The sequence below is a fragment of the Paracoccus sp. C2R09 genome (assembly GCF_018860625.1).
Lineage (GTDB): Bacteria > Pseudomonadota > Alphaproteobacteria > Rhodobacterales > Rhodobacteraceae > Paracoccus.
Map to the genome: position 1 here is coordinate 1 of NZ_JAHKQB010000018.1, position 53808 is coordinate 53808.

Below are 53808 nucleotides of genomic sequence, written 5' to 3' on the forward strand. Positions count from 1 at the left end.
GGCCCTTTTTCATGGCGCCAGAGGGCAGGGCAGGGCCGCAACCGCTTGACCGGGGCCGTTCCAGCCTGTAATGGGACGCATCTCCGGTATCGGCCTTGCCGAAAGGTCGAATCGGTAGAACCATGCCGGGCCGCCACCCCTAGGGGCGGCCTGCATTTTTTTATATACGGTCCGAAGCTGGCGCCGCGTGGTGCGCCGTCAGCCTCTCGACTGGAACTCCCCGCAAGAGGGATGTGACGATGCAAAATTCGAATATCCGCATCCGGCTGAAGGCGTTCGATTACCGGGTTCTGGATGCCAGCACCCAGGAAATCGTGAATACCGCCAAGCGTACCGGTGCGACCGTTCGCGGCCCGATTCCGCTGCCGAACAAGATCGAGAAATTCACTGTTCTGCGCGGTCCGCACATCGACAAGAAGTCGCGCGACCAGTGGGAAATCCGCACGCACAAGCGTCTTCTCGACATCGTCGACCCCACCCCGCAGACCGTGGACGCGCTGATGAAGCTCGACCTCGCTGCCGGCGTGGATGTCGAGATCAAGGTGTAAGGAGGCCATCATGCTGCGTACTGGTGTAATCGCCAAGAAACTGGGCATGACGCGTCTCTTCCTGGAAGACGGCCGTCAGGTCCCCGTCACCGTCCTGCAACTGGACGGTCTGCAGGTTGTCGCTCAGCGTACCGCTGATCGCGACGGCTATACCGCCGTTCAGCTGGGCGCCGGTGAAGCCAAGGCCAAGCGCACGACCGCCGCGATGCGCGGTCACTTCGCGAAGGCCTCGGTCGCTCCGAAGCGCAAGATCGCGGAATTCCGCGTCGCCGAAGAGAACCTGATCAACGTCGGTGAAGAGATCACTGCTGACCACTATTTCGAAGGTCAGTATGTCGACATCGCCGGCACCTCGATCGGTAAGGGCTTTGCGGGCGCCATGAAGCGTCACAACTTCGGTGGTCTGCGCGCCTCGCACGGCGTGTCGATCAGCCACCGTTCGCATGGTTCGACCGGCCAGTGCCAGGATCCGGGCAAGGTGTTCAAGGGCAAGAAGATGGCTGGCCATCTTGGTGCCGTCCGCATCACGACCCAGAACCTGCAGGTCGTCCGCACGGATGCCGAGCGTGGTCTGATCATGGTCAAGGGCTCGGTTCCGGGCTCGAAGGGTGGCTGGGTCACCGTCAAGGACGCCGTCAAGAAGGCGACGCCCGAGAACCTGATCTATCCCGCCGCGCTGAAGTCGGCCGCCGACGAAGCCAAGCGCCTTGCCGAGGAAGCAGCCGCACAGGCCGCAGCCGAGGAAGAAGCAGCCCGCAAGGCCGCCGAAGCCGAGGCAGCCGCTGCCGAGGAAGCCGCGCTGAAGGAAGCCGAAGCCTCGATCGAGGCGGACAAGGCTGACGGCGACGCCGCGCCCGAAGGAGACAAGTGATGAAACTCGATGTGATCAAGCTGGACTCCGGCAAGGCCGGGTCGATCGAGCTGGCCGACGAGATCTTTGGGCTGGAGCCGCGCGGCGACATCCTGCAGCGCGTCGTCCGCTGGCAGCGCAACAAGGCGCAGCAGGGGACCCACTCGGTTCTCGGCAAGTCGGACGTCAGCTACTCGACCAAGAAGATCTATCGCCAGAAGGGCACCGGCGGCGCACGCCACGGTTCCAAGAAGGCCCCGATCTTCCGTCACGGTGGTGTCTACAAGGGTCCGACCCCGCGTTCGCACGCCTTCGATCTGCCCAAGAAGGTCCGCGCACTGGGCCTCAAGCACGCCCTGTCGGCGAAAGCCAATGCAGGCGAGCTGGTCGTCGTCGAGGACCTGAACCTCGCCGAAGCCAAGGCGAAGGCCGTTGCCAAGACCGTCAAGGAAAACGGTTGGAAGCGCGTCCTGGTCATCGACGGTACCGAGGTGAACGAGGGCTTTGCCCGCGCCGCCCGCAACGTCGAGGGCGTGGACATCCTGCCGTCGATCGGCGCCAATGTGTATGACATCCTCAAGCGTGATACGCTGGTGATCACGCGCGCGGGTGTCGAAGCTCTGGAGGCTCGCCTGAAATGAGCGCGAAACCCGAACAGTACGACGTGATCGTCAAGCCGATCATCACCGAAAAAGCGACGCTGACCTCGGAGAACAACGGTGTTGTCTTCCAGGTCGCCAAGGATGCCAGCAAGCCGCAGATCAAGGCTGCGGTCGAGGCCCTGTTCGGCGTCAAGGTGAAGGCGGTCAACACGACCATCACCAAAGGCAAGACGAAGCGCTTCCGCGGCCAGCCCGGCCGTCGCAGCGACGTCAAGAAGGCCTATGTCACCCTCGAAGAGGGCAACACTATCGACGTGTCCACCGGACTCTGATAGTAGGTCGCGAATCTGCGGCCCCGGCATTGTCCGGGGCCGCTGATCTTTTGGACGAAACGGACCGCCAGGTCCAAAGCAACGGAAGACAGAAAGATGGCATTGAAGTCGTACAAACCGACTACGCCTGGCCAGCGCGGGCTGGTTCTGATCGACCGTTCGGAGCTTTGGAAAGGTCGCCCCGTCAAATCCCTCACCGAGGGTCTGACGAAGAAGGGCGGCCGGAACAATACCGGACGTGTCACCATGCGCCGCAAGGGCGGTGGGGCGAAGCGCCTGTATCGCATCGTCGATTTCAAGCGTACGAAGCTGGACATCGCAGCGGTGGTCGAGCGTATCGAATACGATCCCAACCGCACGGCGTTCATCGCGCTGATCAAGTATGAAGACGGCGAGCAGGCCTACATCCTTGCTCCTCAGCGTCTTGCAGTCGGCGACAAGGTCGTCGCGGGCAAGAAGGTCGACGTGAAGCCGGGCAACGCCATGCCCTTCAGCGGCATGCCGATCGGTACCATCGTCCACAACGTCGAACTGAAGCCCGGCAAGGGTGGTCAGATCGCGCGTTCGGCCGGTACCTACGCACAGTTCGTCGGCCGCGACGGTGGCTATGCACAGATCCGCCTGTCCTCGGGCGAACTGCGCCTGGTCCGTCAGGAATGCATGGCAACCATGGGTGCCGTGTCGAATGCCGACCACTCGAACCAGAACCTGGGCAAGGCAGGCCGCAACCGTCACAAGGGCATCCGCCCGAGTGTCCGCGGTGTCGCCATGAACCCGATCGACCACCCGCATGGTGGTGGTGAGGGCCGCACTTCGGGTGGCCGTACGCCGGTCACGCCCTGGGGTAAGGATACCAAGGGTAAGAAGACCCGTTCGAACAAGTCGACCGACCAGTACATTCTGCGGTCGCGTCACCAGAAGAAGGGGCGCTAATCTATGGCACGTTCTGTTTGGAAGGGCCCCTTTGTTGACGCCTATGTGCTCAAGAAAGCGGAAAAGGCTCGTGAGTCGGGCAAGTCCGACGTCATCAAGATCTGGTCGCGTCGTTCGACCATCCTGCCGCAATTCGTCGGCCTGACCTTCGGCGTCTACAACGGGCACAAGCACATCCCCGTTGCCGTCAGCGAAGAGATGATCGGCCAGAAGTTCGGTGAATACTCGCCCACGCGCACCTATTACGGTCACGCGGCGGACAAGAAAGCCAAGAGGAAGTAATCGTCATGGGTAAGGAAAACAATCCGCGCCGCGTGGCGGAGAACGAAGCCTTCGCCAAGACGAAGATGCTTCGCACCTCGCCGCAGAAGCTGAACCTCGTGGCTCAGCTGATCCGTGGCAAGAAGGTCGACAAGGCCCTGGCCGACCTGACCTTCTCGCACAAGCGTATCGCGATCGACGTGAAGAAATGCCTTCAGTCGGCCATCGCGAATGCCGAGAACAACCATGGCCTCGACGTCGACAACCTGATCGTCGCCGAAGCCTGGGTCGGCAAGAACCTGGTGATGAAGCGTGGCCGTCCGCGGGCACGTGGTCGTTTCGGCAAGATCATGAAGCCGTTTTCGGAAATCACCATCAAGGTGCGCCAAGTCGAGGAGCAAGCGTAATGGGTCAGAAGGTTAATCCGATTGGCATGCGCCTCCAGGTCAACCGCACCTGGGACAGCCGCTGGTACGCCGACGACAAGGAATACGGCAACCTGCTTCTTGAAGACCTGAAGATCCGGGACTTCATCAAGAAGGAAGCCAAGCAGGCCGGCATCAGCCGCGTCATCATCGAGCGACCCCACAAGAAGTGCCGCGTGACCATCCACGCAGCGCGTCCGGGCGTGATCATCGGCAAGAAAGGCGCGGACATCGAAGTCCTGCGCAAGAAGCTGTCGAACTTCACGAGCAGCGACGTCAACCTGAACATCGTTGAAGTCCGCAAGCCGGAAGTCGACGCCGCTCTGGTCGCCGAATCGATCGCTCAGCAGCTCGAGCGTCGTGTCTCGTTCCGTCGCGCCATGAAGCGCTCGGTCCAGAACGCGATGCGCATGGGTGCGCTTGGCATCCGCGTCAACGTTGCCGGTCGTCTGGGCGGTGCAGAGATCGCGCGGACCGAATGGTACCGCGAAGGCCGCGTGCCGCTGCACACCCTGCGCGCCGATATCGACTATGCACTGGCCGAAGCGTCGACCCCCTACGGGATCATCGGCGTGAAGGTGTGGATCTTCAAGGGCGAGATCATGGAACATGATCCCTCGGCCCGCGAGCGCCGCGCCGCCGAGGCCCAGGAAGGTCCGGCCCCCCGCGGTCCGCGCCGTGATCGCGACGCCCGGTAAGGAGTAACGAACATGCTGCAACCGAAACGGACTAAGTTCCGCAAACAGCACAAGGGCCGTATCCACGGTGCTGCGAAGGGTGGTTTCGACCTCAACTTCGGCTCCTTCGCGCTGAAGGCCATCGAACCCGAGCGTGTGACGGCACGTCAGATCGAAGCGGCCCGCCGCGCGATCACCCGTCACATGAAGCGCCAGGGTCGCGTCTGGATCCGCATCTTCCCGGACCTGCCGGTTTCGTCGAAGCCGACCGAAGTCCGTATGGGTAAGGGTAAAGGCTCGATCGATTTCTGGGCTGCCCGCGTCCACCCGGGCCGGATCATGTTCGAGATCGACGGTGTCAACGACACCATCGCGAAAGAGGCCCTGCGCCTCGGCGCGATGAAGCTGCCGATCAAGACCCGCATCGTCGCCCGCGAAGACTGGTAATCCCGGTCGCACGGACGAAAGCGATGGCCCCGCCGAGAGATCGGCGGGGCTTTCTCCTGGGCCCGCCCCCGAATGGGGTTGCAAAACGGCCCTCGGGCCTGTATGCGCAGGCCTTCATCACGAAACTCCACCGGAATCAGGGTGGCCCTGGGCTTCAGGGGCTCTCCGGTGATGTTGAAAGGAAGAAGCGTCATGGACGCCAAGGAACTGAGCACGAAGACGCCTGACCAGCTGAAGGAACAGCTGGTCGCGCTGAAGAAGGAAGCGTTCAACCTGCGCTTCCAGCAGGCCACCGGCCAGCTCGAGAACACTGCTCGCATGCGCACCGTCCGTCGCGACGTCGCACGTGTGAAGACCATTCTGAACCAGAAAGCGGCGGAAGCCGCGGCCGCGAACTAAGGAGCCGATCCATGCCCAAACGCATCCTGCAAGGCAAGGTCGTCTCGGACAAGAACGACCAGACCGTGACCGTCCTCGTCGAGCGCCGCTTCAAGCACCCGCTGCTGCACAAGACCGTGCGTCTGTCGAAGAAATACCGCGCTCACGACGCGGAGAACCAGTTCAAGGTCGGTGACACTGTCCGCATCATGGAATGTGCACCGGTCTCGAAAACCAAGCGTTGGGCCGTCCTGTCGGACGAAGCCGCCCAGGCGTAAGGTCCATCCGTACTGATCAGACATGATCGAAACCCTGGGGCCGGCAAGGCCGGTCCCCAAAGGTCGGGAGAAACCAAATGATCCAGATGCAGACCAATCTGGATGTCGCTGACAACTCCGGCGCCCGCCGGGTTCAGTGCATCAAGGTCCTGGGTGGTTCGCACCGTCGCTATGCGTCGGTCGGCGACATCATCGTGGTGTCCGTCAAGGAAGCCATTCCCCGGGGCCGGGTCAAGAAGGGTGACGTCCGCAAGGCCGTCGTCGTTCGGACCGCCAAGGAAGTTAATCGCGAAGACGGAACCTCGATCCGCTTCGACCGCAACGCCGCCGTCATCCTGAACAACCAGGGCGAGCCGGTCGGTACCCGTATCTTCGGGCCGGTCGTCCGCGAGCTGCGCGCGAAGAACTTCATGAAGATCATCTCGCTTGCGCCGGAGGTGCTGTAATGGCTGCCAAGCTGAAGAAGGGCGACAAGGTCGTCGTGCTTGCCGGCAAGGACAAGGGCAAGCAGGGTGAAGTGACCGCAGTGTTCCCGAAAGAGAACAAGGCGATCGTGGACGGCGTCAACATGGCCATCCGTCACCAGCGCCAGACCCAGGCCAGCCAGGGCGGTCGCGTGTCGAAGGCAATGCCGATTGACCTCTCCAACCTGTCGCTGATGGACGCGAACGGCAAGGCAACCCGCGTCGGCTTCCGCGAGGAAGACGGCAAGAAGGTGCGCTTCGCCAAGACCACGGGAGACGTGATCTGATGCTCGACGCAACCAAATACACGCCGCGTCTGCGCACGCAGTTCCGCGACACCATCCGTGCCGCTCTCAAGGAAGAGTTCGGCTACAAGAACGACATGCAGATCCCGCGTCTGGAGAAGATCGTTCTGAACATGGGTGTCGGCGAGGCCGTCAAGGACACGAAGAAGGTCAAGCAGGCCGCCGAGGAGCTTTCGCTCATCGCGGGTCAGAAGGCCGTCGTGACCAAGGCGAAGAAGTCGATCGCAGGTTTCCGCGTTCGTGAGGAAATGCCGCTCGGCACGAAAGTGACCCTGCGCGGCGACCGCATGTACGAATTCCTGGATCGCCTGATCAACATCGCAATGCCCCGCGTCCGCGACTTCCGCGGCGTGAAAGGCACGTCCTTCGACGGCCGCGGCAACTATGCGATGGGCCTCAAGGAACACATCGTTTTCCCGGAAATCAACTTCGACAAGGTCGACGAAGTTCTGGGGATGGACATCATCATCTGCACCACCGCGAAGACCGACGCGGAAGCGAAATCGCTGCTGAAGCATTTCAACATGCCGTTCACCAGCTGAGTCGCGGAGGGAAAGAGATATGGCAAAGAAATCCATGATCGAGCGCGAGAAGAAGCGCGAACGTCTGGTTCAGAAGTACGCCGGCAAGCGTGCTGCTCTGAAAGAGGTCATCAACGACCAGTCCCTGCCGATGGAAGAGCGCTTCAAGGCTTCGCTGAAGCTGGCTGAACTGCCGCGCAATTCTTCGGCTACGCGTCTGCACAACCGGTGCCAACTGACCGGTCGTCCGCATGCGTATTACCGCAAACTGAAACTGTCGCGGATCATGCTGCGCGAGCTCGGCTCGAACGGTCAGATCCCCGGCTTGGTCAAGTCCAGCTGGTAAGGGGCAAAAGGCATGATGAACGATCCTCTCGGCGATATGCTGACCCGCATCCGCAATGCGCAGATGCGTGGCAAATCGACCGTCCGCACCCCGGCCAGCAAGCTGCGCGCCTGGGTCCTGGATGTCCTTCAGGGTGAAGGCTACATCCGCGGCTATGAAGAAGTGACGACCGACGCCGGCCACAAGGAGCTGGAAATCGGTCTGAAGTACCACGACGGCACCCCGGTCATCCGGGAACTGTCGCGCGTCTCGAAGCCTGGCCGCCGCGTTTACACCGGCGCCAAGGAAATCCCGCAGGTCCGTCAGGGTCTGGGCGTCTCCATCGTCTCGACCCCCAAGGGCGTCATGTCGGATGCAGCGGCTCGCCACGCCAATGTCGGCGGCGAAGTCCTCTGCACCGTATTCTAAGGAGGGCGGAATGTCTCGGATTGGTAAGAAACCGGTCGAACTGCCCAAGGGCGTGACGGCCGAAATCAACGGCCAGACGGTCGAAGTGAAGGGCCCCAAGGGCGCCCGCAGCTTCACCGCGACCGACGACGTGTCCGTCGCGCTCGAAGAGGGTAGCGTTCGCGTCACTCCGCGCGGCTCGTCCAAGCGGGCTCGTCAGCAGTGGGGCATGACCCGCTCGATGATCGAGAACCTGACCGTCGGCGTCTCGGAGGGCTTCAAGAAGGAGCTCGAGATCCAGGGCGTCGGTTATCGCGCGGCCATGCAGGGCAAGACCCTGAAGCTGTCGCTCGGCTATTCGCACGAGGTGAACTTCGAGACGCCGGAAGGTGTCACGATCACCGCGCCGAAGCAGACCGAGATCGTCGTCGAAGGCATCGACCAGCAGCTGGTCGGCCAGGTTGCGTCGGACATCCGCGAGTGGCGTCGTCCCGAGCCCTACAAGGGCAAGGGCATCCGCTACAAGGGCGAGTATGTCTTCCGCAAGGAAGGCAAGAAGAAGTAAGGGGCGCATGAAATGGCACTGAAAAAGCAAGAGCTGTTCCAGAAGCGCCGCCTGCGCGTCCGGAACAAACTGCGGGCGATGTCCAACGGACGTCCGCGCATGTCCGTCCATCGTTCGTCGAAGAACATCTCGGTGCAGGTCATCGACGACGTTCGCGGCGTGACGCTGGCTTCGGCCAGCACGCTGGAAAAGGACTTCGGCCTGTTCGGCAAGAACAACGTCGAAGCCGCGGCCAAGATCGGCACCGCGATCGCCGAGCGTGCGAAAGCCGCCGGCATCGAGGAAGTCGTCTTCGACCGTGGTGGCTTCATCTTCCACGGCAAGATCAAGGCCCTGGCCGAAGCTGCCCGCGAAGGCGGTCTGAAGTTCTGATTTTGCGGGCGGCGCGGGGCTTTCTCGCGCCGCCCCGATAATCCGGGGGCCGTCCTTCGGGGTGGCCCACCTGGATTGAATTCAACGGCGCCTTTGCTGCGCCAGCTGATAAGGAAAGCCTTATGGCAGAACGTGATAACCGCCGGGGCCGTCGCGACGATCGCGAAGAGACTCCGGAATTCGCCGATCGCTTGGTTGCGATCAACCGCGTTTCGAAAACCGTCAAGGGCGGCAAGCGCTTCGGCTTCGCAGCGCTCGTCGTCGTCGGCGACCAGCGTGGCCGTGTCGGCTTCGGCAAGGGCAAGGCCAAAGAGGTCCCCGAGGCGATCCGCAAGGCCACCGAGCAGGCGAAGCGCGGCATGATCCGCGTCCCGCTGCGCGATGGTCGCACGCTGCATCACGACATCGAGGGCCGTCACGGCGCCGGCAAGGTGATCATGCGGACCGCCGTTCCGGGTACCGGTATCATCGCAGGTGGCCCGATGCGTGCCGTCTTCGAGATGCTGGGCGTCCAGGACGTCGTTGCAAAGTCGCAGGGTTCGCAGAACCCCTACAACATGATCCGTGCAACTCTGGACGGTCTCAAGAAGGAAGCCAGCCCCCGTTCGGTCGCGCAGCGTCGCGGCAAGAAGGTGGCCGACATCCTGCCGAGCCAGGAAAAGGCACCCGAAGCGACCGTTGGCACCGATGCCACCGTGACCTCGGCAGCCGACGCATAAGGAGCGCAGCATGGCCACGATCGTCGTCAAGCAGATCGGTTCGCCGATCCGTCGCCCCGCCATTCAGCGTGAAACGCTGAAGGGCCTGGGTCTGAACAAGATGAACCGCACGCGCGAGCTGGAAGATACCCCGGCAGTGCGCGGCATGGTCGCCAAGATCCCGCATCTTGTGACCATCATCGAAGAAAAGAAGTAATCCTTTTACAGGATTGCCGGAATGGGCGCCCCGCAATCGCGGGGCGTCTTTCGTTATGCGGCCCCTAATCGGCGTTCCGGCAGGCATAGACCGTGCCGCCGACCGCCACGACAGATGCCGCGGCCCCGGTCAGCAGCACGGGGGATGCGGCCACCGTCGCCGCGGCACCGCCCATGGCAGTCAGCGCCGAGGAGATCGCGCCGCCCGTCCCGCTGAGGATCACGGCCCCCGAGCCGTCGGGCAACCGCTCCATCCCGCCGGCGGCCCCCCGCGCCGCGGCGGTGATCGCGCCCGCCGCCCCCTTAGCCGCATTCACCCGTTCGCAGACGGATCGCGACGGTGCGCTGCAGGCGCCCCAGGCGTCGCGTCGGCCCAGGTCGATTCCCAGCACGTCGTCATCTTCACGGCGCAGGCAGAAGGGCGCGCGTTCGGCATCGTCCAGATTGGGCGTGAGCGCACGCAAAACCACGTAGGAGGGGCATTCGTCGCGCCCCAACCGGGTCGCGATGCGCTCTCGTCGGCTGGCGGCCAGGGCCTTCGCCTCGTCCGGGTCATAGGCGAGGGCGACTTCCTTGCCCTCGATCCGGGCGGAACAGAAGACGGGATCGGCCGCAAGGGCGGGCAGGGCGGTCAGCGCGAGAATCGCGGCAGGGGCAAGCGTGTGCATGGAAATCGTCCGATGGGTCATGGTCCCGCTTTGCGGCCAAGCGCGCGGATTTCTCAAGACACAAGCCGGTGAAAGCCCACGGACAGCTTGAATGCCCGCCGCATTGCGCGTATACGCCCCCGGTGCCCGAGGGCACTGACGCAACAAGCAAGAACAGCCGTGTCCGCCTCGTATTCGCTTCGGGGGCGCGTCCGGCAAGGAGAAGCGATATGAAACTGCACGAAATTCGTGACAACGAAGGCGCGAACCGCACCAAGAAGCGCGTCGCGCGCGGCCCGGGTTCGGGCAAGGGCAAGATGGCCGGCCGTGGTATCAAGGGTCAGAAGTCGCGTTCGGGCGTCGCCCTGAACGGCTACGAGGGTGGCCAGATGCCGCTCTATCGTCGTCTGCCGAAGCGTGGCTTCACCGCACCGAACGCCAAGAAATTCGCCGTCGTGAACCTGGGCCAGATCCAGTCCTTCATCGACGCGGGCAAGATCGACGCATCGGCCGAACTGACCGAAGACGCGCTGGTCGCCTCGGGTCTGGTCCGCCGCAAGCTGGACGGCATCCGCCTGCTGGCGAAAGGCGAACTGAAGGCCGGTCTGACGATCGCCGTGACCGGCGCGTCGAAAACCGCCGTCGAGGCCGTCGAGAAGGCCGGTGGCAAGGTCTCGCTGCCCGCAGAAGCCGCGGCAGCCGAATAAGCTGTTGATCGGGGCAGTTCGGCCCCATAGACAGAATTCAGGTTTTCTGGCGCCGCCGGCCCCCGAAATACGGGTCGGCGGCGCTGTCATGACACGGGACGGATACTCATGGCGTCAGCCGCAGAACAGATGGCCGCGAACCTTTCCTGGGCTCAGCTGGGCAAGGCCACGGAACTTCGCCAGCGGATCTGGTTCACGATCGGCGTGCTGATCATGTACCGCATCGGGACCTATATCCCGGTGCCGGGCATCGATGGCGCGGCACTCCGCAATTTCATGGAACAGGCACAGTCCGGCATCGGCGGGATGCTGTCGATGTTCACGGGCGGCGCCCTGGGCCGCATGGGCGTCTTTGCCCTGGGCATCATGCCCTACATCTCGGCCTCGATCATCGTCCAGCTGCTGACCTCGATGGTCCCGGCGCTGGAGCAGCTGAAGAAAGAGGGCGAGCAGGGCCGCAAGAAGATCAACCAGTACACCCGCTACGGCACGGTCGCGCTGGCGCTGTTCCAGGCCTACGGTCTGGCACGCAGCCTGGAGGCGGGCGGCCTGGCGCATGATCCGGGCCTGTTCTTCCAGGCCGCCGTGGTCATCACGCTGGTGGGCGGCACGATGTTCCTGATGTGGCTGGGCGAGCAGATCACCGCGCGCGGGATCGGCAACGGCATCAGCCTGATCATCTTCGTCGGCATCCTGGCCGAGATCCCGGCCGCGATCGCGAACTTCTTCCAGCAGGGCCGCACCGGCGCGATCTCGACGGGGACCATCCTCTTCGTCATCGTGATGCTGATCGCGGTCATCGGCTTCGTGGTCTTCATGGAGCGTGCGCTGCGCAAGATCCGCATCCAGTACCCGCGGCGCCAGGTCGGCATGAAGGTCTATGACGGCCAGTCCAGCCACCTGCCGGTCAAGGTCAACCCCGCAGGCGTGATCCCCGCGATCTTCGCAAGCTCGCTGCTGCTGCTGCCTGTCACGATCTCGACCTTCTCGGGTGGCGAAACCGGTCCGGTGATGTCGATCATCCTAGCCTATTTCGGTCCGGGACAGCCGCTCTATCTGCTGTTCTTCGCGTCGATGATCGTGTTCTTCACGTATTTCTACACGCAGAACGTGTCGTTCAAGACGGACGAGGTGGCCGACAACCTGAAGAATCAGGGCGGCTTCATTCCGGGCATCCGTCCGGGCAAGCGGACGCAGGAATATCTCGATTACGTCGTGAACCGCGTGCTGGTCATCGGTTCGGCCTATCTTGCGCTGGTCTGCCTGATGCCCGAGATCCTGCGCACCCAGCTGTCGATCCCGGTCTATCTGGGGGGCACGTCGGTGCTGATCGTGGTGTCGGTGACCATGGACACGATCAACCAGGTCCAGAGCCATCTTCTTGCGCATCAGTACGAAGGGCTGATTGAGAAATCCCAGTTGCGTGGTAAACGGAAACCCGGGACCGCGAAGCCGCGCCGCGCACCGGCGCGTCGCTGAACCGAAGAAGGCAGACGCGGCGGGCGCATCACTGCGCCCGTTTGCATGAATAGAACGGGCCGCAGGACAGGGCGGCCAGTGGGGGACAGAACGCCATGACCATCAACATCATCCTTCTCGGCCCTCCGGGTGCGGGCAAGGGAACCCAGGCCCGCCGTCTTGTCGAAGATCGGGGCATGGTGCAGCTTTCGACCGGCGACATGCTGCGCGCCGCCCGCACCTCGGGGACCGAGATGGGCAAGCTGGTCGCGGACGTCATGGACCGCGGCGAACTGGTCACCGACGAGATCGTCATCGGCCTGATCCGCGAGAAGCTGGAAGAGGGTGGCAACGGCTTCATCTTCGACGGCTTCCCGCGCACGCTGGCGCAGGCGGACGCCCTGGGCGAGCTGCTGGACGAGATGGGCATGAAGCTGGACGCCGCGGTCGAGCTGAAGGTCGATGACGAGGCGCTGGTCGCCCGCATCGTCAAGCGCGCCGAGGAATCGCTGGCGGCGGGCGAACCGGTCCGCAAGGACGACACCCCCGAGGTCTTCGCCGATCGCCTGCGCGAATACTACAAGAAGACCGCGCCGCTGCTCGGCTACTACTATGCCATGGGCGATCTGCGGCAGGTGGACGGCATGGCCGCCATGGACGATGTGGCCGCCCAGATCCAGGCCAGCCTGAGCGATGAGGTCGCGCAGGCTTGACCTTGAACGAGAGTGCCGATACAGCACGACATCTCGTGAGAGAATCACCTGCCTTGGCGGGTGGACCAAAGTACGGCCCGAAGGCATGGCTTTCGGGCCTTGCGTTGTGAAAAAAGGTTCCGGGGCTACGGAACCGCAACAGAAAAGGAAAACGCGTGGCACGTATCGCTGGCGTCAACATTCCGACGGGGAAACGCGTCCCCATCGCACTGACCTATATCCACGGCATCGGCCCGATGTTCGCAGAACAGATCTGCGAAGCCGTCGGCATCGATCGCACCCGTCGCGTGAACGAACTGTCGGACGCCGAAGTCCTGCAGATGCGTGAATACATCGACGCCAACCTGACCGTCGAAGGCGATCTGCGCCGCGAAGTTCAGATGAACGTCAAGCGCATGATGGATCTCGGTTCCTATCGTGGCCTGCGCCACCGTCGCGGCCTTCCGGTCCGCGGTCAGCGCACCCATACCAATGCCCGCACCCGCAAGGGCCCGGCCAAGCCGATCGCCGGCAAGAAGAAGTAAGGGGGCTCCGATATGGCACGTGATAAAACCCGCATGAAGCGCAAAGAGCGCAAGAACATCGCCACCGGCGTTGCTCATGTCAACTCGAGCTTCAACAACACCAAGATCCTGATCTCGGACGTCCAGGGCAACGCGATCTCGTGGTCGTCGGCCGGCACGATGGGCTTCAAGGGCTCGCGCAAGTCGACCCCCTATGCCGCCCAGATGGCTGCCGAAGATGCAGGCCGCAAGGCGCAGGAACATGGCGTCCGCACCTTGGAAGTCGAAGTTCAGGGCCCCGGTTCGGGTCGTGAATCGGCCCTTCGCGCACTGGCAGCTGCCGGCTTCAACATCACGGCAATCCGTGACGTGACGCCGATCGCCCATAACGGCTGCCGCCCGCCGAAGCGTCGTCGCGTCTGATTTCGGATCATCGCTGCCCTGTCCGCGCGGGTTTCGTGCGGGCGGGGATTTCGTATTTCACCTCGGGCGTTTCCGACCTTGGTCATGGGACGGGAACAGGTATGGAGGCAAGTCCATGATCCACAAGAATTGGGCCGAACTGATCAAGCCGACCCAGCTGGTCGTCAAGCCGGGCGCCGACGCGACCCGGACTGCGACGCTGGTCGCGGAACCGCTCGAGCGTGGCTTCGGCCTGACGCTCGGCAACGCGCTGCGGCGCGTGCTGCTGTCGTCGCTTCAGGGCGCGGCCATCACCTCGGTCCAGATCGACAACGTCCTGCATGAATTCAGCAGCGTTGCCGGCGTCCGCGAGGATGTCACCGACATCGTGCTGAACCTCAAGGGCGTCACGCTGAAGATGGAAGTCGAAGGGCCCAAGCGCCTGACGCTCCAGGCCAAGGGCCCGGGCGAGGTCAAGGCCGGCGACATCCAGGAAACCAACGGCATCACCATCCTGAACCGCGATCACGTGATCTGCCATCTGGATGACGGCGCCGAGCTGAATGTCGAACTGACGGTCATGACCGGCAAGGGCTATGTCGCGGCGGACAAGAACCGCCCGGACGACGCCCCCATCGGCCTGATCCCGATCGACGCGATCTTCTCGCCGGTGAAGCGCGTCAGCTACGAGGTCCAGCCGACCCGCGAAGGTCAGGTTCTGGACTATGACAAGCTGACCATGAAGATCGAGACGGACGGTTCGCTGACCCCCGAGGATGCCGTGGCCTTCGCAGCCCGCATCGTCCAGGACCAGCTGTCGGTCTTCGTCAACTTCGACGAACCCGAGGCCGCAAGCCGCCAGGACAGCGACGACGGTCTGGAATTCGATCCGCGCCTTCTCAAGAAGGTGGACGAGCTGGAACTGTCGGTGCGTTCGGCCAACTGCCTCAAGAACGACAACATCGTCTATATCGGCGATCTGATCCAGAAGACCGAAGCCGAGATGCTCCGCACCCCGAACTTCGGCCGCAAGTCGCTGAACGAGATCAAGGAAGTGCTCTCGGGCATGGGCCTGCATCTGGGGATGGATGTCGTGGATTGGCCGCCGGAGAACATCGAAGATCTGGCCAAGCGTTTCGACGACCAGTTCTGACGAATTCGGGCGGGGGCCCATGGTCCCCGTCCGCATATGGGCCCTGTGCCCCAAGGAGAGCGGTCCGCACGCATGGATCGCCGGACAAAGTAAAAGACGTCAAGGAGATATATCATGCGTCACGCACGTGGTTACCGCCGCCTCAACCGCACCCATGAACACCGCAAGGCGCTGTTCGCCAACATGGCCGGCTCGCTGATCGAGCACGAGCAGATCAAGACGACCCTTCCGAAAGCGAAGGAACTGCGTCCGATCGTCGAGAAGCTGATCACGCTTGCCAAGCGCGGCGATCTGCACGCCCGCCGCCAGGCCGCCTCGCAGCTGAAGCAGGACCAGTATGTCGCCAAGCTGTTCGACATCCTGGGCGAGCGTTACAAGGATCGTCAGGGCGGCTACGTCCGCATCCTGAAGGCCGGCTTCCGTTACGGCGACATGGCCCCGATGGCGATCATCGAGTTCGTGGACCGCGACACCTCGGCCAAAGGTGCGGCAGATCGTGCCCGCCTCGAGGCAGAAGCGGAAGAATAAGCCGACTGCGCCAAGGCGCGTCGGATGGACCCCGAAGCCATGCTTCGGGGTCTTTTCTTTGGGCAGCCACGATTTTCTTGGCCCAGACTACGCTACGTAAGGTATGGATATCCCCCGGAACACAGCTTTGCTGATGAATGTTCCGCGTATATCATCGAAAGATTGCAAAGGCCGCAGATGTGGCACACAGCATGATGTCTTGGGGAGGAGGATGGTTTTGCGCCTGATTGCAGTTGGATTAACCAATTCGCAACATAATTCGCCGATGGTCACATTGGCGGTTGACCGAAACACATTCAAGTTGCCTAAAAAGCCATGTCATCTCGTGCAGACATAAACGCTGGTCTTCAGAAACTGGGGCGGATCGCCCCGGCAGGCTATTTCGTCGGCCTGCATATCCGTTTCGCCGCGCCGCTGATGCAGTTCCAGACCTATTCCGAGGAATGGTCCGAGTTCTATTCGCTCAACGGATATGCGCTGCGCGACCCCACCATCGCCTGGGGTTTCTCGACGACCGGGGCGTGCCGCTGGTCGGCGCTTCCCATCCCCGATCCGTTCAACATCCTGCGGGATGCGGCGGATCACGGGCTGATCTTCGGGCTGACCGTCTCGCACGGGCCCATCGCATCGCGGACGATCGCAAGCTTTGCGCGCGACGACCGCGAATTCACGGATATCGAGATCCAACAGGTCTCGACGACGGTCAGGCAGCTTCACGATATTACCGAGCCGCCTGAGAGCCTCACGAAGGCTCAGAAAGATGCCCTTCGTTGCATTGCGGAAGGCGATCGTCACGCAGCGGCTGCGGCCAAGCTCGGAATTACCGAAAGCGCGTTCAAGGCGCGGCTTATTTCCGTAAGGGAGCGTCTGAAGGCGCGAACCACGGCCGAAGCCCTGCAACGTGCCAAGGAATATCGACTGCTGTAGGATGTGTCGTCTGGGGGTCCGTGATCGGCGGGGGGACCAATGTTCACCTCAGGAGCGCCACGATGCAGACCACCACACTTTCCTTCTCCAACCTCCACAACCATGGCGAGCTTTTCGCCAATCTGTTTCGCGCCAGAAAGCAGAGCTTCATCGTTCAGAAGAACTGGGATCTGCCCGAAGCGGACGATATGGAATTCGACCAGTACGACACGCCCCAGAGCCGCTGGATCGCGATCCATGACCATACCGAGGTTCTGGCCGGCATCCGCCTGACCCCCACCACGGCCCGCTGCGGGATCTACAGCTACATGATCCGCGACGCGCAGGAAGGCGTCCTGGGCGGTTCGATCCCGCAGGATCTGCTGTATGACAAGGCCCCGGTGGACCCCTATGTCTGGGAATGCTCGCGCGTGTTCGTCAGCCACTCGATCCCCCAGAGCGCGCGTCGCCGCGTGCATTTCAAGATGGTCGAGGCCATGACCGGTTCGGCACGCGAACTGGGGGCGACGCAGCTGATCGCCCTGACGGGTGGAAACTGGGAACGGTGGTACGGTCGCTGCGGCCTGTCTGCGCATGCGCTCGGGCCGGTGCTGTGGATCGACGACGGTGAATTCCAATGCGTGTCCATCGATCTCAGCACGAAGATGCACTGATCTGCGACTTGTCCGGGGCGGGGGGCTGTCGCAGCCTCCGCGCCGTGCTTAGATAGGCCATCATGGCCGATCTGTTCGACAGCAAAGACGACCCGCAACCCCCGACCCGATCGGGGGTCCGACCCCTTGCGGACCGCATCCGTCCCACCAGCCTGTCCGAGGTGATCGGCCAGGCCCATGTGCTGGGGGCCGACGGGCCCCTTGGCAGCATGCTGGCGGCGGACAGCCTGTCATCGGTGATCTTCTGGGGTCCGCCCGGCGTGGGCAAGACCACCATCGCAAGGCTTCTGGCGACCGAGACCGACCTGGCCTTCGTCCAGATCAGCGCGATCTTTTCCGGGGTGCCCGAATTGCGCAAGGTCTTCGACGCGGCCAAGCTGCGCCGCAGGCAGGGGCAGGGCACATTGCTGTTCGTGGACGAAATCCACCGCTTCAACCGTGCGCAGCAGGACAGTTTTCTTCCCCATATGGAGGACGGGACGATCCTGCTGGTGGGCGCCACGACCGAAAACCCGTCATTCGAACTGAACGCCGCACTTCTGTCGCGGTCGCAGGTGATCGTCCTGCAGCGGCTGTCCCTGGCCGAACTGGAGCTGATGGCACAGCGCGCCGAACGCGAGCTGGGCCGCAAGCTGCCCCTGACCGCACCTGCCCGCGAGGCCCTGCTGGAGATGGCCGATGGCGACGGTCGCGCCGCGCTGAACCTGATCGAGCAGGTCGCCGCATGGCGTGGCGATGCCGTGCTGGGCCCCGACGAGATGGCGCAGCGCCTGCAGCGCCGGGCGATCAAGTACGACAAGTCGGGGGATGAACATTACAACCTGATCTCGGCGCTGCACAAATCGGTCCGTGGCAGCGATCCCGACGCGGCGCTGTACTGGCTGGCGCGGATGCTGGAGGGGGGCGAGGATCCGCGATACCTTGCGCGCCGCATCACCCGCATGGCGGTCGAGGATATCGGCCTGGCCGATCCCGCAGCGCAGCGCCACTGTCTCGATGCCTGGGCGCTTTATGAACGGCTGGGCAGCCCCGAGGGGGAACTGGCGCTGGCGCAGGCCGTGATCTATCTCGCGCTCGCGCCCAAATCCAATGCGGGATACGCGGCCTACAAGGCTTCGCGCGCCGAGGCGAAGCGCACCGGCAGCCTGATGCCGCCCGCCCATATCATGAACGCGCCGACGCAGCTGATGAAGGATCAGGGCTATGGCCTGGGCTATGCCTATGACCACGACGCCGAGGATGGTTTCAGCGGCCAGAACTATTTCCCGGACGGAATGAAGCGGCCCGTGCTCTACACTCCGGTCGAACGCGGTTTCGAGCGGGAGCTGAAACGCCGTCTGGACTGGTTCGTGGGCCAGCGTTTGAAGCGCGGCGGTTGACTTTGGCGGCCAAGGGGAACAGAGCCACGTGATGATGAACCCTTACCTTCAGGTGGCGATCGGCGGTGCGACGGGCGCGATGATGCGCTTTGCCGTCACGCGGTGGATGCCGTGGCACGGTGCGCATTTCCCGGTGGCGACGCTGACCGTGAACGTGCTGGGCAGCCTTGCGATGGGACTGCTGGCGGCTGCCTTCGCGCATCGTTTCGGCAACCAGTTCGCACCTTTGCTGCTGACAGGCCTTCTGGGCGGGTTCACGACATTTTCGGCCTTCTCGCTGGATGCGCTGACGCTGTACGAGCGTGGGCAGCATCTGGGGGCGGGCATTTACGTGCTGGTCTCGGTCATGCTGTCGCTTGCGGCGGTCATTGCGGGGCTGGCAGCCGGACGAGGGTTATTCGCATGAGCGGCGTTCAGACGATCCGCATCGGCCAGGACGAGGGCGATCAGCGCCTCGATCGCTGGCTGAAGAAGAAGTTTCCGCAACTGACGCAGGGCGCGGTCGAGAAGATGTGCCGCACCGGCCAGCTTCGCGTCGATGGCGGTCGGGTCAAGGCCGCGACGCGCCTTGAAGAGGGGCAGGAGGTCCGCATTCCCCCGCTGCCCGACGACCGGCCCGCGCCGCCGGCTGCCGGACCGCGCGTGGCGGGGTCCGATGCGCAGATGATCCAGGCGGCCGTCCTGTGGAAGGACGAGCACATCATCGCGCTGAACAAGCCGCCGGGGCTGCCCAGTCAGGGTGGCAGCGGTCAGGGCAGCCGTCACGTGGACGGCCTGACGCCCGCGTTGATGTTCGGCTACAAGGACCGGCCCAAGCTGGTGCACCGGCTGGACAAGGATACCTCGGGCATCCTGCTGCTGGCGCGGACCGACCGCGTGGCCCGCGCCCTGTCCGAGGCGTTCCGCAACCGCACCACGCGCAAGATCTACTGGGCCGCGGTCGCGGGCACGCCGAACCCGCGCATGGGCACGATCCGCTATGGCCTGGTCAAGGCACCGGGCCATGGACGCGGCGGCGAGGGCGAGAAGATGATGGCCATCCATCCCCGCGACATCGACGCGACCGAGGGCGCCAAGCGCGCGACCACGGATTACGCCGTTCTCGACGCGCTCGGGACACGGGCCAGCTGGTGTGCGCTGGTGCCGATCACGGGACGGACCCATCAGCTGCGCGCGCATATGGCCGAGCTGGGCCATCCCATCGTGGGCGACGGCAAGTATGGCGGTTCGGGCCAGGAGAACCTGGGCGACGGCTGGGGCGCCCAGCTGGGAGGAGAGATCAGCCGCAAGCTGCATCTGCACGCCCGCAGCCTGTCCTTCGATCACCCGATCACCAAGAAGCGCATCACGCTGACCGCGCCCTTGCCCGATCACATGGCGCGGACGTGGAAGACGCTCGGCTGGCACGAGAACGACGTTCCGGCGGATCCCTTCGCGGACGACGAATGAGGCTGGTCGTCTTCGACGTGGACGGCACGCTGATCGACAGCCAGTCCCATATCCACCGTTCGATGACGAAGGCATTCGAGGGGGCGGGTCTTCCGCCCCTTCCCAAGGCGCGGGTCCTGTCCATCGTCGGGCTGTCCCTGCCGGTGGCCGTGGCAGAGCTCGTCCCCGATCTCGACCCCGCGACCCGCGACCGGATCGTCAAGGGCTACAAGCAGGCCTTCATGGCTGCGCGCAAGGAAAGCCCTGCGCCGCTCTATGACGGTGCGCGCGAATGCCTGGACCTGCTGGGCGCGCGCGACGATCTGATGCTGGCGGTGGCCACGGGCAAGTCGCGCCGCGGTCTCGATGCGATGATCGAGGCGCATGGCCTTCAGAACAGGTTCCTCAGCCTGCAGACGGCGGACGGGCATCCCTCGAAGCCGCATCCCGCGATGCTGATGGCGGCCATGTCGGAATGCGGGGCCGATGCGGACCGCACCGCCATGATCGGCGATACCAGCTTCGACATGCAGATGGCGCGCGGGGCAGGGGCCACGGGAATCGGCGTGGCCTGGGGATATCACGACAGCGACCTGCTGCGGCAGGCGGGCGCGGCGCGGATCGCGCCCGATTTCGCGCAACTGGAACGGATCATAGGAGAATGGGCGGCATGAGCGAATGGAAGGCGCGTCGTTTCTGGAAGGCGGCAGGCATCCGCGAGACCGGCGAGGGATGGGAGGTCGCGCTGGACGATCGCCCCCTGCGCACGCCGGGCAAGCAGGCGCTGATCCTTCCGACCGAGGATCTGGCCCTTGCCGTCGCCGCCGAATGGGACGCCCAGGAGGACGAGATTCGTCCCCAGTCCATGCCACTGACCCGCGCCGCCAATTCCGCCATCGAGAAGGTGACCCCGCAATTCGCAGGTGTCGCTTCGATGCTTGCCGAATATGCGGGCACCGATCTGCTGTCCTATCGGGCAGGCGATCCGCGCGAACTGGTCGAGCTGCAGGCGCAGGGCTGGGATCCGATCATCGATTGGGCGGCCACCCGATTTGACGCGCGGCTGGTCGTGACCACGGGCGTGATCCCCGTCGCGCAGGATCCCGTCGCGCTTGCGCGGCTGGCGCGGGCGACCGCGGCGTTGGACGTCTTCGGCCTTACTGCGCTGCACGATCTGGTCACGCTGCCGGGTTCGCTGCTGCTGGGACTTGCCGTGATCGAGGGCCGGATCGACGCCGCCGAGGCGCATGCGCTGTCGCGCATCGACGAGGAATACCAGATCCGCCAATGGGGCGAGGACGAGGAAGCGCGCGAGGCGGCCGACGGTCGGCTGCTGGCGATGCAGGATGCAGAACGTCTGTGGGGGCTGTCGCGGCGGGATTGAAACGCAGCCGATGCTTGACGCAGCATCTTGTATCGGCACAATGTCGCCTATTAGGGCAGCAAGTTCCGGCCCTAGAACGATAAGGATCGTGAATGCGGTCCAATCCGCGCCCGGTCATGTGCGACAATGTCCGGGCGCTCCAACACAGAGGTAGAAATGACAAAATCGGTTTTCCTGGGCACGGTAGCCGCCGCGACGCTGTTCGCGGGCATGGGGATGGCGCAAGAGGGTTCGACCCTCGCCCAGGTCAAAGAGCGTGACGAGTTGAACTGCGGCGTGAACACGGGCCTTGTGGGCTTTGCCGCACCGGATGCGAACGGCAACTGGACCGGCTTCGACGTGGCGCTGTGCCGCGCGGTCGCCGCCGCCGTCCTGGGCGATTCCTCGAAGGTGAAATTCGTGCCGACCACGGGCCAGACGCGCTTCACCGCGCTCAGCTCGGGCGAGATCGACGTGCTGGCGCGCAACTCGACCTGGACCTATTCGCGCGACACGGACCTCAAGCTCGATTTCGCGGGCGTGAACTACTATGACGGCCAGGGCTTCATGGTCCGCAAGGATCTGGGCGTGACCTCGGCCAAGGAACTGGACGGTGCGACGATCTGCATCCAGACCGGCACCACGACCGAACTGAACCTGGCCGATTACTTCCGCGCCAACCAGATGGACTATACCCCGGTCAATATCGACAGCAATGCCGAGGGTGAACAGCAGTACATGGCCAGCGCCTGCGATGCCTACACGACCGACGCGTCGGGCCTTGCAGCCACCCGTGCGGCCTTCGCGGACCCGGAAAACCACATCATCCTGCCCGAGATCATCTCGAAGGAACCGCTTGGGCCGGCAGTGCGCCACGGCGACAACAACTGGGGCGACATCGTCCGCTGGACCCTGAACGCGCTGGTCGCGGCCGAGGAATACGGCGTCACCTCGAAGAACATCGAGGAACTGTCGAAATCCTCGAACAACCCCGAAGTTCAGCGTCTGCTGGGTTCGACCGACGAGCTGGGCGCGATGCTGGGCCTCGATGCCGAATGGGCCAAGCGCGCCATCCAGGCCAACGGCAACTATGGCGAGATCTTCGCGGCCAATATCGGCGAGCAGACCCCGATCGGGCTTGCCCGCGGTCTGAACGCGCAGTGGACGCAGGGTGGCCTGCTCTACGCGCCGCCGTTCCGCTGATACGAAGGCCGGCCCCGCGCGGGGGCCGGCCCAGACCCCCGCCTGCCGGGGGTCGCCCATCAACGATAAGCCCGCCGCCTTATCAAAACGGCGCAAAGCCGATGGCGGGTGACAGGGGAAAATTTCTATGACGGACCTTCCGGCACCGGCGAATCCGCCGTTCCGGCCAAGCATGCTGATCCATGATCGGCGCTATCGGTCGCTGACCTTCCAGGTCGTCGTGTTCATCCTGGTCATGGCCGCGGGCTGGTGGCTGGTCGACAACACGATCCGAAACCTTGCCGCCTTGGGCAAGACGTTCAATTTCGGCTTTCTCTGGAGCCGCGCGGGATACGACATCCCGCAGACACCGATCCCCTATACCGCCGACGACACGCATCTTCGCGCCGCCGCGGTCGGTCTTCTGAACACGCTGATCGTGTCGATTCTGGGCTGCATCGCGGCCACGATCCTCGGCATCGCCGTGGGTGTCGCGCGCCTGTCCAGGAACTGGCTGTTCGCGCGCCTGATGACCGTCTTCGTCGAGATCTTCCGCAACATGCCGCTGCTGCTGTGGATCCTGATCGTCTATGCCGTCTTCACCGAGATCCTGCCCGCGCCGAACGCCTATCGCGGCGACGAGCCGGCCTGGTCGATGATCCTGTGGGACAATGTCGCGCTGACGAACCGGTATACCGCGATCCCGACCCTGGCGATGAGCAACGATCCCGGCAGTCTGGATCTGGGCGCGCGCATCACCATCAGCTGGGCGACCATCGCGATCACGGTCGCGCTGATCGCGGGGCTGTTCCTGCGCGGCAAGATCCGCGATCACGCGCAGAAGGTGCAGGATAGCACCGGCCAGCGCCCCACCACCTGGTGGAAATCGCTGGCCGTCATGACGCTGCCGACCCTGTTCCTGATCTGGTTCTTCGGGCTGCACCTGGTCGCGCCCGCGCTCAAGGGGTTCAACTTCACCGGCGGTCTGAACGTGTCGAACGCGCTGGTCGCGCTGTGGCTGGCCCTGACGCTCTATACCGCCGCCTTCATCGCCGAGATCGTCCGTGCGGGCATCCTGGCCGTCAGCAAGGGCCAGTCCGAGGCCGCCTTCGCCCTGGGCATGCGCCCCAAGCGCACGATGAACCTGGTGATCCTGCCGCAGGCGCTGCGGGTCATCATTCCGCCGCTGATCTCGCAATATCTCAACCTGACCAAGAACAGCTCTCTGGCGATCGCGGTGGGCTATATGGACCTGCGGGGCACCCTGGGCGGGACCACGCTGAACCAGACAGGACGAGAGTTGGAGGCCATCCTTCTGATGATGCTGACCTATCTTGCGCTCAGCCTGATCATCTCGGCGGGGATGAACGTCTTCAATTCCCGCGTGAAGCTGAAGGAGCGGTGAGATGAGCGATACACACGCACAGACCGTTCCCTTCGTCCGCGACACCATGCTGCCCGCGGCCCCGCCGCCCGCGCAGCAGGCAGGCGCGGTGCGCTGGATGCGGGAAAACCTGTTCTCGGGGCCGGTGAACACGGTGCTGACCCTCATGGGGCTGGCGATCATCTGGTTCCTCTATGTCGCGTTCGGGGACTGGTTCGCCCATTCCGTCTGGAACGCCGACAGCCTGCCCGAATGCCGCGAGATCATCGCCGCCACCTGGGGCGAGGGCGCGCGCGGGGCCTGCTTCGCGGTCATTCGCGAACGCTGGAACCAGTATGTCTTCGGCTTCTATCCGTCCGAGCTGTACTGGCGTCCGGTGATGACCTTCGGCCTGCTGATGGTCGCGCTGATGCCGGTGCTCTTCGCGGCATCGCTGCCGGTGCGCCGGGTCGTGCTGTCGGCCACCGTCGCGCTGACGCTGCTGGCGATGGTCGCGCTCGGGTCGCCCATCATGTGGCTGGTCTTCGCCATCGCCATCATGGCCTTCGCCTTCCATGCCTCGGAAACGCAGATCGCGCGGCTTCTGCCCTTCTCGGTGCTGTTCCCGCTGCTGGGGGTCTGGCTTTTGTGGGGCGGTTCGCTCTGGGGGCCGATCTTCGTGCTGGTCGGGCCGATGCTGGGCTGGATCACCTGGCGCGTGCTGGTGTCCCGTTCGGCGATGCTGGCGACCATCCTCAGCGTGCTGGTGACGATCGTCTTCTGGCTGTTCGTCGCGGGCGATGCGGCGGGGGATGCGCAGAACCTGCTGCCGATGGGCATCGAGCCCGTCGATTCCAGCAGCTTCGGCGGCTTTCTTCTGTCGATCACCATCGGCGTGGCGGGCATCGCCCTGTCGCTGCCCCTGGGAATCGTCCTGGCACTGGCACGGCGGTCGGACATGTTCCTGATCACCACCCTGGCCGTCGTCTTCATCGAGTTCATCCGCGGCGTGCCGCTGATCACGCTGCTGTTCGTGGCATCGCTGTTGCTGAACTACTTCCTGCCGCCGGGAACCAGCTTCGACATCATCCTGCGGGTCATCATCATGGTGACGGTCTTCGCCGCCGCCTACATGGCCGAGGTGATCCGCGGCGGTCTGGCCGCCCTGCCCAAGGGCCAGTACGAGGCCGCGGACGCGCTCGGGCTGGACTACTGGAAGGCGCAGCGGCTGATCATCCTGCCCCAGGCGCTGAAGATCTCGATCCCGGGGATCGTCTCGACCTTCATCGGCATGTTCAAGGACACGACGCTGGTCACCTTCGTGGGTCTGTACGATCCGCTGAAATCCATGTCCGACGCGGTGCGCGCAAGCACCTCGTGGAAGGGTATCTACTGGGAACCCTACATCTTCGTCGGCTTCATCTTCTTCCTCATCTGCTTCGGCATGTCGCGTTACTCGATGTATCTGGAACGCCGCCTGCAGCGTGACCACCGTTAAGGACAGGATCATGAACGAAACCATCACCCGCCAGATCGACCGCAGTCACATGACGGTCAGCGACGAGGTCGCGATCGAGATCCGGAACATGAACAAGTGGTACGGCACGTTCCACGTCCTGCGCGACATCGATCTGACCGTGCATCGCGGCGAACGCATCGTCATCGCGGGCCCTTCGGGGTCCGGGAAATCCACGCTGATCCGCTGCATCAACCGCCTCGAGGAACACCAGGCCGGCCATATCGTCGTGGACGGGGTCGAACTGACCAGCGATATCAAGAACATCGACAAGGTGCGGTCCGAAGTCGGCATGGTGTTCCAGCATTTCAACCTGTTCCCGCATCTGACCGTGCTGGAGAACTGCACCCTGGCGCCCATCTGGGTCCGCAAGGTTCCCAAGAAGCAGGCCGAGGAGACGGCCATGCATTTCCTGTCCAAGGTCAAGATCCCCGACCAGGCGCACAAGTATCCGGGCCAGCTGTCGGGCGGTCAGCAGCAGCGCGTGGCCATCGCGCGGTCGCTGTGCATGCAGCCACGCATCATGCTGTTCGACGAACCGACCAGCGCGCTCGACCCCGAGATGATCAAGGAAGTGCTGGATACCATGATCGAGCTGGCCGAGGAGGGCATGACGATGATCTGCGTCACCCACGAGATGGGCTTTGCCCAGGCGGTGGCGAATCGCGTGATCTTCATGGATCAGGGCCAGATCGTGGAACAAAACGAACCGTTCGAGTTCTTCAACAACCCCAAATCCGAACGGACCAAGCTGTTCCTCAGCCAGATCCTGGGGCACTGAAACGACAAAAGGCGGGGATCGCTCCCCGCCTTTTCGATTCGGCGCGGCGTGGTGTCAGTGGCGCCCGTCGAAGCGGATGAAGTCCATGACGCTGCCCTTGCCGGGTTCGACATCGGCCCAGCTGTCGATCTCGAAATCGACCACCAGCGTCGCGGCGGTGGGATAGCTGCGGAATTCCGGGTCGAGCGGGGCGCGCGCGGGCAGCATTGCCGCAAATTCCGAAATGCCGGGATTATGCCCCAGCATCATCACCGTGGGCTGGGTCGCGGTCCTCAGCACGGCCAGCATCCGGTCCGGCCCCGCGTGATACAGCGAATCCTCGAAGCGCATCACGGGGCGAACCTCCAGCGGGGCGCCCGATACCACCTCCCAGGTCTGGCGCGTCCGCATCGCGGTCGAACACAGAACCTCTTCGGGTTCGTAGCCGCGGCTGGCCATCCAATCGCCAAGCGCGCGGGCCGAGCGTCGGCCGCGCTCGTTCAGGGGGCGATCCTGATCGTCCAGCGTCGGATCGTCCCATGCCGATTTCGCATGTCGCGTCAGAATCAGTCGGCGGTGTCCAAGCGGGGTCATGTTGGGGTCAGCCCTTTCGTGCCGTGGCAGGACCTGCAGCCTGCCACAGCCCGTCTTGAAACCGCAAGCGCGTTAGAGACCGACCGGACCCTGACGCAGCCCGCGCGGCTTGACCCGGGGTTCGGTCGTGCGGATCAGCGAACCCGCACCATGTTCGGTGAACAGCTCCAGCAGGCAGGCGTTCTGGACCCGACCGTCCAGGATGACGACCGCGCGAACGCCGTCCTCGATCGCCTTCAGGGCGGTTTCCGTCTTGGGAATCATGCCGCCCGCGATCTGACCGTCCTCAATCATCGCGCGGACCTGTTCGGGGGTCAGCTGCGTCACCACCTCGCCCGATGCATCCTTGACGCCCGCGACATCCGTCAGCAGCAGCAGGCGATCGGCCTGCAGCGCGCCCGCGATCGCGCCCGCGGCGGTATCGCCGTTCACGTTGAAGGTCTCGTTATCCTCCATCCCCGTGGCGACGGGGGCGATGACCGGGATCATGCCGGCGCCATAGAGATCGCGGATGATCTGGACGTTCATCTCGACCGGGCGACCGACGAAGCCCAGTTCGGGATCGTCCACTTCGCAGACCATCATGTCGTCGTCCTTGCCGGAAATCCCGACCGCGCGGCCGCCCGCGTCGTTGATCGCCTGGACGATGCGCTTGTTCACAAGGCCCGACAGCACCATCTCGACCACCTCGACGGTCTCCTTGGTGGTGACGCGCTTGCCGCGGACGAATTGGCTCTCGATGCCCAGCTTGCCCAGCAGCTCGTTGATCATCGGGCCGCCGCCATGGCAGACGATCGGGTTCATGCCGACCTGCTTCATCAGCACGATGTCACGGGCGAATTCGGCCATCGCCTCGTCGTCGCCCATGGCGTTGCCGCCGAACTTGACCACGACCACGGCCCCGGAATAGCGCTGCAGATAGGGCAGGGCTTCCGAAAGGGTGCGTGCGGTGGCGATCCAGTCCCGATTCATGTTCTGCTTTCTCATCCCTTGATCCCCGTCTGACGGGGCGGACCCTAGGACGCGCGGGCGGCTCAGTCCAGCCCGGCGATGATGGCGCGCAGCGTGGCGATGCCGTCGGCCTTCTCGGACGAGGTCACGACCAGCTCGGGGAAGGCGGCGGGGTGCTTCTGCAGCTCTTCCTCGCATTGGGCCAGAACCGGCTTGATCGCGTTCGGGCCCAGCTTGTCGGCCTTGGTCAGCACCACCTGGAAGGGCACGGCCGAGCGGTCCAGCAGGGTCATGATCTCGTGGTCGACCGGCTTGATGCCGTGGCGCGAATCGATCAGGCAGAAGGCGCGACGCAGGGTCGGACGCCCCGCCAGATAGGATTTCAGCAGCATCTGCCATTTCTGGACGACCGGCAGCGGCGCCTTGGCAAAGCCATAGCCCGGAAGGTCGACCATGTAGGCGCGTTCGCCCAGCATGAAATAGTTGATCTCTTGCGTGCGGCCCGGCGTGTTCGAGGCGCGCGCGATGCCCTTGCGACCGGTCAGCGCGTTGATCAGGCTGGATTTGCCCACGTTGCTGCGCCCGGCAAAGCAGATCTCGGGGCGGTCGGCGGGGGGCAGGCCGTCCATGGCGACGACGCCCTTGAGGAAATCGACCGGACCCGCGAACAGTTGGCGCGCGGCCTCGGCGACATGGGCTTCGGGTTCGGGGGCGACGGGGAAAGAAACCTTCATGCGGTAACCTGATCCTGAAGGCGGATCGTGCCGCCGGTGACGACCTCGGCAAAGACGCCGAAATCGGTATGTCCGTAATGCTGCCGCAGCGCGTCCAGCATGTCGATATCGCGCCGGCCGGTCGCGGTGTCCGCGCTCGTGGCCTCGCAGCGGCCGACCTGTTCGGTCACGCGCAGCTCGACCTCGCCCATGCGGATGGTGCGGCCGATCCAGTCGCGTTCGGCAAAGGGGTCAAGCCCCTCGATCCACAGGTTGCCGCGCCAGCGGCCATGGCCCAGGGACATTCCGGTGCGGGCTTCCAGATCGCGCAGGCTGTCCAGCGACAGGATCGAGATCCACGGCCATTTCTGGTCGGTCCAGATCGCCGCGCCGCGCACCAGTCGCGTCGGCGCCGGGCCGGACCAGAGGGGGCGCAGCCATTCGATCAGGCGCGGCCCTTCGGTTTCGGGGTCCAGCACGATGCTGCCCGCACGGGGATGTTCCAGATGCAGACGCCCGTCCCGCCAGCCGCCGCGCACGGCCTGGAGATCGGCCGAGACGACGCCGCGCAGAAAGGCGGATTTGGGCAGCCAGCGATCCGGCTGCCCATCGGTTTCACTGGCCAGGGCCAGCCGCTCGCCCGCCTCGGTCAGGACCGCCCATTCGCGGTCCCCCGGCATGCGGCGGGCGGGCTGCAACCGCACCGCGTCCAACCCCTCGCCGCCGATCGACTTGATCGGATGGCGGCGGATCATGGTCAGCCGCGGCGCGCCCATCACTTGCCCTTGCCGCGTGACGGCAACGAGGCCTTGATGTTGCCGAACAGGTCCGGCCGTGCCCCGTGCATCGTCATGATCGTGTACTGCTGGATGATCGTGATCGTGTTGTTCGTGATCCAGTAGAGCACGAGCCCCGAGGCAAAGCCGCCCAGCATGAACATGAAGATCCAGGGCATCAGCGCGAAGATCATCTTCTGCGAGGGGTCCTGCGGCGTGGGGTTCAGACGCTGCTGCATCCACATGCTGATGCCCAGCAGGATCGCTAGCGCCGGCAGCGACAACGAGTGCAGCAGCGTGCCCTGCGCCGGTGCCGCGAAGGGCAGGACGCCGAACAGGTTCAGCAGGCTGGACGGATCGGGCGCGGAAAGGTCCTTCAGCCAGCCGATCCAGGGCGCGTGGCGCAGTTCGATCGTGACGAAGATCACCTTGTAGAGCGAGAAGAAGATCGGGATCTGCAGCAGGATCGGCAGGCAGCCGGCGGCAGGGTTCACCTTCTCGCGCTTGTAGAGCTCCATCACCTCTTTCTGGAACTTCATCCGGTCGTCGCCGGTGCGGGACTTGATCTCCTCCATCTGGGGCTGCAGTTCCTTCATCTTCGCCATCGAGATGTAGGATTTGCGCGCCAGCGGGAAGACCAGCATCTTCAGCACGACGGTCAGGGCGATGATCGACCAGCCCATGTTGCCGATGAAGCCGTGCAGGAAATGCAGCAGGCGGAAGATCGGCTTGGTCAGGAAGTAGAACCAGCCCCAGTCGATCGAATCCACGAAGCCCTCGATGCCCTGGTTGTCCTCGTATCCCTTGATGACCTCCCAGACCTTCGCGCCGGCGAAGAGATAGCTGTCCGAGGACGCGGTCGCGCCCGGCTGGACGGTCTGCACCGGGAAGCGCGCCTCGGTCTGGTAGATGTCGGCGCCATCGGCATATTTCACGACGGCGGTGAAGGACTGCCCGGGCGCGGGGGCCAGGGTGGTCATCCAGTACTTGTCGGTAAAGCCGATCCAGCCGTTGCCCTCGACCTCGTAGATCTCGGCGCGGCCTTCGCGGCCCTGGGGTTCCAGTTCGGGCAGGTCGTCGTAATCCTGCTCGATCAGGGTGCCGTCCTGCATGCCCACGACGCCTTCGTGCAGCACGAAGTAGTTCTGCGTGTCGGGTTCGCCGTGACGGGCGATGATGCCATAGGGCGCGGCCGAGAATGCGGCATCGCCGTTGTTCTCGACGCTCTGGCTGACGGTGAACAGATAATTGTCGTCCAGCGCGAAGGTGCGGCGGAAGACCTGGCCCGCGCCATTGTCCCAGGCCAGCGTGATCGGGCTGCCGGGGGCCAGTTCGTCACCCTGTTCCAGCGACCAGACGGTCGCGGGGTTCGGCACCAGCGACGGATCGGTGCCCGCACCGGGGGTCCAGCCATAGACGGCGTAATAGGGCTTCGAGATGCCGGTCTCGATATTGGCGTCCGCCGTGGCCGACGAAGGCGACAGCAGGCGCACATGCGGCGAATTCTCGTCGATTTCCTCGCGATAGCGCAGCAGGCGCAGGTCGTCCACGCGACCGCCTGCCAGCGAGATCGATCCTTCCAGAGCGGGCGAGGCGATCGCCACGCGGCCCACCGGCTCGTTGCCCGCGGTCTCGGGGGCCTCGGCCAGGTCGGCGCCGTTGCCCGCGGTCGTGGCGGGGGCAAGGGGCTGGTCGGGCATGCTCTGCTCGGCCACGGGCTGTCCCGATGGTTGATCGGTGACCGGTTCCGGTGCGAACACCGTATACCAGACCATGATCACCAGGAACGACAGCACGGTCGCCAGGATCAGATTGCGGTTGTTGTCGTCCATTCCGTCACCACCGTCATCGCGTCAGTCGCGCCGGTTCAACAGAAGGGACCCCCAAAGGTCAAGCGGAATTGGGCTTTCGCGCCCCTGCAGGGCCATATCGCGACCCTGCGAAACATGGCGCCTCAGCCCCGCTTCGCGATCTGCGGCAACTGGGTCGCGGCGGCGGCCTGCGCGGTCAGGAAGTCATGGGTCGCCGACAGCGCCATCGGGCGGGCGATCGCATAGCCCTGAACCTCGTCGCACCCCATCTGGGCCAGGAAGGCGTATTCCTCGCGCGTTTCGACCCCTTCGGCCAGGGCAGCGATGCCCAACCGTTCGGCCAGCGCCAGGATCGCCAGGATCATTCGCTGCTGATCGGGGTCGGCATCGCAGGCGGTGACGAAGCTGCGGTCGATCTTGATGCGGTGGATGCCGAACTGCCGGATCGCGTCGAGGCTGGCATAGCCGGTTCCGAAATCGTCCAGGTCGATATGGCAGCCCGCCTTGGCCAGCTTGCCCAGATTGACGCGGGTTTCGGCATTGCTGGTCACGGGGCCCACGCTCTCCAGCACCTCGACCACAAGGCGGGCGGGGGCGATTTCATGGCGGTCCAGTTCCCACAGAAGGCAATCGGCGAAGCCGCGGCTGGACAGTTCGCAATTCGAGATGTTGATCGAGACGGTCGGCACGGTGAAACCCGCGCGGTCCCATGCCTTCAGCGCCTGCATCGACTGGGCCAGCATCACCAGCGTCAGGCTGTTGTGATCGGCATCGGTCATCTGCGGCATGAAGGCCCCCGGGGGCAGAAGGCCGCGTTGCGGATGGTTCCAGCGTGCCAGCGCCTCGAACCCGGTGATCCGGCCCGAATGACAGCATTGCTGCGGCTGGAAGAAGGCTTCGAACTCTCCGGCCTTGATCGCGTCGGAAACGGTTGCGGCCAGATGGCCCGTCGCAAGCGCGGGGTCATGCGCATACATCGTCATCCGTCCAAGCGCGCTGTCGGGCAGGGCGCGGATCCGGCGCAGCGCATTGTCGGTCATGGGCGGCACATCGGGCAGGTCGGGGGCATCGGCATGCACCAGCACGCCCGTCAGCACGGGGGTCACGTTCCGCCCGCCAAGGGGGATCGTCCGCTGCCCCAGCTGATGCAGCCTGCGACCCACCTGCATGGCATCGCGTTCCGACCGGTCGCGCAGCACGATGGCAAAGAGGCCGGGCCCGACGATCTGCAACGGATCGCAGGGCCGAACCGACCCGCCAAGCGTCATCGACAGCTGGACGATCAGATGACTGACCGCCGTCTTGTCGAGGATCTGCGACAGGCTCTCGATATTCTCGAGCCGGAGAAGCAGGACGCTTCGGGACAGATCCTGCGAATGTGCCGGTTTCGTCAGGCGACGGAACGGGGACAGGAAGCGATCGAGTTTCTTGGACATGCCGGACCTTTCACGGAATCACCGACATGAGGATTAGACGCGATTGCTTGTCGTTCCGTTAATGTTCCAAGGGGGTGCGGCCCAGATCGGGCAGCGGATCGCCCGTTTCGGCCTGAGTGTCCGGGAAAAGTCCTGAAAAATCGAACAGTTTCGGATCCAGCAGATGCGAGGCGCGCACATTCATCAGCGAACGGAACATCACCTGGCGGCGGCCGGGGCTGCGGGCCTCCCATTCGTCCAGCATCCGCTTGACCTGAACCCGCTGCAGACCCTCCTGGCTGCCGCACAGATCGCAGGGAATGATGGGATAGTTCATCGCGCGGGCGAAGCGGTCGCAATCGTCCTCGGCCACATAGGCGAGGGGGCGTAGCACGGTCAGGTCGCCATCCTCGTTCAGCAGCTTGGGCGGCATGGTCGCAAGGCGCCCGCCGTGGAACAGGTTCATGAAGAACGTCTCCAGCATGTCGTCGCGGTGATGGCCCAGCACCACGGCCGAACAGCCCTCTTCGCGCGCGATGCGATAGAGATTGCCGCGACGCAGCCGCGAACACAGCGCGCAATAGGTCCGGCCGGCGGGCACCTTCTCCTTCACGATGGAATAGGTGTCCTTGTATTCGATCCGATGGGGCACGCCGCGTTCCTGCAGGAACGCGGGCAGCACGGTCGCGGGAAAGTTCGGCTGCCCCTGGTCCAGGTTGCAGGCCAGCAGATCGACCGGCAGCACGCCGCGCCACTGCAATTCGTGCAGGATCGCCAGCAGGGTATAGCTGTCCTTGCCCCCCGAGAGGCAGACCAGCCAGCGATCGCCGGGGCGGACCATGCCGTAATCCTCGATCGCGGCGCGCGTCTCGCGCACCAGCCGCTTGCGCAGCTTGCGGAACTCGGTCGAGGAGGGGGCGCCCGAGAACAGCGGGTGGATCTCGGTGGAATCAGCGTCGTCCAGCATCGCGAACCTTCCGATCATGGTCCGGGTCGGCGCCCGGCACGGGGTCATAACCTTGGCCGCCCCAGGGGTGGCAACGTGTGATGCGGCGCAGCGCCAGCAGGCTGCCCCGCCAGGCGCCATGACGATCCAGCGCGTCCAGGGCATAGGCCGAGCAGGTGGGCTGGAACCGGCAGCCATGCCCGACCCAGGGGGACGCGACAAGGCGATAGGCGCGGACGGGCAGGGCCGCGATCCGCGCCAAGGGGCTCATCTGTGCACCTTGCGCAGCGCGCGCAGCAGTTCCTGCTGCATATCCGCGAAATCGCGCGTGGCAGTGGCATCGGGGCGGCCGACCAGCACGTAATCCCAGCCGGGCTGGCCGGATTGCGGCAGGATGAGGCGCGCGATTTCCCGCAGGCGACGCTTGGCGCGGTTGCGCGCCACGGCATTGCCGACCTTCTTGGAACAGGTGAAGCCCACGCGCAGCGGGCCGTCGTCGCCCCGGTCGCGCGCCTGCAGCAGAAAGCCCGGCATCGGCGCGCGCACGGATTTGGCGCAGGCCAGGAAATCGGCACGCTTGGCGATCACCTGCGGCATGCAGGCGGACATGCGAAATGCCGCCCGATCTGCATCCGGCGAAAGATCGTCCGCGGGATGGGGAAGGGGCGGCATTTCGTAAGTATCCAAGGCGGCAAGGCCGCCGGCAGGATCGCAGATGCGATCAGGCCGACAGACGCTTGCGGCCCTTTGCGCGACGGGCGTTCAGCACGCGACGGCCGCCTTTGGTGGCCATGCGGGCGCGGAAGCCGTGACGGCGCGCACGAACGAGGTTCGAGGGTTGGAAGGTGCGCTTCATGGTCATACTCCGGTGTCGTATCTTGCGGATGGTCACCGTACGGAGCAGGTTGCAGGAAACTGCCCCGCGCCACGGCGCCGGTCATTCGAAGCCCGCCTATTAGTGAAGATGACCACGCGCGTCAACAGTTCAAACGCGTATCCGATATGCTTACGGACCGTGGAACTTCGGTTCAATCACATTCGTTTGATGTGCAATGCGGGGGCGATCTGTCCGAAAAGCGGATGCTGGCGAAGAAAAGACTACTGATAACATGCGACTGAACACGATCTCTGGCCGATTCGCCGCACTGACGACCATGTTCGTCCTGCTGGCCGAGTTGTTCATCCTGCTGCCTTCCCTGGCGGGATTCCGGCTGGACTACCTCGAATCGCGGCTCGAACGCGCGCAGATCGCAAGCCTCGCGCTGCTTGCGACCGACGAGACGCTGGCCTCGGATCTCGAATCCGAGCTGTTGCAGAATGCGGGCGTCTTCAACGTGGTCCTGCGCCGCGACGACATCCGTCAGCTTGTGCTGTCATCGCCCATTCCCGGTCCTGTCGTGGCGACCCACGACCTGCGCGACGATGGGGTCATGCAAACCATCGACGATTCCCTTGCGACCATCTTCGATTCGGAGAATCGCGTGATCCGCATCATCGGTGCGCCGGTGAACCAGGCGGGCCAGCTGATCGAGATTACGATGGAGACGCTGCCCCTGCGGCAGGCGATGATCGAATACGGCCTGCGGCTGCTGGCGGTCTCGGCGCTGTTCTCGATCCTGACGGCGGTGCTGCTGTTCCTGGCGGCGCAGCGGCTGATTCTCGCGCCGATCCGGCGGGTGATCACCCATATGTCCGCATACGCACGCGCGCCCGAGGATGCGCGCAGCATCATCATCCCCGACGCCCGGCTCGAGGAGCTGCGCGAGGCCGAGACCGCGCTTCAGACCATGCAGCAGACCGTGACCTCGTCGCTCAAGCAGAAGGAGAGGATGGCACAGCTGGGGCAGGCCGTCGCCAAGATCAGCCACGATCTGCGCAACATCCTGACCACCGCCCAGATCTTCGCCGACCGGCTGGAGGACAGCGCCGACCCCAAGGTGCGCCGCGCCGCGCCCAAGCTGGTCAATTCGATCACGCGGGCGGTGAACCTGTGCGAGACGACCCTGGCCTTCGGCAAGGCCGAGGAACCCGCGCCCACCCTGTCGCGCTTCAACCTGTCCCAGCTTGCCCACGAAGTGGTCGAGGCCGAGACCTTGGCGGGCGAGGCCGCGGGCAAGGTCGATTTCCTGACCGACATTCCGGGCGGCCTGATCCTGCGCGCCGATCGCGACCAGCTGTATCGCGTGCTGTCGAACCTCGTGCGCAATGCCCGGCAGGCGATCGAGGGCACGGGCGAGAACGGCACCATCGAGATCGGCGCGGGCGAGGGCGATTCCGAATGGTGGATCCGCGTGGGCGACAGCGGCCCCGGCCTGCCCGAAAAGGCGCGGGAATACCTGTTCAAGCCCTTCTCCGGCAGCACGCGGCGCGGCGGGACCGGGCTGGGCCTGACCATCGCCGCCGATCTGGTGCGCGGGCATGGCGGCAGCCTGACCTTGCTGCGCAGCGATGCCGAGGGATCGGAATTCTGCATCAAGCTGCCCCGCGATCTGGCCCGGATGCCCGCCCGAGAGGATGTCGCGGCCCAATAAAACCAAGGGCCTGAGAGAAATCGCAAGAAAAATGACATTATTTGTCGAATGCCTCTTGCGGCCCCCGGTCACCGACGTTAGACACCGCCTCACAGAAAGACGGACCCGTAGCTCAGCTGGATAGAGCACCAGACTACGAATCTGGGGGTCGGGCGTTCGAATCGCTCCGGGTCCGCCATTTACTTCCAGAACATCATCGGCAGATATGCACCTCGCAGGCGAAGATCGCTTCGCGGTGTCTTTTGCCGTTTCAGGCTGCCGACGGTTCTCCAGGATCGTCGACGGCCCTGCCGACACGGCGCGGGCCCGTTCGGTGATTCCCGCCCGATCCGCGAAGGCGGTGCCGTGAAGCCCGCACACGATATCTGCGATCTGCCGCGCATGGCCATCCGGGCGACGGTGATCGGGTCGCTGAGGTGGGCCGCCATCGCATCGCGAAGGTGACCAAGAACGGGTCGCTTTTCGGGGAACACTCAGGCCGCTGAAGCAATCGCCCGGCAGATCCGCCACCTTGCGAAAGCCGATTGGGCTTCGTCAGTCCGAAGATCGGGGCAGGGTGGCAGCCCCCTGTGCATCGCCGGTCCAGACGGTCGCCAATTCCCCCAGCATCGCCGCGATCACGGGATCATCCGCCCGGTCCTTCAATGTCAGAAGGCTGAGGCAGGCCGGCACCGCCAGCCCTTCGCAGAGGACAAGGCCGTTGGATCGAACCTCGTGAACCGCCACCGATTCCCGGCAGAGGCTGAGCCCCACGCCCGCGCGGACCATCTCCAGCATGGAGGCCTCGTGATCGACAAGGGCGACGCTGTTCTGCCGGCAGCCGTGATCGGCGAAGATCCGGCCCAGAAGGCGCTGATGGACGGAAGCGGGCGGCGTGCCGATCCATGGCAGCCCCGCAAGGCGCGTCCAATCCGCGCCCGCGACGCGATCCTGCCATCCGGGCGGGGCGACCACGCGATAATCGAAATCGGCCAGCCGCCGGACATGCATGTCGGATCCGAGGGCGGCGAACTCGGCCGGGTCGAACAGATAGAACCCCGCATCGATCTGGCGCTGCCGCAGCTTGCGAAGGATCTCTCCGCTGACGCCATGCACCAGTTCGGTCGATATTCCCGGACAGGCCGCGCCCAGGCGATTGAGAAGCTGCCCCGAGCGGATGAAGCCCGGATCGACGATGGTCCCGATCCGCAGCCTTCCCGAAACCCGCCCCGATTGTCGCATCGTGCTGCGGCGAAAGGCCGACATCGCGGCCAGAACGGCTTCGGCCTCGGGCAGGATCGCGCGGGCCTCGGGGGTGGGGACCAGCCCGCGCGGGGTGCGCCTGAACAGGGTAATGCCCGTTTCCTCGGCCAGCCGCCGGATCTGATGACTGACGGCGGGCTGGGTCAGGTTCAGCACCTGCGCCGCACGCGACACGCTGCCTTCCTGCGCCACCGTCACGAAGGCGAGGATGCCGTTCGGATGCGAGAATCTTTCCATATTACGAACCTTAATATCACCGGGGCGAATCCGTCATTGGGAATCCGCCCGTCGATCGCCTATTCCGAACATGGGAGAGAGACGCCAAAGGGGGCCGCAAAGGCCCTCGACGGCGATCATGCGGCAGGGGAGGGCTGGCATGTCGGACACGCATTTCGATTACATCGTCGTGGGCGGGGGCACCGCGGGGTGCCTGCTTGCCAACCGGCTGAGCGCGGACCCCGCCAACCGGGTGCTGCTGCTGGAGGCGGGCAAGGCCGACAACTATCCCTGGATCCATGTTCCGGTCGGCTATCTCTATTGCATTGGCAATCCGCGCACGGACTGGATGTATCATACCGAACCCGATGCGGGGCTGAACGGTCGGACGCTGCGCTATCCCCGCGGCAAGACCCTTGGCGGGTGTTCGTCCATCAACGGCATGATCTACATGCGCGGTCAGGCGCGCGATTACGACGGCTGGGCCCGGCTTACGGGCGAGGACGACTGGAACTGGGACAATTCGCTTCGCGACTTCATGGCGCATGAGGATCACCACGCGCTGGATGGCGGGGCCGATCCGGTGACGGGGGACAACAGCCGCTTTTCGGACCTGCATGGACATGGTGGCGAATGGCGCGTGGAGAAGCAGCGGCTGCGTTGGGATGTCCTCGACAGTTTCGCCACGGCGGCCACGCAGGCAGGGATCGCGCGGACCGAGGATTTCAACACGGGCGACAACGAGGGGGTCGGCTATTTCGACGTGAACCAGCGTTCGGGCTGGCGTTGGAGCAGTTCCAAGGCGTTCCTGCGTCCGGCCAGGTCGCGGCGGAACCTGACAGTCTGGACCGAGGCGCAGGTCGAAAGGCTGACCTTCGATCGGGCCGATGGCCGTTTGCGCTGCACGGGCGCCCGCGTGATCCGCAAGGGTCGGCCCGTTGCCGTGACCGCAGGTCGCGAGGTCGTGCTGTCGGCGGGCGCGATCAATTCGCCCCAGATCCTGCAGCTGTCCGGGATCGGTCCCGGAGAGCTTCTGAAGCGCCACGGGATCGAGGTGCTGCGCGACGCGCCGGTGGGTTGCAACCTGCAGGATCACCTGCAGATCCGCGCGGCCTTTCGGGTGGCGGGCACGCGCACGCTGAACACGCTGGCGGGCAACCTGATGGGCAAGGCGATGATCGGTGCGGAATATCTGTTCAGACGATCGGGACCGATGAGCATGTCGCCCAGCCAGCTGGGTGCCTTCACGCGCTCGGACCCCGATCGCAGCCATGCCAACCTGCAATATCACGTGCAGCCGCTCAGCCTCGATGCCTTTGGCGAACCGCTGCACCGCTTTGCGGCCATGACCGTCAGCGTCTGCAACCTGAACCCGACCAGCCGTGGGACGGTCCACATCCGTTCCGCCGATTACCGGGATGCGCCCATGATCGCGCCCAACTATCTGGCCACGCCCGAGGATCGACAGGTGGCCGCCGACAGCCTGCGCCAGGTGCGCCGCATCATGGACCAGCCCGCGATGCGCCCCTATCGCCCCGATGAGTTCAAGCCGGGCGCGCAGTATCGCAGCGATGACGACCTGACGCGGCTGGCGGGCGATATCGCCAGCACGATCTTTCACCCCGCGGGGACCGTGAAGATGGGGCGGGCCGACGACGATGCAGCCGTGCTGGATCCGCAATTGCGGGTGAAGGGCGTCGCGGGGCTGCGCGTCGTCGATGCCAGCGTCATGCCGACGATCACCAGCGGCAACACCAACTCCCCCACGCTGATGATCGCGGAAAAGGCCGCGCGCTGGATGCTTGCGGGCTGAGGGGGCATCCCTCGAACCGGGCTGGTGGACTGTCGCGAACGCACCTATACGCGGCGGTCTGAACGACGCGCCGCAGGGAAATCCGGGGCCATGCCGGGGCCCATCTGCGGGCTCTTGGCATTTATGGGCACCAGATGGCCGGTCGGCGCGTTCAAACCGAACGGTTCGACAGGCCCTGCCGATCTCATCCCGCGAAACGGGTGGCAGGCCGGATCGAACCCGGACCCCATGACGGAGTGCCCATGGTCGATGAACCCCCTCTGATGGACCTGCCCATCAACACCGCCGATCGCGGTTTCTACGACGGCTTTGCCAAGAGCGTCGCGATCCCCTCGAAGATCCTCGTCAGCGCATTGATCGTCTGGGCGATCTCGGTGCCCGAGAATGCGAATGCGGTGCTGAACGCGCTGAACGGCGCGATGCTGAAAAGCTTTGCCAGCTGGTACATCTGGGTCGTCGCCCTGTTCCTGATCCTGTGCATCGTCCTGGCGCTTGTCCCGGCCTCGGGTCGTCTGAAGCTGGGGCTGCCCGACGACCAGCCCGAATTCACGCGCTTCTCCTGGTTCTCAATGATGTTCGGGGCGGGGATCGGCATCGGCATGCTGACCTTCGCCACGGCCGAGCCGATGTATCATTTCGGGAACAATCCCGATGTCATCATGGGCCGCACGACCGCATCGGCGGCGGACAACGTCACTGCCGCCTATGCCTGGTCGTTCCTGCATTGGGGCCTGTCGGCCTGGGCCTGCTATGCGCTGGTGGGGATGGCGCTGGCCTATTTCTCGTATCGGCGGAACCTCCCGCTGACGGTGCGTTCGGCGCTGACGCCGCTGTTCGGAACGTGGATGTCGGGGCCCGCGGGCCATGTCGTCGACATCGTCGCGGTGGTCGCGACCATCCTGGGGGTGGCGCAGACATTGGGCTTCGGCGTCGCGCAATTCGTGGCGGGTCTGAACCGGATCGGCTTCGGCGACTGGGTCGTGCAGGCCGACGGGAACCCCAGCACGGCAGGCATCGTGATCGCGCTGGTCGTGATCCTGGGTGCCTCGACCATGTCGGCGCTGTCGGGCGTGGGCAAGGGGGTCAAATGGCTCTCAAACCTCAACATGGGGCTCAGCTTCTTCCTGCTGGCCTTCTTCCTGATTTTCGGATCGACCTTCTTCGGGCTGAATGCGCTGGGATCGGGTCTGGTCGCCTATGTCACGCGCCTGCCCGAGATGCTGTTCACCGTCTGGCATGCCGATGGCAGCCAGACGCAGGACGCGCTGGCATCCTGGCAGGGCGCCTGGTCGGTCTTCTACTGGGCATGGTGGATCGCCTTCGCGCCCTTCGTGGGCGTGTTCCTCGCCCGGATCTCGCGCGGGCGGAGCATTCGCGAATACGTCCTGGGCGCGATGATCGTGCCGTCGATGATGTGCTTCGTCTGGTTCACGGTCGTGGGCGGCACCGCGATCGACCTGACGCTGAACGGATCGGCGGGTGATGCGATTTCCGGGGCCGGGCAGGAAAGCCAGTTGTTCGCGATGCTGGACCTGATGCTGTCCAGCGGCATGGCGCTGATGATGGCGGGTGTCGTCGTGGTGCTGCTGCTGACCTATCTGGTGACGACGGCGGATTCGGCGATCCTGATCGTGAACACGATCAATGCCGCGGGCGAGGAGAGCCCCAAGGGCGGCATCCACATCATCTTCTGGGGGCTTGCGCTCAGCTTCGTGGTGGGCGGGCTGCTGCTGGTTGGCGGCCTGGACGCGATCAAGACGGCCATGGTCATCGGTGCGCTGCCCTTCAGCTTCGTGATGTTCCTGATGTGCATCGCCCTGGTGAAGGCCGTGATCAAGGACGGCATCCGCGAGAAGAACGGCGTCCAGTCGTTCCATATCGAGGACTGAAAGACCGGCAGGGCGGCCATCCATCGTCGCCCTGCATTCCGGAAACACGCTGTCATGGCCGGTCGCTGCCCGGTGACGGTTCGACAGGCTTGGCATTCTCGGCCCCATGAGGATGCGGGGTAAGGGTCGCATCGCGATGATGCGCACGCCCGCAGGGCAGCTGCGGAACTTTCCATGCGAACGCGCCGGCGGGCATTGCGCCGAGTTCCTTCTAAATTCCAGGCATCCCGGTTTTGCCATCTGCGATCTGATGCCTGATCTGTCCTGCACAGACAGGTCCAAGCGCGATCCGAAATGCGGGCATCGCGAACCGGTTTCCGCGTGGCGATGAACGGTGTTCCATCTAAGGTGTTGATATTAGTGTGTTTTCATCCGGACACAGGCCTTGGGATCGCGCTACGAACATGAAACCGCTAAGTTCTGTCGTGTTTGAATGGTTTCTTGTCATGTCGCTTCAGCCGTCCCGTGAATTCGTCCAGGCTGCCCAGGGATCCCCGTGCAACATACGCGAATCCGAGCTTATCGATTGCGCGCGGGTCATCTGCATTTCCTTCATGATGTTCACCCATCTGAAAGAGTATCAGGGGTCGATCCTGTATGGCGGGCAGTTGAACGCACTGGGCGTGCTGACCAACGACTATCTGGGCCGGGCCAGTGTTCCGGCGCTGAGCCTGGTCAGCGGATATCTTCTTGCGATGGGGGCTGTGCGCAAGCCATCCGTAACGGTTCGCGATTTTGCGACGAAGAAGGCAAGATCCGTTCTGGCGCCGGTTCTGGTCTGGCTTGCCGCATCCTGCCTGGCGGCGTCTGTTGGAGGGCCGGGCACGCTTGCCCCAGGTCTTGGGTTGAAGCGGTAATTGGGACGGGAGCTGCTTGTATCAGCTTGGGCGCGGCCCAGTTTCCGAGGTCTGCACATGCTGCTTTGACCGGGCCATGACAGTAAAAGTCGCAACACATGGTGCAATACCGGAGCCGTCTGTGAAAACCGCATTCATCAGCGCGTACAAGCTGGTCGCGGCCTTGATACCGTCGCAGCGGCCCCAACTTGGCAACCGATACGGAGTATAGGGAAACGTCGGCGTCACCGGTTGATCGACCAATAGATGTAAATTTGGAAAAAAATTCTTGCTTGGCGGTATTTCGCCGGCCTATCTGCATATGAGCGATCAAATAACTTTCTCGTGATACCAGATAGCTTCAAGGACATTCCATGCCCGATACCGGATCTTCCCGCCTGATCTCATTCGATGCACCGACAATTCTCGATCTGCGCAATGGGGCGGTGGACGCGACATTTGCCGCAAGTATAGACGACCCCGATGGCATCGAGTGGGTCGTCATATGGTATGACCGCCCTCTGGCGACGGATACGGGTGCTTATGCACTCGAGATCATTTCTGGCTATGGAAGCGACTGGGATGACGGTAGCCATAGCAACACGGTCGAGGTTCTGCCCCATAATGTCGGCGGCGATCTGAACATCACCCGCGTCGTGATCGAAGACAAGCTGGGAAACGAAACGACGTTTTCGGATGATGCTTTGCGGGATATGGGCATCGACACGTCGATAAGCATTCGCAGTGTCGACCCGGATACCACCGCGCCTGAACTGACGTCGCTGGTTCTGCCGGATTCTGTCGATCTGAGCGCCGGCAGCACCGAGGCAGAGTTCACGGCATCGGGCGCTGATGCGAATGCCCTGGATGATGTGGTCATCTTCTTCGATCGCGAATTGACGTGGCGGTACAGTCCTACTCTGGAGAGTGATCACGCAGTCGAAATCATATCTCAGGCGGATTGGACAGGCGAGGCCTTGACCGAAGTGTCCGAGTTGTCGGCCTCGAACTATTCGGGGGCGGTCGATGTGAGAAAGGTGCAGATCACCGACGTCTACGGCAACAGCCGAGAATACAGCAACGAACAACTTCGCGAGCTTGGTTTCGATACGTCGCTGGAACTGATCGGCACCTCCGCCCCGGGGCTTGATACCTATGTCGCGGAATTGCCCGAAACCATCACCCTGCGCGAAGGCCAGTCGGTGGATCTGGGCCTGAATTTCGTGGGAATGACCAATCACTATGTCAGCTATGAATATTCGGTTTCGGCGGCAGGAGGCACCGCGTCTGCATCCGATATCGGCCAGGTTTCGGGAAGCGGATCGCTGTCCATCTATTCCACGAGGCCCAGCAGCCGTTCGGAAACCGTCACGATTTCCGCGAACAGGGACGGTATCGCCGAAGCGACCGAGACGGCCTATCTGACCGTCAGCTTGTCGGGCAACATGACGTTTGCGGATGGCGGGACCATTCAGGTCGTCCAGATCAACATCCAGGACGACAACCTGACTGTCGGGGGCAATGGCCGCGACACGCTCTATGGCACCTCGGCCGCAGATACCTTCGAGGGTGGCCTGGGCAACGATCGCTACTACGTCACCTCAGGTGACCGTATCGTCGAGGGTGCCGGTGCCGGTGCCGGGACCGATACCGTCTACGCGAATATCGGCTACGCGCTGGACGCCAATGTCGAGAACCTTGATCTGATCGGCTCGGGCCGGATCGACGGGGCGGGCAATGGCCTGGCGAACCGCATCGGCGGCAATGATGCAGCCAACAAGTTGAGCGGCTTTGCGGGTCATGACACCCTGTCGGGGGCCGGCGGCGACGACACGCTGAACGGCAATTACGGCAACGACACGCTGTCTGGCGGCGATGGGGTCGATCTGCTGAACGGTGGCGTGGGCGACGATCTGCTCTGGGGCGGGAACGGCAACGACCGGCTCTTTGGTCAGGCGGGGAACGATCGTCTGAACGGTCAGGCCGGGAACGACCTGCTGGGCGGTGCGGGCGGTGATGATACGCTGAACGGCAATGACGGCAACGACACGCTGGCAGGCGGCGATGGCGCGGATCTGCTGAATGGCGGCGGCGGTGACGATCTGCTTTGGGCCGGGAACGGTAATGACCGTCTCTTTGGTCAGGCGGGGGATGACCGTCTGAACGGTCAGGCCGGGAACGACCTGCTGGGCGGTGCGGGCGGCGACGATACGCTGAACGGCAATGGCGGCAACGACACCCTGGCGGGCGGCGATGGCGCGGATCTGCTGAATGGCGGCGGCGGTGACGATCTTCTCTGGGGCGGGAACGGCGACGACCGGCTCTTTGGCCAGGCGGGTGCAGATCGCCTGAACGGCCAGGCCGGGGACGACCTGCTGGGCGGGGCCGGCGGCGACGATACGCTGAACGGCAACAACGGCAATGACACGCTTGCCGGGGCGAATGGTGCGGACAAGCTCTATGGTGGCGGTCACGACGACGTCCTGTGGGGCGGGAACGGCAGCGATGTCCTGCATGGTCAGGCCGGGAACGACAGGCTGATCGGCGGAAACGGCGTGGATGTTCTGACCGGGGGCAACGGGGCGGATCACTTCGTCTTCACCAGCATCACCGAGAGCGGGGTGAATGCCCGTTTCCGCGATACCGTGACCGATTTCCGTCCGGGGCAGTCCGATCGGATCGACCTGCGCGGGATCGATGCCGATGCCGGGTCGAACGGGAACCAGGCCTTCGACTTCATCGGCGATGACCGCTTCTCGGGCGAGGCGGGCCAGATCAGGTTCCACCACGCCGACGGAAATACCATCGTCATGGGTGATGTCGATGGCGACGCCCGCGGCGACTTTTCCATCGCGCTGCTGGGTCAGTTCGCGCTGTCCGAGAACGACTTCTTCCTGTGACGGTGAACTGCCGTTCCACGCATCCGCGTGGAACGGCAGGCCATGGATACGGGGGATCGTCTGCAATGGCAGGTTTTCCGTGCACTGGCGGAGCGCGGAAGACCAAGTCACTGTTTCCAAGCGTTCAGCAGAAGCGCGGTGTGGAACGTTGTCAGACCGACGGATCCGTTCGTGGCATTGCCACGGCTTCCGGTCTCGAAATTCGCATGGCGGAGGCGGTGGGATTCGAACCCACGGTGGGCGTTGACCCACGTCGGTTTTCAAGACCGGTGCATTAAACCACTCTGCCACGCCTCCGACCTGCGCGGATTAGCGGGTCGCAGGCAGGATCGCAAGATGTCAGCGGCGCAGCGTGACCACGTTCGTGGCGCCCGAGATCTCGACGCCGGTCAGGCGCGCAAGCTGGCGGTGGGTCAGGGGCAGCGCCACGTTGATCGGATCCGTTACGGGGTTCGCGGGCAGGCCGGCTGCAGGATTGCCTTCCTCGGGGGGCAGGGCCACGAAACGCAGGCGCAGGATGCCGTCGGCATCCGGTTCCAGCTTGCCGCGCGCCTGCGGGCGCACCGGGATCAGCGCCGCATCGCGATAGCCCTTGACCGGGGCGGCCCCCTGGACGACCAGCAGGCGGCCTTCGTTCAGCGGTTCCCACGCGGCCGAGAGGATCTGAGGGACGCCCGGCCGGGCATCGGACGCGCTGACATAGCCGCCCTCGGGGTCGATGCTGGGGGCAGGGCGGCTGTGCTTGGGCAGCCAGCCGAAAGGGTTCGCCCGGCTGTCGCCCAGACGTCCGCAGCCCGCGATCGCGGTGGCGCCGATCAGCAGCGGCAGGATGAATTTCGCCATGGCAGGTCCCCTTGTTCCGTGCCCCTCGTGATAGGGGAAACGAACTGCGCGGAAAAGCCTCTTTGACCTTGGCCGCGGGCCACGCTAGGCCATGCTGCAACGACAGGAGATTGCCATGGCGACCGCAGCATTCGAAGAGATCGCAGAAAACTTCGACTTCCTCGACGACTGGGAGGATCGCTATCGCCACGTGATCGAGCTGGGCAAGGCCATGCCCCCGCTGGACCCCGCCCTGCAGGTGCCCGCGAACAAGGTCGATGGCTGCGCGAGCCAGGTCTGGATCCATCCGCAGATCGCCGAAGGGCGCTTCGATTTCCACGGAGAGAGCGACGCGCTGATCGTGCGCGGCCTGATCGCCGTGCTGCACGCGCTCTATTCCGGGGTGCCGGTGGGCCAGGTCAGGGATATCGACGCCCAGGCGGAACTGTCCCGCCTGGGGTTGGATGAACACCTGTCGGCGCAGCGGTCGAACGGGCTGCGCGCGATGGTGGAACGGATCAGGCTGCTGTCCGCCGCCGCAAGCTGATCCAGCCGCCGCCAAGAACGCGGGTGCTGTCGGCCTGGTAGAAGACGCAGGCCTGACCGGGGCTGACGCCTTCCTCGGGGTCCAGCAGCTCGACCTCGGCCCGACGACCGGGGCGGGGGCGCAGGATCGCCGGACGGGGCGGGCGCGTAGACCGGATGCGGACCATGACCGGGATCTCGTCCTCGAAGGCCTGATCGCCCAGCCAGTTCACCTCGCTGACATTCACGATCTGCGTGGACAGCGCCTCGCGGGGGCCCACGACGACACGGCGCGTGTCGGGCTCCAGACGCACCACATAGAGCGGATCGCCCAGGCCGCCGATGCCCAGGCCGCGCCGCTGCCCGATCGTGTAATGGATCACGCCGCGATGTCGGCCCAGCACCTTGCCATCCATGTCCACGATCTCTCCGGGATCGGCGGCACCGGGGCGCAGCTTCTCGATGACCGAGGCATAATCGCCATTGGGCACGAAGCAGATGTCCTGGCTGTCGGGCTTGTCCGCGACCGACAGGCCGTATTCGGCGGCCAGCGCGCGCGTCTCGGCCTTGCTTTCCAGATGGCCCAGGGGGAAGCGCAGGAAGTCCAGCTGCTCTTGCGTGGTCGAGAACAGGAAATAGCTCTGATCGCGGTTCTGATCGGCGGCCATGTGCAGTTCGGCACGGAGGGGGCCGTCCTTGCGCTGGATGTAATGGCCGGTCGCCATGCAATCGGCATCCAGATCGCGCGCGGTTTCCAGCAGGTCGCGGAACTTCACCCGCTCGTTGCAGCGGATGCAGGGAACGGGGGTGGCGCCCGCCAGATAGGCGTCGGCAAATTCGTCGATGACGGATTCGCGGAACTTGTTCTCGTAATCCAGGACGTAATGGGGAAAGCCCATGCGCTCGGCCACGCGGCGGGCATCGTGGATGTCCTGACCCGCGCAGCAGGCGCCCTTCTTGGCCAGCGCCGCCCCGTGATCATAGAGCTGCAGCGTCACGCCCACCACGTCATAGCCTTCGGAATGCAGCTTGGCGGCCACGACAGAGCTGTCGACGCCGCCCGACATGGCGACGACGACACGCGTCTGGGATGGCGGCTTGGCAAAGCCCAGGCTGTTCAATTCGGTGTCGCGCGCAGTCGCGCGGGTGGCGGTATCGAGGCTCATGGGTGGTCTTTCACGGTCTTGGCGCGGCGCGCGGCCGACGGAATGGTTCAAAATATAGGAGAATGCGCCGTATTCTCAACCCCGACAGGACAGATCGGGGGTGTTTCGGCTAACCCGGCCTTAAGCCCTCGGCCCGCATATGGAACGGGACAAATCGGGGGCAGATCATGTTCGTCAAGAAAACCAATGGCCCGCGGACGGTGACGCTGGCTGATGGACGCATCCTCAGCATCGCGGACCTGCCGGCTGTGGATACGCGCTGGGTGGCCAGCCGCAAGCAGACCGTCGTGCTGGCGGTGGCGCATGGATTGATCACGCGCGACGATGCGATCCGCCGCTACGGCCTGTCGGACGAGGAGTTCGACGGCTGGTGCAGCGCGATCGCCAAGCATGGCAAGGCGGCGCTGAAAGTGACATCCCTGCAACGTTATAGACAGCCGTGAGTTGTGTGGCGTAACAGTTAATCGCGGCAGGTAACTTCGTGTTAACCGGTTCGCGCAAGGATCCGAGATCAGTGCTTTGACGAATCGGGAAAACGAAAATGCGAATCCTTCTGGTGGAAGACGATCCCAGCACGGCCCGTGCGATCGAATTGATGCTGACCTCGGCCAGCTACAACGTGTTTCGCACGGATCTGGGCGAGGAGGGCATCGACCTTGCCAAGCTGTATGATTACGATCTGATCCTGCTGGATCTGGATCTGCCGGACATGAACGGGATGGAGGTGCTGCGCCATCTGCGGATGTCGCGGATCGACACGCCGATCCTGATCCTGACCGGCAGCGACGACACCGAGAGCAAGCTGCGCGGTTTCGGCTTCGGGGCCGACGATTACATGACCAAGCCCTTCAATCGCGAGGAACTGCAGGCCCGCATCCAGGCCATCATCCGTCGATCCAAGGGGCATTCGCAGGCGCTGATCCGTACGGGCGACATTACCGTCAACCTGGATGCCCGCTCGGTCGAGGTGGATGGCAAGCCGGTGAACCTGACCGGCAAGGAATACCAGATCCTGGAACTGTTGAGCCTGCGCAAGGGCACGACCCTGACCAAGGAGATGTTCCTCAACCATCTCTATGGCGGCATGGATGAGCCCGAGCTGAAGATCATCGACGTCTTCATCTGCAAGCTGCGCAAGAAGCTGTCCGAGGCGCTGAAGGGCCGCAACTATATCGAGACGGTCTGGGGCCGCGGCTATGTCCTGCGCGATCCCGGCCCCGCCGACGAGGAACGCCTGGCCGTCGGCGCCTGAACCATCGCGACCGGTCGTTCGGGGGCGACGCCCCGCTGGACGATGGGATGCGCATGGGCGATACCCGGGCCGAGGGGCGGCACGCTGCCGCCCACCGAAGGCAGGGGCTTGGCAATGGCACAGGAAATCGCGGATCGCGCACCGGTGGAAGGGCTGGACAGGCATGCGGCCGAGGCCGAGATGGCCGAGCTGTCGCAGCGCATGTCCAAGGCCGACGAGGCCTATCACCGCGACGACGCCCCGATCATCACGGACGCGGAATACGACGCGATCAAGGCCCGCCTGCTGGCGTTGGAGCAGGGCTTTCCCGATCTGGTCCGCGCCGACAGCCCCACCGCGAAGGTGGGGGCCGCCCCCGCCGAGGGTTTTGGCAAGATCGTCCATGCGCAGCGGATGATGTCGCTGGCCAACGGTTTCGATGATGCCGATGTGCACGACTTCCTGTCGCGGGTGCGCAATTTCCTGGGGCTGGGGCCCGAAGACCCGCTGGCCGTCACGGCGGAACCCAAGATCGACGGTCTGTCCCTGTCTCTGCGCTATGAAAAGGGCCGCCTGATCCAGGCCGCCACGCGTGGCGACGGCGCGGTGGGCGAAAACGTCACCGCCAATGCACGCACCATCGCCGACATCCCGCAGGAACTGACCGGCCCCGTGCCCGACATCCTCGAGGTGCGGGGCGAGGTCTACATGACCCATGCCGATTTCGAGGCGCTGAACGCCTCGGGTGATGGCCGCGTCTTTGCCAATCCGCGCAACGCGGCTGCGGGCTCTCTGCGGCAGCTGGACCCGGCGGTTACCGCGCGCCGTCCCCTGCGCTTCTTCGCCTATGCCTGGGGCGAGGTTTCGGCCCCCTTGGCCGAGACGCAGATGGCTGCGGTCGAACGCCTCGGGTCGCTGGGCTTCCAGACCAACCCGCTGATGCAGCTTTGCGACGATGCGGATGCGATGATCGCCGCCTGGGCCGGGATCGAACAGCAGCGCGCGACCTTGGGCTATGATATCGACGGCGTCGTCTACAAGGTGAACGATCTCGGCTATCAGGCGCGGCTGGGATTCCGTTCGACCACGCCGCGCTGGGCGCTGGCGCACAAGTTTCCGGCCGAACTGGCCTGGACGCGGCTTGACCGGATCGAGATCCAGGTCGGTCGCACCGGCGCGCTGTCGCCCGTTGCGCGGCTGGAACCCGTGACCGTGGGCGGGGTCGTCGTGTCGAACGCGACCCTGCACAACGAGGATTACATCGCAGGCATCGACAATGCCGGCCAGCCCATCCGCGAAGGGCGCGACATCCGCGAAGGCGACTGGGTCCAGATCTATCGCGCGGGGGACGTGATCCCGAAGATCGCCGATGTGGACCTGTCGCGCCGCCCCGAGGGCAGCTCGGCATATGCCTTCCCGACCCTCTGCCCCGAATGCGGTTCGGACGCGATCCGCGAACCGGGCGACAGCGTCAGGCGCTGCACCGGCGGGATGATCTGTCCCGCTCAGGCGGTCGAGAAGCTGAAGCATTTCGTCGGCCGCGCCGCCTTCGACATCGAGGGGCTGGGCGCCAGGCAGGTCGAGATGTTCTTTGCCGACGAGACGCTTCCCATTCGCGAACCCGCCGACATCTTCACCCTGGCCGAACGCGATGCCGCCGGTCTGGCCAAGCTGAAGAACCGCGACGGTTTCGGCCCACGCTCGGCCGAGAAGCTGTTCGCCGCGATCGAGGAACGCCGCCGCATCCCCCTGGCCCGCCTGATCTTCGCGCTTGGCATCCGCCACGTGGGCGAGGTCGCGGCCCAGACCCTTGCGCGGCATTTCGGCACCTGGGACGCGCTGCTGGCCGCGATCGACGGTGCCGCGCAGGAACCGGCCTTTGCCGCGACGGATGACAAGCTGCGCCGTGCCGCGCTGCCCGACAGCCCCCACTGGGCCGAGCTGACGGGGATCGACGGGATCGGCGGGGTGCTGGTCAATTCGCTGGTGACGACATTCGCGCAGCCGGCCGAGCGGCGGGGCATCGACCGGTTGGTCGAACAGCTGGACATCCAGCCCGCCGAGGCCGGCAACACGGCACAGACCGAGATCACGGGAAAGACCCTCGTCTTCACCGGCACGCTGGAACGCATGAGCCGGGCCGAAGCCAAGGCGCGCGCCGAATCCATGGGGGCCAAGGTCGCGGGCAGCGTCAGCGCCAAGACCGACCTGCTGATCGCGGGGCCGGGTGCGGGGTCGAAGGCGACCAAGGCCGCCGATCTGGGCGTGAAGGTCATCGACGAGGATGAATGGCTGCGCATCGCGGGGTCCGCATGACCGAGGCGAAGGGCCGCCCCCCGGCGCTGTTCCCGCTGTTTGCCGGGATCGAGACGCTGCCGGGGATCGGTCCCAAGGGCCGCGCGGCGCTGGCGCAGATGGGCATCGAACGCCCGCGCGACCTGCTGCTGACCCTGCCTTCGGGCGGCATCGCGCGGCGCAGCCTGACTCGGATCGCGGATGCCCACCCGCCCGAGATCGTGACCATCCCCGTGACCGTGCTGCGCCATCACCCGCCCGCGGGCAAGGGGCGCCCCTGGCGCGTGCATTGTTCGGACGGGCAGGGCGATCTGACGCTGGTCTTCTTTCATCCCCGCGCCAACTGGATCGAGGCGCAGTTGCCCGTGGGCGCCCGCCGCATCGTCAGCGGCAAGGTCGAGCTGTTCGATGCCAGCTGGCAGATGGTCCATCCCGACCACATCCTGCCCGAGGGCGACCCGCTGCCCGCGGCGTTCGAGCCGACCTATCCGCTCTCGGCCGGGCTGACGCAGCGGGCCATGACCAAGGCGGCCCAAGCCGCGCTGGCGCTGGCCCCGGAATGCGCCGAATGGATCGATCCGCAGCTGATGCGCGATCGCGGTTGGCCGGGCTTTGCCGAGGCCCTGCGCCAGGCGCATGCCCCCGAAGCGGCGCGCGCGCTGTCGCCCGACAGCCCCGCACGCGCACGCCTTGCCTATGACGAGCTGTTCGCCCACCAGATGACGATGGCGCTGGTTCGACGCGAAAGACGCAGGCTGCGCGGTCGGTCCAGCCCCGGCGACGGTCGCCTGCGCCGCCGCGTGCTGGACAGCCTGCCCTGGCCGCCAACCGGTGCCCAGACGCGCGCCGTGGCCGAGATCGCCGCCGACATGGCCAGCGATCGCCGCATGAACCGCCTGTTGCAGGGCGATGTCGGTGCGGGCAAGACGCTGGTCGCCATGCTGTCCGCGCTGGCCGCGGTCGAGGCCGGCGGGCAGGCCGTCCTCATGGCCCCGACCGAGATCCTGGCCCGCCAGCATTTCCGCGCGCTGGAGCCGCTGGCACGGGCCGCGGGCGTCCGGCTGGCGGCGCTGACCGGGCGCGACAAGCGTGAACCCCGCGCCCAGATCCTGTCCGACCTGGCCGATGGCGGCATCGACATCCTGGTGGGCACCCATGCGGTGTTCCAGAAGGACGTGCATTTCCACGACCTGCGCCTGGCGATCATCGACGAACAGCACCGCTTTGGCGTGGGCCAGCGGTTGGAACTTGCCGCCAAGGGCGATGTGCCGCCCGACATGCTGATCATGACCGCGACGCCCATCCCGCGATCGCTGGCCCTGTCGCAATACGGCGATCTGGACCTTTCGGTGCTGGACGAGAAGCCGCCGGGCCGTCAGCCGATCACCACGGTGATGATCGGCGATCAGCGCATGGACGAGGTGGTCGAACGCCTGCGCCGCGCATTGGCGCAAGGGGCGCGGGCCTATTGGGTCTGCCCGCTGGTCGATGAAAGCGAGGTCAGCGATCTGACGGCAGCCGAGGCTCGATTTACAGCACTCCGGGCGCAGTTCGGTGACATGGTGCGGATGGTCCATGGCCAGATGCCTGCCGACCAGCGCGACAGCGCCATGGCCGATTTCGCCAGCGGGCGGGCGCAGCTTCTGGTGGCCACGACCGTGATCGAGGTCGGGGTAGACGTGCCCGAGGCGACCATCATGGTGATCGAACGCGCCGAGAGCTTCGGCTTGGCCCAGTTGCACCAGCTGCGCGGGCGCGTCGGGCGCGGAGCAGGGGCCTCGACCTGCCTGCTGATGTATCACGCCCCCCTGAACGAGACCGGGCAGCGCCGCCTGACGACGCTGCGCGACACCGAGGACGGCTTCCGCATCGCCGAGGTGGACCTCGAGATGCGCGGCGCGGGCGATGTCATCGGCACCGCGCAATCGGGTCTCCCGCGTTTCCGCATCGCGGATCTGGAACATCAGGCGCAGTTGATGGCCGTTGCCCGTCAGGACGCCCGTGCGCTGTTGGAACTGGACCCGGCACTGGAGGGTGAGCGGGGCCGCGCGGTCCGGATGCTCATGTGGCTGATGGAGCAGGATCGGGCGATTCGAATGATCCAGATCGGCTGACAAGCAGGAATGTTCTTAAAAAGTTCTTTACCGAATCGCGCCGGTATGAGAACAAAGCAGCAACAGAGAGGAGTTGCTGCCCATGACCCGCGAATTTTTCTGTGACCTGATCGGTATCGCCGCGCTGACCACCACCACGATGGTCGTCCTTTATCTGCCGGCGATCCTGCAAGCCTGAGATCCGACCTGCCCCGCGTTGCTGATACGGTGCCTACGCCTGTGCACCGCCTCTGTCCAAGCACGCGCAACTGGCCGGCCCTGGCAGGGGCCGGCTTTTTTCATTCCCGAACGGGTGGTGATCAGGCGGCGGCCTTGTCCATCGCCTCCAGGGTGGCATCCCATGCCAGCAGGATCGAGGCATGGCGGTTGGGATATTCCCGCGCGGGCAGCAGGGCCTCCAGCGCCGCGAAATCGCCGTCCGGGGCGGGGCCGTCCTGTTTCAGCATCGCGGCCAGCCGGTCGCGCGTGGCCGCGATGGTGGCACGATCCATGCCGATCACCGCCGAACCCAGGACCGATGCCGATGCCTGTCCCAGGGCGCAGGCGCGCACCTCTTGGCCGAAACGCGCGATGCGACCGTCCTGCAGTCCCAGATGGACGGTGACCGAGGACCCGCAATGCGGCGACCGGCGCATGGCCGTGGCGTCGGGCGCCTCGATCGCGCCCAGATGCGGGATCGCGGTGGTCAGCGCCAGGATGCGACGCGAATAAAGCTGCATGAGATCGGCTTCGGCC

The 53808-nt window shown here is 64.6% G+C and carries 63 protein-coding genes and 2 tRNA genes (1 of these 65 only partly in view); 49 read left to right on the top strand and 16 right to left on the bottom strand.

The genetic code is table 11. The features are described 5' to 3' along the window. Positions 1–239 precede the first annotated feature (239 nt). From rpsJ to rpmD, 20 genes are all read left to right on the top strand, one after another. Positions 240–548: a 30S ribosomal protein S10 gene (rpsJ, locus tag KO490_RS06985; protein WP_216018699.1), complete on the top strand. Its 309-nt coding sequence runs from the start codon at positions 240–242 to the stop codon at positions 546–548. A 10-nt stretch (positions 549–558) separates the two neighbouring features. Beyond that, positions 559–1419 carry a 50S ribosomal protein L3 gene (gene rplC / locus KO490_RS06990; protein WP_216018700.1) on the top strand — a complete coding sequence of 287 codons (861 nt, stop codon included), beginning with the start codon at positions 559–561 and terminating at the stop codon, positions 1417–1419. Beyond that, on the top strand, positions 1419–2039 hold the full coding sequence (gene rplD / locus KO490_RS06995; RefSeq protein WP_216018701.1) for a 50S ribosomal protein L4: 621 nt from the start codon (positions 1419–1421) through the stop codon (positions 2037–2039). The genes rplC and rplD overlap by 1 nt, the downstream gene beginning before the upstream one ends. Then, positions 2036–2332, top strand: coding sequence for a 50S ribosomal protein L23 (locus KO490_RS07000; RefSeq protein ID WP_216018702.1), 297 nt, complete (start codon positions 2036–2038; stop codon positions 2330–2332). The genes rplD and KO490_RS07000 overlap by 4 nt, the downstream gene beginning before the upstream one ends. A 96-nt stretch (positions 2333–2428) precedes the next feature. Beyond that, positions 2429–3265, top strand: a complete 837-nt coding sequence (gene rplB / locus KO490_RS07005) for a 50S ribosomal protein L2 (RefSeq protein WP_216018703.1) — start codon at positions 2429–2431, stop codon at positions 3263–3265. Positions 3266–3268: 3 nt separating this feature from the next. Further along, positions 3269–3547: a 30S ribosomal protein S19 gene (gene rpsS / locus KO490_RS07010; protein WP_022708213.1), complete on the top strand. Its 279-nt coding sequence runs from the start codon at positions 3269–3271 to the stop codon at positions 3545–3547. A gap of 5 nt (positions 3548–3552) precedes the next feature. Continuing rightward, positions 3553–3933: a 50S ribosomal protein L22 gene (gene rplV / locus KO490_RS07015; RefSeq protein ID WP_022708214.1), complete on the top strand. Its 381-nt coding sequence runs from the start codon at positions 3553–3555 to the stop codon at positions 3931–3933. After that, positions 3933–4649 (top strand): 30S ribosomal protein S3, encoded by a 717-nt coding sequence (gene rpsC / locus KO490_RS07020; protein ID WP_022708215.1) that lies wholly within the window; start codon positions 3933–3935, stop codon positions 4647–4649. The genes rplV and rpsC overlap by 1 nt, the downstream gene beginning before the upstream one ends. Before the next feature lie 12 nt (positions 4650–4661). Next, positions 4662–5075 (top strand): 50S ribosomal protein L16, encoded by a 414-nt coding sequence (gene rplP / locus KO490_RS07025; RefSeq protein ID WP_216018704.1) that lies wholly within the window; start codon positions 4662–4664, stop codon positions 5073–5075. Positions 5076–5267: 192 nt separating this feature from the next. Continuing rightward, positions 5268–5474, top strand: coding sequence for a 50S ribosomal protein L29 (rpmC, locus tag KO490_RS07030; RefSeq protein ID WP_216018705.1), 207 nt, complete (start codon positions 5268–5270; stop codon positions 5472–5474). Positions 5475–5485: 11 nt separating this feature from the next. Continuing rightward, positions 5486–5731: a 30S ribosomal protein S17 gene (rpsQ, locus tag KO490_RS07035; protein ID WP_216018706.1), complete on the top strand. Its 246-nt coding sequence runs from the start codon at positions 5486–5488 to the stop codon at positions 5729–5731. Positions 5732–5808: 77 nt separating this feature from the next. Beyond that, on the top strand, positions 5809–6177 hold the full coding sequence (rplN, locus tag KO490_RS07040) for a 50S ribosomal protein L14 (RefSeq protein ID WP_022708219.1): 369 nt from the start codon (positions 5809–5811) through the stop codon (positions 6175–6177). Then, positions 6177–6482, top strand: coding sequence for a 50S ribosomal protein L24 (gene rplX / locus KO490_RS07045; RefSeq protein ID WP_022708220.1), 306 nt, complete (start codon positions 6177–6179; stop codon positions 6480–6482). The genes rplN and rplX overlap by 1 nt, the downstream gene beginning before the upstream one ends. Continuing rightward, entirely contained in the window at positions 6482–7042 is a 561-nt protein-coding gene (gene rplE / locus KO490_RS07050; RefSeq protein ID WP_216018707.1) for a 50S ribosomal protein L5, read from the top strand. Before rplX ends, rplE begins: the two co-directional genes overlap by 1 nt. Positions 7043–7061: 19 nt before the next feature. Then, positions 7062–7367: a 30S ribosomal protein S14 gene (rpsN, locus tag KO490_RS07055; protein ID WP_022708222.1), complete on the top strand. Its 306-nt coding sequence runs from the start codon at positions 7062–7064 to the stop codon at positions 7365–7367. 15 nt (positions 7368–7382) lie between these two features. Further along, on the top strand, positions 7383–7775 hold the full coding sequence (gene rpsH / locus KO490_RS07060; RefSeq protein WP_216018769.1) for a 30S ribosomal protein S8: 393 nt from the start codon (positions 7383–7385) through the stop codon (positions 7773–7775). A gap of 10 nt (positions 7776–7785) precedes the next feature. Beyond that, on the top strand, positions 7786–8319 hold the full coding sequence (gene rplF / locus KO490_RS07065) for a 50S ribosomal protein L6 (RefSeq protein ID WP_216018708.1): 534 nt from the start codon (positions 7786–7788) through the stop codon (positions 8317–8319). Positions 8320–8331: 12 nt separating this feature from the next. Further along, positions 8332–8691, top strand: a complete 360-nt coding sequence (gene rplR, locus KO490_RS07070; RefSeq protein WP_216018709.1) for a 50S ribosomal protein L18 — start codon at positions 8332–8334, stop codon at positions 8689–8691. Between the two features lie 122 nt (positions 8692–8813). Beyond that, a complete protein-coding gene (gene rpsE, locus KO490_RS07075; RefSeq protein ID WP_216018710.1) occupies positions 8814–9410 on the top strand; it encodes a 30S ribosomal protein S5 in 597 nt (198 codons plus the stop codon). Positions 9411–9420: 10 nt separating this feature from the next. Beyond that, positions 9421–9606, top strand: a complete 186-nt coding sequence (rpmD, locus tag KO490_RS07080) for a 50S ribosomal protein L30 (protein WP_022708227.1) — start codon at positions 9421–9423, stop codon at positions 9604–9606. Positions 9607–9670: 64 nt separating this feature from the next. Here rpmD and KO490_RS07085 read toward each other — a convergent pair whose 3' ends face one another. Beyond that, entirely contained in the window at positions 9671–10294 is a 624-nt protein-coding gene (locus tag KO490_RS07085) for a hypothetical protein (RefSeq protein ID WP_216018711.1), read from the bottom strand. 188 nt (positions 10295–10482) lie between these two features. Here KO490_RS07085 and rplO point away from each other — a divergent pair, with 188 nt between their 5' ends. From rplO to KO490_RS07175, 18 genes are all read left to right on the top strand, one after another. Next, positions 10483–10959 (top strand): 50S ribosomal protein L15, encoded by a 477-nt coding sequence (gene rplO / locus KO490_RS07090; RefSeq protein WP_216018712.1) that lies wholly within the window; start codon positions 10483–10485, stop codon positions 10957–10959. A 108-nt stretch (positions 10960–11067) separates the two neighbouring features. After that, entirely contained in the window at positions 11068–12438 is a 1371-nt protein-coding gene (gene secY, locus KO490_RS07095; RefSeq protein ID WP_216018713.1) for a preprotein translocase subunit SecY, read from the top strand. Positions 12439–12539: 101 nt separating this feature from the next. Further along, on the top strand, positions 12540–13130 hold the full coding sequence (locus KO490_RS07100; protein WP_216018770.1) for an adenylate kinase: 591 nt from the start codon (positions 12540–12542) through the stop codon (positions 13128–13130). 155 nt (positions 13131–13285) lie between these two features. Beyond that, positions 13286–13654 carry a 30S ribosomal protein S13 gene (gene rpsM, locus KO490_RS07105; RefSeq protein WP_089344977.1) on the top strand — a complete coding sequence of 123 codons (369 nt, stop codon included), beginning with the start codon at positions 13286–13288 and terminating at the stop codon, positions 13652–13654. 12 nt (positions 13655–13666) lie between these two features. Continuing rightward, positions 13667–14056, top strand: coding sequence for a 30S ribosomal protein S11 (gene rpsK / locus KO490_RS07110; protein ID WP_216018714.1), 390 nt, complete (start codon positions 13667–13669; stop codon positions 14054–14056). Positions 14057–14171: 115 nt separating this feature from the next. Then, a complete protein-coding gene (locus KO490_RS07115; RefSeq protein WP_216018715.1) occupies positions 14172–15188 on the top strand; it encodes a DNA-directed RNA polymerase subunit alpha in 1017 nt (338 codons plus the stop codon). 114 nt (positions 15189–15302) lie between these two features. Further along, positions 15303–15716: a 50S ribosomal protein L17 gene (gene rplQ, locus KO490_RS07120; protein WP_216018716.1), complete on the top strand. Its 414-nt coding sequence runs from the start codon at positions 15303–15305 to the stop codon at positions 15714–15716. A 315-nt stretch (positions 15717–16031) separates the two neighbouring features. After that, positions 16032–16643 carry an autoinducer binding domain-containing protein gene (locus KO490_RS07125; protein ID WP_216018717.1) on the top strand — a complete coding sequence of 204 codons (612 nt, stop codon included), beginning with the start codon at positions 16032–16034 and terminating at the stop codon, positions 16641–16643. A 62-nt stretch (positions 16644–16705) separates the two neighbouring features. Then, the gene (locus tag KO490_RS07130; RefSeq protein ID WP_216018718.1) at positions 16706–17296 is read left to right on the top strand and encodes an acyl-homoserine-lactone synthase; all 591 of its coding nucleotides are present in this window, start codon (positions 16706–16708) and stop codon (positions 17294–17296) included. 62 nt (positions 17297–17358) lie between these two features. Then, positions 17359–18675 carry a replication-associated recombination protein A gene (locus KO490_RS07135; RefSeq protein ID WP_216018719.1) on the top strand — a complete coding sequence of 439 codons (1317 nt, stop codon included), beginning with the start codon at positions 17359–17361 and terminating at the stop codon, positions 18673–18675. A 31-nt stretch (positions 18676–18706) separates the two neighbouring features. Next, complete coding sequence (crcB, locus tag KO490_RS07140; RefSeq protein ID WP_216018720.1) at positions 18707–19081, top strand: fluoride efflux transporter CrcB; 375 nt, start codon at positions 18707–18709, stop codon at positions 19079–19081. Then, a complete protein-coding gene (locus KO490_RS07145) occupies positions 19078–20124 on the top strand; it encodes an RluA family pseudouridine synthase (protein ID WP_216018721.1) in 1047 nt (348 codons plus the stop codon). The genes crcB and KO490_RS07145 overlap by 4 nt, the downstream gene beginning before the upstream one ends. Further along, a complete protein-coding gene (locus KO490_RS07150) occupies positions 20121–20777 on the top strand; it encodes an HAD-IA family hydrolase (RefSeq protein WP_216018722.1) in 657 nt (218 codons plus the stop codon). The genes KO490_RS07145 and KO490_RS07150 overlap by 4 nt, the downstream gene beginning before the upstream one ends. Then, positions 20774–21487 carry an ATP12 family chaperone protein gene (locus tag KO490_RS07155; RefSeq protein ID WP_216018723.1) on the top strand — a complete coding sequence of 238 codons (714 nt, stop codon included), beginning with the start codon at positions 20774–20776 and terminating at the stop codon, positions 21485–21487. The genes KO490_RS07150 and KO490_RS07155 overlap by 4 nt, the downstream gene beginning before the upstream one ends. A 156-nt stretch (positions 21488–21643) precedes the next feature. Continuing rightward, positions 21644–22669 carry an amino acid ABC transporter substrate-binding protein gene (locus KO490_RS07160; protein ID WP_216018724.1) on the top strand — a complete coding sequence of 342 codons (1026 nt, stop codon included), beginning with the start codon at positions 21644–21646 and terminating at the stop codon, positions 22667–22669. A 127-nt stretch (positions 22670–22796) separates the two neighbouring features. Further along, complete coding sequence (locus KO490_RS07165) at positions 22797–24053, top strand: amino acid ABC transporter permease (protein WP_371822280.1); 1257 nt, start codon at positions 22797–22799, stop codon at positions 24051–24053. A gap of 1 nt (position 24054) precedes the next feature. Further along, positions 24055–25509, top strand: a complete 1455-nt coding sequence (locus KO490_RS07170) for an amino acid ABC transporter permease (protein WP_216018726.1) — start codon at positions 24055–24057, stop codon at positions 25507–25509. Positions 25510–25519: 10 nt separating this feature from the next. Next, complete coding sequence (locus KO490_RS07175) at positions 25520–26308, top strand: amino acid ABC transporter ATP-binding protein (protein ID WP_303463088.1); 789 nt, start codon at positions 25520–25522, stop codon at positions 26306–26308. A 54-nt stretch (positions 26309–26362) separates the two neighbouring features. Here the strand turns inward: KO490_RS07175 and KO490_RS07180 are convergent, their stop codons facing one another. The 10 genes from KO490_RS07180 to rpmH form a co-directional block, all read right to left on the bottom strand. Next, complete coding sequence (locus KO490_RS07180; protein ID WP_216018727.1) at positions 26363–26881, bottom strand: histidine phosphatase family protein; 519 nt, start codon at positions 26879–26881, stop codon at positions 26363–26365. Between the two features lie 72 nt (positions 26882–26953). Then, positions 26954–27853 (bottom strand): acetylglutamate kinase, encoded by a 900-nt coding sequence (gene argB, locus KO490_RS07185; RefSeq protein WP_216018772.1) that lies wholly within the window; start codon positions 27851–27853, stop codon positions 26954–26956. Positions 27854–27915: 62 nt separating this feature from the next. Next, complete coding sequence (yihA, locus tag KO490_RS07190) at positions 27916–28566, bottom strand: ribosome biogenesis GTP-binding protein YihA/YsxC (protein WP_216018728.1); 651 nt, start codon at positions 28564–28566, stop codon at positions 27916–27918. Next, positions 28563–29321 carry an MOSC domain-containing protein gene (locus KO490_RS07195; protein WP_216018729.1) on the bottom strand — a complete coding sequence of 253 codons (759 nt, stop codon included), beginning with the start codon at positions 29319–29321 and terminating at the stop codon, positions 28563–28565. Before KO490_RS07195 ends, yihA begins: the two co-directional genes overlap by 4 nt. Next, a complete protein-coding gene (gene yidC / locus KO490_RS07200; protein ID WP_216018730.1) occupies positions 29321–31153 on the bottom strand; it encodes a membrane protein insertase YidC in 1833 nt (610 codons plus the stop codon). Before yidC ends, KO490_RS07195 begins: the two co-directional genes overlap by 1 nt. Before the next feature lie 122 nt (positions 31154–31275). After that, on the bottom strand, positions 31276–32568 hold the full coding sequence (locus tag KO490_RS07205) for an EAL domain-containing protein (RefSeq protein WP_216018731.1): 1293 nt from the start codon (positions 32566–32568) through the stop codon (positions 31276–31278). 58 nt (positions 32569–32626) lie between these two features. After that, a complete protein-coding gene (gene ttcA / locus KO490_RS07210) occupies positions 32627–33514 on the bottom strand; it encodes a tRNA 2-thiocytidine(32) synthetase TtcA (RefSeq protein ID WP_216018732.1) in 888 nt (295 codons plus the stop codon). Beyond that, a complete protein-coding gene (gene yidD, locus KO490_RS07215; RefSeq protein ID WP_216018733.1) occupies positions 33498–33764 on the bottom strand; it encodes a membrane protein insertion efficiency factor YidD in 267 nt (88 codons plus the stop codon). Before yidD ends, ttcA begins: the two co-directional genes overlap by 17 nt. Further along, positions 33761–34102 carry a ribonuclease P protein component gene (gene rnpA, locus KO490_RS07220; protein ID WP_252727061.1) on the bottom strand — a complete coding sequence of 114 codons (342 nt, stop codon included), beginning with the start codon at positions 34100–34102 and terminating at the stop codon, positions 33761–33763. The genes yidD and rnpA overlap by 4 nt, the downstream gene beginning before the upstream one ends. Before the next feature lie 112 nt (positions 34103–34214). Then, on the bottom strand, positions 34215–34349 hold the full coding sequence (rpmH, locus tag KO490_RS07225; RefSeq protein ID WP_028725980.1) for a 50S ribosomal protein L34: 135 nt from the start codon (positions 34347–34349) through the stop codon (positions 34215–34217). Between the two features lie 253 nt (positions 34350–34602). Between rpmH and KO490_RS07230 the strand changes: the two genes are divergently transcribed. Both KO490_RS07230 and KO490_RS07235 read left to right on the top strand, forming a co-directional pair. After that, positions 34603–36024 (top strand): HAMP domain-containing sensor histidine kinase, encoded by a 1422-nt coding sequence (locus KO490_RS07230; protein ID WP_216018734.1) that lies wholly within the window; start codon positions 34603–34605, stop codon positions 36022–36024. Between the two features lie 101 nt (positions 36025–36125). After that, positions 36126–36202, top strand: a tRNA-Arg gene (locus KO490_RS07235). Positions 36203–36558: 356 nt separating this feature from the next. Here KO490_RS07235 and KO490_RS07240 read toward each other — a convergent pair. After that, the gene (locus tag KO490_RS07240) at positions 36559–37503 is read right to left on the bottom strand and encodes a LysR family transcriptional regulator (protein ID WP_216018735.1); all 945 of its coding nucleotides are present in this window, start codon (positions 37501–37503) and stop codon (positions 36559–36561) included. A 139-nt stretch (positions 37504–37642) separates the two neighbouring features. Here KO490_RS07240 and KO490_RS07245 point away from each other — a divergent pair, with 139 nt between their 5' ends. The 4 genes from KO490_RS07245 to KO490_RS07260 all read left to right on the top strand — a co-directional run bounded on the left by KO490_RS07245 (position 37643) and on the right by KO490_RS07260 (position 44920). Beyond that, positions 37643–39295 carry a GMC family oxidoreductase gene (locus KO490_RS07245; RefSeq protein WP_216018736.1) on the top strand — a complete coding sequence of 551 codons (1653 nt, stop codon included), beginning with the start codon at positions 37643–37645 and terminating at the stop codon, positions 39293–39295. Between the two features lie 242 nt (positions 39296–39537). After that, positions 39538–41184, top strand: a complete 1647-nt coding sequence (locus KO490_RS07250; protein WP_216018737.1) for a BCCT family transporter — start codon at positions 39538–39540, stop codon at positions 41182–41184. A gap of 446 nt (positions 41185–41630) precedes the next feature. Further along, positions 41631–42041: an acyltransferase gene (locus KO490_RS07255; RefSeq protein WP_216018738.1), complete on the top strand. Its 411-nt coding sequence runs from the start codon at positions 41631–41633 to the stop codon at positions 42039–42041. A gap of 353 nt (positions 42042–42394) precedes the next feature. Then, on the top strand, positions 42395–44920 hold the full coding sequence (locus tag KO490_RS07260; RefSeq protein WP_216018739.1) for a calcium-binding protein: 2526 nt from the start codon (positions 42395–42397) through the stop codon (positions 44918–44920). A 207-nt stretch (positions 44921–45127) separates the two neighbouring features. Here the strand turns inward: KO490_RS07260 and KO490_RS07265 are convergent. Together KO490_RS07265 and KO490_RS07270 are read right to left on the bottom strand one after the other, a co-directional pair. After that, a tRNA-Ser gene (locus KO490_RS07265) sits at positions 45128–45217 on the bottom strand. A gap of 42 nt (positions 45218–45259) precedes the next feature. Continuing rightward, positions 45260–45763 carry a hypothetical protein gene (locus KO490_RS07270; protein ID WP_216018740.1) on the bottom strand — a complete coding sequence of 168 codons (504 nt, stop codon included), beginning with the start codon at positions 45761–45763 and terminating at the stop codon, positions 45260–45262. Positions 45764–45878: 115 nt separating this feature from the next. On the opposite strand from KO490_RS07270, the gene KO490_RS07275 reads away from it, so the two are divergent. Further along, positions 45879–46289, top strand: coding sequence for a SufE family protein (locus KO490_RS07275; protein WP_216018741.1), 411 nt, complete (start codon positions 45879–45881; stop codon positions 46287–46289). Here KO490_RS07275 and mnmA read toward each other — a convergent pair. Further along, positions 46261–47433 (bottom strand): tRNA 2-thiouridine(34) synthase MnmA, encoded by a 1173-nt coding sequence (mnmA, locus tag KO490_RS07280; protein WP_216018742.1) that lies wholly within the window; start codon positions 47431–47433, stop codon positions 46261–46263. The genes KO490_RS07275 and mnmA overlap by 29 nt on opposite strands. 167 nt (positions 47434–47600) lie before the next feature. Here mnmA and KO490_RS07285 point away from each other — a divergent pair, with 167 nt between their 5' ends. The 4 genes from KO490_RS07285 to recG all read left to right on the top strand — a co-directional run bounded on the left by KO490_RS07285 (position 47601) and on the right by recG (position 53073). After that, on the top strand, positions 47601–47876 hold the full coding sequence (locus KO490_RS07285; RefSeq protein ID WP_216018743.1) for a DUF1153 domain-containing protein: 276 nt from the start codon (positions 47601–47603) through the stop codon (positions 47874–47876). Positions 47877–47974: 98 nt separating this feature from the next. Further along, positions 47975–48685, top strand: coding sequence for a response regulator transcription factor CtrA (ctrA, locus tag KO490_RS07290; RefSeq protein WP_216018744.1), 711 nt, complete (start codon positions 47975–47977; stop codon positions 48683–48685). A 114-nt stretch (positions 48686–48799) separates the two neighbouring features. Next, positions 48800–50980 (top strand): NAD-dependent DNA ligase LigA, encoded by a 2181-nt coding sequence (gene ligA, locus KO490_RS07295; protein ID WP_216018745.1) that lies wholly within the window; start codon positions 48800–48802, stop codon positions 50978–50980. Continuing rightward, positions 50953–53073: an ATP-dependent DNA helicase RecG gene (gene recG, locus KO490_RS07300; RefSeq protein ID WP_252727062.1), complete on the top strand. Its 2121-nt coding sequence runs from the start codon at positions 50953–50955 to the stop codon at positions 53071–53073. Before ligA ends, recG begins: the two co-directional genes overlap by 28 nt. 299 nt (positions 53074–53372) lie before the next feature. Here recG and KO490_RS07305 read toward each other — a convergent pair whose 3' ends face one another. Beyond that, a protein-coding gene (locus KO490_RS07305; protein WP_216018746.1) for an iron-sulfur cluster assembly scaffold protein crosses the window boundary here: on the bottom strand, positions 53373–53808 show its 3' portion. It continues 2 nt past the right edge of the window; the window shows 436 of its 438 coding nt (coding positions 3–438); the start codon is cut by the window's right edge — 1 of its three bases falls inside, at position 53808; its stop codon occupies positions 53373–53375.

What these genes read in the sequence shown, in the direction of transcription:
- rpsH (WP_216018769.1), top strand. Translation starts at nt 7,383, where the DNA reads ATGAACGATCCTCTCGGCGATATGCTGACCCGCATCCGCAATGCGCAG.
- KO490_RS07270 (WP_216018740.1), bottom strand. Translation starts at nt 45,763, where the DNA reads ATGGCGAAATTCATCCTGCCGCTGCTGATCGGCGCCACCGCGATCGCG.
- KO490_RS07255 (WP_216018738.1), top strand. Translation starts at nt 41,631, where the DNA reads ATGTCGCTTCAGCCGTCCCGTGAATTCGTCCAGGCTGCCCAGGGATCC.
- KO490_RS07250 (WP_216018737.1), top strand. Translation starts at nt 39,538, where the DNA reads ATGGTCGATGAACCCCCTCTGATGGACCTGCCCATCAACACCGCCGAT.
- rplX (WP_022708220.1), top strand. Translation starts at nt 6,177, where the DNA reads ATGGCTGCCAAGCTGAAGAAGGGCGACAAGGTCGTCGTGCTTGCCGGC.
- rplC (WP_216018700.1), top strand. Translation starts at nt 559, where the DNA reads ATGCTGCGTACTGGTGTAATCGCCAAGAAACTGGGCATGACGCGTCTC.
- yihA (WP_216018728.1), bottom strand. Translation starts at nt 28,566, where the DNA reads ATGAAGGTTTCTTTCCCCGTCGCCCCCGAACCCGAAGCCCATGTCGCC.
- recG (WP_252727062.1), top strand. Translation starts at nt 50,953, where the DNA reads ATGGCTGCGCATCGCGGGGTCCGCATGACCGAGGCGAAGGGCCGCCCC.
- KO490_RS07150 (WP_216018722.1), top strand. Translation starts at nt 20,121, where the DNA reads ATGAGGCTGGTCGTCTTCGACGTGGACGGCACGCTGATCGACAGCCAG.
- rplB (WP_216018703.1), top strand. Translation starts at nt 2,429, where the DNA reads ATGGCATTGAAGTCGTACAAACCGACTACGCCTGGCCAGCGCGGGCTG.
- KO490_RS07085 (WP_216018711.1), bottom strand. Translation starts at nt 10,294, where the DNA reads ATGACCCATCGGACGATTTCCATGCACACGCTTGCCCCTGCCGCGATT.
- KO490_RS07000 (WP_216018702.1), top strand. Translation starts at nt 2,036, where the DNA reads ATGAGCGCGAAACCCGAACAGTACGACGTGATCGTCAAGCCGATCATC.
- KO490_RS07275 (WP_216018741.1), top strand. Translation starts at nt 45,879, where the DNA reads ATGGCGACCGCAGCATTCGAAGAGATCGCAGAAAACTTCGACTTCCTC.
- rplR (WP_216018709.1), top strand. Translation starts at nt 8,332, where the DNA reads ATGGCACTGAAAAAGCAAGAGCTGTTCCAGAAGCGCCGCCTGCGCGTC.
- rpsE (WP_216018710.1), top strand. Translation starts at nt 8,814, where the DNA reads ATGGCAGAACGTGATAACCGCCGGGGCCGTCGCGACGATCGCGAAGAG.
- KO490_RS07165 (WP_371822280.1), top strand. Translation starts at nt 22,797, where the DNA reads ATGACGGACCTTCCGGCACCGGCGAATCCGCCGTTCCGGCCAAGCATG.
- rnpA (WP_252727061.1), bottom strand. Translation starts at nt 34,102, where the DNA reads ATGTCCGCCTGCATGCCGCAGGTGATCGCCAAGCGTGCCGATTTCCTG.
- ttcA (WP_216018732.1), bottom strand. Translation starts at nt 33,514, where the DNA reads ATGCTGGACGACGCTGATTCCACCGAGATCCACCCGCTGTTCTCGGGC.
- ctrA (WP_216018744.1), top strand. Translation starts at nt 47,975, where the DNA reads ATGCGAATCCTTCTGGTGGAAGACGATCCCAGCACGGCCCGTGCGATC.
- KO490_RS07145 (WP_216018721.1), top strand. Translation starts at nt 19,078, where the DNA reads ATGAGCGGCGTTCAGACGATCCGCATCGGCCAGGACGAGGGCGATCAG.
- rplN (WP_022708219.1), top strand. Translation starts at nt 5,809, where the DNA reads ATGATCCAGATGCAGACCAATCTGGATGTCGCTGACAACTCCGGCGCC.
- mnmA (WP_216018742.1), bottom strand. Translation starts at nt 47,433, where the DNA reads ATGAGCCTCGATACCGCCACCCGCGCGACTGCGCGCGACACCGAATTG.
- secY (WP_216018713.1), top strand. Translation starts at nt 11,068, where the DNA reads ATGGCGTCAGCCGCAGAACAGATGGCCGCGAACCTTTCCTGGGCTCAG.
- rplQ (WP_216018716.1), top strand. Translation starts at nt 15,303, where the DNA reads ATGCGTCACGCACGTGGTTACCGCCGCCTCAACCGCACCCATGAACAC.
- rpmH (WP_028725980.1), bottom strand. Translation starts at nt 34,349, where the DNA reads ATGAAGCGCACCTTCCAACCCTCGAACCTCGTTCGTGCGCGCCGTCAC.
- KO490_RS07195 (WP_216018729.1), bottom strand. Translation starts at nt 29,321, where the DNA reads ATGGGCGCGCCGCGGCTGACCATGATCCGCCGCCATCCGATCAAGTCG.
- rpsJ (WP_216018699.1), top strand. Translation starts at nt 240, where the DNA reads ATGCAAAATTCGAATATCCGCATCCGGCTGAAGGCGTTCGATTACCGG.
- rplE (WP_216018707.1), top strand. Translation starts at nt 6,482, where the DNA reads ATGCTCGACGCAACCAAATACACGCCGCGTCTGCGCACGCAGTTCCGC.
- KO490_RS07115 (WP_216018715.1), top strand. Translation starts at nt 14,172, where the DNA reads ATGATCCACAAGAATTGGGCCGAACTGATCAAGCCGACCCAGCTGGTC.
- KO490_RS07170 (WP_216018726.1), top strand. Translation starts at nt 24,055, where the DNA reads ATGAGCGATACACACGCACAGACCGTTCCCTTCGTCCGCGACACCATG.
- rplF (WP_216018708.1), top strand. Translation starts at nt 7,786, where the DNA reads ATGTCTCGGATTGGTAAGAAACCGGTCGAACTGCCCAAGGGCGTGACG.
- rpmD (WP_022708227.1), top strand. Translation starts at nt 9,421, where the DNA reads ATGGCCACGATCGTCGTCAAGCAGATCGGTTCGCCGATCCGTCGCCCC.
- rpsC (WP_022708215.1), top strand. Translation starts at nt 3,933, where the DNA reads ATGGGTCAGAAGGTTAATCCGATTGGCATGCGCCTCCAGGTCAACCGC.
- yidC (WP_216018730.1), bottom strand. Translation starts at nt 31,153, where the DNA reads ATGGACGACAACAACCGCAATCTGATCCTGGCGACCGTGCTGTCGTTC.
- KO490_RS07130 (WP_216018718.1), top strand. Translation starts at nt 16,706, where the DNA reads ATGCAGACCACCACACTTTCCTTCTCCAACCTCCACAACCATGGCGAG.
- KO490_RS07230 (WP_216018734.1), top strand. Translation starts at nt 34,603, where the DNA reads ATGCGACTGAACACGATCTCTGGCCGATTCGCCGCACTGACGACCATG.
- rplP (WP_216018704.1), top strand. Translation starts at nt 4,662, where the DNA reads ATGCTGCAACCGAAACGGACTAAGTTCCGCAAACAGCACAAGGGCCGT.
- KO490_RS07125 (WP_216018717.1), top strand. Translation starts at nt 16,032, where the DNA reads ATGTCATCTCGTGCAGACATAAACGCTGGTCTTCAGAAACTGGGGCGG.
- KO490_RS07175 (WP_303463088.1), top strand. Translation starts at nt 25,520, where the DNA reads ATGAACGAAACCATCACCCGCCAGATCGACCGCAGTCACATGACGGTC.
- KO490_RS07240 (WP_216018735.1), bottom strand. Translation starts at nt 37,503, where the DNA reads ATGGAAAGATTCTCGCATCCGAACGGCATCCTCGCCTTCGTGACGGTG.
- rpmC (WP_216018705.1), top strand. Translation starts at nt 5,268, where the DNA reads ATGGACGCCAAGGAACTGAGCACGAAGACGCCTGACCAGCTGAAGGAA.
- rplV (WP_022708214.1), top strand. Translation starts at nt 3,553, where the DNA reads ATGGGTAAGGAAAACAATCCGCGCCGCGTGGCGGAGAACGAAGCCTTC.
- rplO (WP_216018712.1), top strand. Translation starts at nt 10,483, where the DNA reads ATGAAACTGCACGAAATTCGTGACAACGAAGGCGCGAACCGCACCAAG.
- KO490_RS07260 (WP_216018739.1), top strand. Translation starts at nt 42,395, where the DNA reads ATGCCCGATACCGGATCTTCCCGCCTGATCTCATTCGATGCACCGACA.
- KO490_RS07155 (WP_216018723.1), top strand. Translation starts at nt 20,774, where the DNA reads ATGAGCGAATGGAAGGCGCGTCGTTTCTGGAAGGCGGCAGGCATCCGC.
- ligA (WP_216018745.1), top strand. Translation starts at nt 48,800, where the DNA reads ATGGCACAGGAAATCGCGGATCGCGCACCGGTGGAAGGGCTGGACAGG.
- KO490_RS07285 (WP_216018743.1), top strand. Translation starts at nt 47,601, where the DNA reads ATGTTCGTCAAGAAAACCAATGGCCCGCGGACGGTGACGCTGGCTGAT.
- rpsN (WP_022708222.1), top strand. Translation starts at nt 7,062, where the DNA reads ATGGCAAAGAAATCCATGATCGAGCGCGAGAAGAAGCGCGAACGTCTG.
- KO490_RS07180 (WP_216018727.1), bottom strand. Translation starts at nt 26,881, where the DNA reads ATGACCCCGCTTGGACACCGCCGACTGATTCTGACGCGACATGCGAAA.
- rpsS (WP_022708213.1), top strand. Translation starts at nt 3,269, where the DNA reads ATGGCACGTTCTGTTTGGAAGGGCCCCTTTGTTGACGCCTATGTGCTC.
- rplD (WP_216018701.1), top strand. Translation starts at nt 1,419, where the DNA reads ATGAAACTCGATGTGATCAAGCTGGACTCCGGCAAGGCCGGGTCGATC.
- KO490_RS07160 (WP_216018724.1), top strand. Translation starts at nt 21,644, where the DNA reads ATGACAAAATCGGTTTTCCTGGGCACGGTAGCCGCCGCGACGCTGTTC.
- KO490_RS07245 (WP_216018736.1), top strand. Translation starts at nt 37,643, where the DNA reads ATGTCGGACACGCATTTCGATTACATCGTCGTGGGCGGGGGCACCGCG.
- crcB (WP_216018720.1), top strand. Translation starts at nt 18,707, where the DNA reads ATGATGAACCCTTACCTTCAGGTGGCGATCGGCGGTGCGACGGGCGCG.
- yidD (WP_216018733.1), bottom strand. Translation starts at nt 33,764, where the DNA reads ATGAGCCCCTTGGCGCGGATCGCGGCCCTGCCCGTCCGCGCCTATCGC.
- rpsK (WP_216018714.1), top strand. Translation starts at nt 13,667, where the DNA reads ATGGCACGTGATAAAACCCGCATGAAGCGCAAAGAGCGCAAGAACATC.
- rpsQ (WP_216018706.1), top strand. Translation starts at nt 5,486, where the DNA reads ATGCCCAAACGCATCCTGCAAGGCAAGGTCGTCTCGGACAAGAACGAC.
- argB (WP_216018772.1), bottom strand. Translation starts at nt 27,853, where the DNA reads ATGAATCGGGACTGGATCGCCACCGCACGCACCCTTTCGGAAGCCCTG.
- KO490_RS07135 (WP_216018719.1), top strand. Translation starts at nt 17,359, where the DNA reads ATGGCCGATCTGTTCGACAGCAAAGACGACCCGCAACCCCCGACCCGA.
- KO490_RS07205 (WP_216018731.1), bottom strand. Translation starts at nt 32,568, where the DNA reads ATGTCCAAGAAACTCGATCGCTTCCTGTCCCCGTTCCGTCGCCTGACG.